Genomic DNA, 57,671 nt, shown 5'->3' with positions numbered 1-57,671 from the left:
TTCCTGGTCCCACGTCTCCAATCAGCCGGCTACCACCGGTTGCTGGCGATGTACACGAATCAGGAGTACGAGGACACCCTCGACGACGACTTCGACTTCGGCCTCGACCGCATCCTCGACGGCATCCAGGTACTCATCGACCGCCGGTGAGCAGGCCGGCGGCACGCGGACCTCGCTCGCGAGGGACCCCCGGCACCGACAGACTTACCGCGTGAGTGAGATCGATGGGCACAAGTACGAACTCCGCCACGCGCTGAACGGGGCGGACAAGTGGCTGACAGCAGGAAGGAGTCTGGGCCTGAGCCCGGAGCTCGACCAGCGGGAGCATCTGGACGAAGATCTCCGCACGATCCACCAGCTACGGACCAGGGCGTCCTCCTCGCTGATCACGGTGGCGATGCTCGGCTCGTTCTCCTCCGGCAAGAGCTTCCTGATCGGCGGACTGCAGGAGCGGCTGGACTACGCGCAGGTCAGCGACGACTACGGAGTCACCTCCGACCAGTACATCGGCCTGCTGCATTCCGCCGCCAAGGCGACCACCGCCTGCCCCGCCTCGGTCGTCCCGGTGCAGGACGACATCGAGGACGCCTCCGGGAAGGGCTTCTACCGGGTCCGGTTCACCGACGCCGACGCCAGGGACTGGGTCGATCTGGGTAATTCCCCGGCACCGTACGTCGTCAAGGCGTACACGACCCAGGACGCCCGGGCGATCGCGCGCGGACGACCGTCGGCGCACCACCGGCGGACGGTCGCCCAGCTGGAGATCTCGCTGGCCGAGCCGGTACTGCCGGCGAAGCTGTACGACCTGCCCGGGCACGGGTCGCTGCATCCGATCCACGACGAGATCGCGAACAACGCCTGGGCCGAGGCCGACTGCTTCATCTTCGCCACCCAGGCGACCCACGGCCTGACGATGGCCGACGACGCGATCATCAACCGGTTGTACCAGCACCATCTGTCCTCGTCCGGCAAGCGGGTGATCTGGGTGCTGACCGGGATCGACCGCGCGGCCACCGCGAACTACGACGGCAAGCCCGAATGGGAGGACCTGCTCGAGGAGACCAACCAGTACATGCGGGACAACTTCCCGCCCGGAACCGACGGCATCGATTCCTTCTTCCCCGTCGAGGGGTTCATCCCGGTCTCGGCGGCCTGGGAGGCGCTCGGCCGGTGGCATCAGAGCAAGGGCAACGAACTGCAGGCGAAGAAGCTGCTTGCCGCCAGCCGGATGGGACGGCTGCGCCGGACGCTGATCGACATGATCGAGTCCGGGACCGGGCACGAGCATCTGGCCCGGGTCGCGGTCGAGGCGCACAGCATCCTCGCGCCCCGCCAGCAGGTGCTGACCGAGCTGCTCGACTCCGCCCGGCTGCCGCTCGAGCAGCTCTCCTCCGAGCGTGAGGACCTCAGCCGCCGGCTGAACCAGCTGACCAAGGCGATCGCCGTCGTCCGCGACCAGCTCGAAGGCACCCTGCGGTACCACGTGAAGCGCACCGGCCAGACCTTCGACGGGCTGGCCGGGTACCTGCACGAGGAACTGGACGAGCCGATCCGGACGGCCAACCTGACCAAGGAGAAGGAAGCGATCCGGCTGGAGAACGAGAAGGCGCGGGTGCTCGAGGGCTGGGTGGCCAAGGGACCGGCCGAGTTCTGGAGCGCCGAGTTCGCCAGCTACACCGAGAACGTGCTGAACACGGTCCGCTCGCTGCTGCGCGACACCGAGCCGGCCCAGGACCTCGGCACGATCAGCGCCCGGGTCGATCTCAAGGAGCTGACCGTCCAGCCGTCGGCGCGGTATCGGACCGGAACCCAGGACATGATCCAGAAGATCTCCGGGTTCGTCAGCCTCTCCACACCGGTGGCCGCGGCGGTCGCGGCCAGCGCGGGGGTGATCGCCGGGCCGTTCCTCGCCGTACCGGCCGGCGTCAGCCTGCTCGCCGGGGTGGTCTACGCCGGGATCCGGAACCGCAGGAGCCGGACCACCGCGCTCGACCTGCTCCGGGAGGAGTGGGTCAGCGGTCTCGACGACACGGCGAAGAACTACCGCGAGGCGTTCGTGGTCGCCGCTGCGGCGCGTGGGCACGAGGTGATCGACCGCGCGATCGAACTGCTGTCGGACCGTCGCGACGAGCTGTCCCGCAAGATCATCCTGGTCGAGAGCCGGCTCGGTGAGCCGGAGAACACCGACAAGAGCGCCCTGGTCGCCCGCCTCGATCCGCACTGCCGTACCGGCGCCGAACTCCTCGCCGCTCTGCGCGCCGCCAGCCGCTGACGGTCAGGAAGGTCGTCACCCGCGCAGGAAGGAGCTGCAGGGCAGGGAACGGGATCTCGTCAGCACCGGGTCGTCAGGGCAGTTCGATGCGAACCGGGCTGGATGCGCGGGCTGCTACCCAGGCGCGATGGAAGTCGCTGCCGGGGGCCAGCTCTGCGCGACGGTTCGGCGCGGTGCGTGGGTTGACCGGGCTCTTCAGGGTGGTGGCCGGTTGGGGGTGGACGCCGTTGGCGCGGACCTCCGTGATGATGTCGGCCAGGGCCTGGGCGGCCGGCTTGCGGTGGTGGTCGACGGTGAAGAGGCCCAGGTCGTACTCGCGATCCGGGAAGTCGAGCAGGCGGCGGTCGATGTCGTGGGAGGACCACCAGGTGATGCCCCAGAGGGCGGGGTTGTGGACGACCAGGTCGACCGTGCGCCGGGTGAATTCGGCCTGCAGGTCGACCGGGATGTCCGGGCCCGGTACGCCGATCTCCTGCAACCACACGGGTCGAGAGCTGTCCAGCGAGGTGGCGGCCGCGAGCTCGACCAGGTAGTCGGCATGCGTCAGCGTCGCCGGACCGAGCGGGCCGTCCACCCGTGAGACCCCGTTGAAAACCCACGAGTGGACGGTGCTCAGATCACCCAGGTCGACGACGTCGGCCGGGAGGAAGGGGTGGTCGGGCTTGTACCAGGCGTCGTCGAAGACCGAGTGCAGCGCGAGGAGGTCAGGCGCGGCCTTCTTCAGCGTCAGCAGCAGGTCGTGGGCCCAGCGGGTGGAGGCTTCCGGTGTCGTCGAGCTGTCCGGCCAGAGGTTGTTGACCTCGTTGCCCAGCGTGATCGCGAAGACGTTGGGCTTGGTGGCGACCGCCCGGGCCACGGCGTCGACGTACGCGGTCAGTCCGTCCCGGACGATCTCGCTCTCGAACAGGCTGCTCTTGTGCCAGGTGAGCACCCAGGACGGCAGGAAGTCGAAGCTCGACAGGTGTCCCTGGATCAGGTCGACCGCGACCGTCAGGTCGTGCTCGGCGGCGGCGTCGATCAGGTCGAGCAGGTCGTCGATCGCGCGCTCGCGGATGATCGCCCGGTTCGGCTGGATCCACGGCCAGATCGGGAACACCCGGACGTGGTCCAGGCCGAGCCCGGCCAGATCGGCGAAGTCCCGGCGGACCGCGGCCGGATCGTAGTCGAGCCAGCTGTAGAACCACCCCGACGACGGGACGTAGTTCGCGCCGAACCGGGGCGTGGCGGGATCCGAGAGCATGAGAAGGATGCTAAATCGGTTTAGCAAAAACCGCCAGCCGCGCGCTCAGGAGCTGGGCGGCGCGGTCGACTCGCGGACCGTGAGGACCGGGTCGGCGGTCCGCAGGTTGATCACGTTGGTGGGATCGGCGATCACTTCGAGTAGTACTTCGGCGGCCTGCCGGCCGAACTCGAAGGTGTCGCGGGACAGCGCCGTCAGCGCGGGATGCATCAGCTGGGTGAGGATCGAGTCGTCGAAGGCGACGATCGACAGGTCGCCGGGGACGGAGACGCCCATCTCCATCGCGACCCCCAGGCCGGCCACGGCCATCACGTCGCTGTCGTAGACGATCGCCGTCGGGCGATCCGCCTGGGAGAGCAGTTTGCGCGTGGTGGCGGCACCCTCGGCGTCGCTGAAGTCGGTGGTCAGCGATGGCGCGTCGATCAGACCCAGGCGGGGGGCGGCGTCGCGGACGGCCCTGATCCGACGCTGGGTGTGCTGGAAGTTCGGCGTACCGGCCACGTGGGCGATCCGGCGGTGGCCGAGCGCGGCCAGGTAGTCGACGATCGAGAGCATCGCGTCCCGGTCGTCGGCCCACACCGAGGCGAGCGCGCCCTTGCCGCCGCGGCCGCCGATCACCACCGCAGGCAGTTCCAGCGCGCGCAGAGCGTCGATCCGCGGATCCCGCACGGTCAGGTCGACCAGGATCACGCCGTCGACTCGGTGCTCGGAGTTCCAGCGCTTGTAGACCTCGATCTCCGCCTCGGTGTTCTCGACGATCAGCAGCTGCAGCGAGATCGAGTGCGCCGACAGCCCGGACTGCAGGCCGGACAGCAGGTGGGCAAAGAACGGCTCGACGCCGAGCGTGCGGGCCGGCCGGGCGATCACCAGTCCGACGGAGTCCACCCGGGAGGCGCCCAGCGCGCGGGCGGCGCTGTGCGGGCGCCAGCTCATCTGCTCGGCGATCTGCAGGATCCGGGCCCGGGTCGCGTCGCTCACCCCGGGCCGCCCGTTGAGGGCGAACGACACCGCGCCCTTGGAGACCCCTGCCTTGCTGGCGATGTCCGCAATGGTCGGTCGTGCCATCGGAGCCTCCCTCACCTCATTGTCCCCTTGACAGCGGATTCTACGATGTGGATAGTGCAGGAGCTATACCGGTTTATCACCTCAGGAGAATTCCATGCGTAGTCGTCGTCTGACCGGAGTGGCAGCTCTTGCCGCCGCGGCACTCACTCTCACTGGTTGTGGCCTCGGATCCTCCGACGACACGTCGTCCGGGAGCAAGCCGACCGTTGACGCCAACGCCCAGGTGACGGGCGCCGTCAGCTTCCAGACCTGGGCCCTCAAGCCCAAGTTCACCTCTTACGTCGAAGGCGTGATCAAAGCCTTCGAGGCGAAGTACCCGGGCACCAAGGTCACCTGGCTCGACCAGCCGGGTGACGGCTACGACAAGAAGGTGCTGAGCCAGGCGTCCGCCGGCGATCTGCCTGACGTCGTCAACCTGCCGCCGGACTTCGCGCTGCCGCTGGCCAAGCAGTCGATGCTGCTCGACGTCGGCGCGGCCGACCCGAAGATCGCCGAGGAGTACGTCGAGGGCGGCGTACAGGCGTACCAATACCAGGGCCAGACCGGTACCTTCGGCTACCCGTGGTACCTGAACACCGACATCGACTATTGGAACGCGACCAAGTTCGCCGCGGCCGGTCTGGACGTGAAGAACCCGCCGAAGACCTTCGACGAGCTGCTCGCGGCCGCCAAGGTGATGCACGACAAGACCGGCGGCAAGGAGTACCTGATGAGCCGGCTGCCCGGCATCGGCGACTTCACCAACGCCGGCATCAAGGTGCTGTCCGACGACGGCAAGTCGTTCACCTTCAACACCCCCGAGGCCGCCGCACTGCTGGACAAGTACCGCGACGCCTACAAGGCCGGCTATCTGCCGCGCGACATCCTGACCCAGGAGTACCTGGGCAACTCCAAGCTCTTCACCCAGAACAAGGTCGCCTGGACCACCGGGGGCGGCAACTACATCGTCGACGCGGAGAAGGACAACCCGTCGCTGAAGGGCAAGATCGTCGCCTCTCCGGCGCTGGACACCCCGCCGCTGTACGTGCAGGGGCTGTCGGTCTCGGCCAAGACCAAGAACCAGGCGGCCGCGATCGCGCTGGCCCGCTTCGTCACCAACGCCGAGAACCAGGCCGCGTTCGCCAAGATCGTGAACATCTTCCCGTCCACCAAGGCGTCTGCTCAGGACCCGTACTTCTCCAAGAGCGACGGTACGCCGGAATCGGACGCGAAGGTGCTGGCGTTCGAGTCGCTGGCCAAGGCAAAGGTGCTGCAGCCGCCGGTGATCAGCGGCGCGACCAACGACTTCATCAACCAGCAGATCTCGCTCGCGATCTCCGGCAAGGTGACGTCCAAGCAGGCCCTCGACGCAGCGGTCGCCAAGGCCAACCAGCTGCTCGCCTCCTGATCGATGCGCTACCACCGCTGGTTCACGCCGTGGGTGCTGGTGATCCCGGCACTCGCCTGGTTGCTGGTGTTCAACCTCTGGCCGTCGATCAACACCGTCATCTTGTCGTTCACCAACGCCAAGCCGATCGGCGGCGGCACCTTCGTCGGGCTGAAGAACTTCGAGGCCCTGCTGCACGACGAGCAGTTGCGCTGGGCGCTGCTGAACAGCGTCATCTACATGGTGGTCTGCCTGCCGTTCCTGACCATCCTGCCGCTGCTGCTCGCCGTGCTGGTGGAGAAGAAGCTGCCCGGGATCACCTTCTTCCGGACCGCCTTCTACACCCCGGTGGTCGCCTCGGCGGTGGTGGTGGCGCTGATCTGGCAGTGGATCCTGGACGATCGCGGCCTGGTCAACGGCCTGGCCGAGAAGCTCGGCGTGATCTCCGGGCCGCTGCCGTTCCTGTCCGATCAGTGGCTGTTGCTGCTCAGCGCAATCAGTCTGACGATCTGGAAGGGGCTCGGGTACTACATGATCATCTACCTGGCCGCCCTCGGGAACGTCGGCCGTGAGCTGCACGAGGCCGCCGCGGTCGACGGCGCGTCGGCCTTCCGCCGGTTCCTCAACGTGACCATCCCGGGCGTCCGGGGAACGATGGTGCTGATCTCGATCCTGATCTCGGTGTCGGCCCTGCGGGTCTTTTCCGAGCTGTTCATCCTCAGCGGTGGCAAGGGCGGCCCGGGCGGCCGGGACAACTCGGTGGTGATGCTGATCCAGCAGTACAGCCAAGGCTTCGAGGGCAACCTCGGCTACGCGTCCGCGCTGTCGATCGTGCTGTTCTTCGTCACCGTCGTGCCAATGCTGGTGCTCGCCCGGATGAACCGAAAGGCGGCTGACGCATGAGTGTCGTGACCGATCCGGCCCGGCCGGTCGCGGTACCGGATGCTTCCGGTACTCCGCCGCGCAAGCGCAAGCGGGGGACCTTCAGCTTCAACTCGTTGTCGCCGACGGAGAAGGTCGTCCGGTACCTGCTGCTGGTGTTCGTCCTGATCATCACGATCGGCCCGTTCCTGTGGCAGCTGTCCACCTCGCTGAAGGGTTCGGGGGAGGACATCTACACCCGGATCCCGCGGTTGCTGCCGTCCCAGCCGACGTTGTCGCACTACGGCAAGGTCGCCGACACCATCCCGGTGTGGAACTACATGCGGAACTCGATCGAGGTCGCCTTCCTGGTGATCGGCGGCAACATCGTCGGCTCGTCGCTGGCCGGGTTCGCGCTGTCGCGGCTGGAGTTCCGGTTCCGCAAGGTCGTGCTCGGGCTGTTTCTGGCGACGCTGGTGCTGCCGGGCGAGGTGACGATCATTTCGCAGTACGTCACTGTGCGGGAGCTCGGACTGGCGAACACTCTGTTCGGGGTGGCGCTGCCCGGCATGATCGGCGCGCTGAACGTGCTGCTGATGTACAACGCGTTCCGGTCGCTGCCGCTCGAGGTGGACCAGGCGGCGGTGGTGGACGGCGCGAACGTGTGGCAGCGGTTCGTCTACATCGCGCTGCCGAGTGTCCGCGGAACCCTCAGCGTGGTGGCGATCTTCTCCTTCATCGGCGCCTGGGACGACTTCCTCTGGCCGCTGATCGTGCTGACCGACCCGGACAAGTACACGCTGACCGTCGGGCTGCAATACCTGTCCGGCACCTTCAGCAACGATCCCCGGCTGATCGCCGCGGGCACGATGATCGCGTTCATCCCGATCGTGATCGTGTTCGCGACCCTGCAGCGCTTCTTCTTCAAGGGCGTCGAGGAGGGCGCCGTGAAGGGTTAGTTCGAGTGTTTGCAATCCGCCCATTGCAAAGGAGCCCGTGATGTCCCCTACCCCTCGCTTCCCTTGGTTGCGTAAGGCAATTACCTTGGCGGCCGCCGTGCTGCTCGGCGGCGCTCTGCTGTCGACCGGCACGGCCCAGGCCGGTACGACGGCCGACAGCAAGCGGGTCGTCGTGTACTACCAGACCCAGTACGTCAACGGCGTCTACGTCTCGCCCAAGGCGCTGACCGACAACAACACCGGCGTCACGAACGTACTGGTCGGGGCGATCCACCTCGACCCGGACGTCGTGCACCTCAACGACGATCCGCCGGACGCCGCGAAGTTCACCCAGATGTGGGCCGACCTGCACGCGATGCAGGCGGCCGGCGTCAAGGTTTCGGCCTTCGTCGGCGGTGCCGCGCAGGGCAGCTTCCAGCGACTCGACACCGACTTCAACACGTACTACCCAAGGCTCAAGAACCTGGTCACGACGTACGGGCTGGACGGCCTCGACCTGGACGTCGAGGAGAGCATGTCGCAGGCCGGCATCAACCGGCTGATCGACCAGCTGACCACGGACTTCGGCACGGGCTTCATCATCACGCTGGCGCCGGTCGCGCCCGCGCTGACCGGTGGCGGCAACCTGTCGGGCTTCAACTACGAGACGCTGGAACGCGATCGCGGCGCCAAGATCGACTGGTACAACGCGCAGTTCTACTGCGGCTGGGGCTCGATGGCCAACACCACCGGCTACGACAACATCATCAACCGCGGGCTGATCCCGGCGTCGAAGGTGGTCGCCGGAGTGGTGACGAACTCGGCCAACTGCAGTGGGTACGTCGCGTTGCCGACGCTGAAGAGCACGCTGGCGGCGCTCGTCGCGAAGTACCCGACCTTCGGCGGCGTCGACGGGTGGGAGTACTTCAACTCCGACCCGGGTGGCACGTCGGCGCCGTGGCAATGGGCACGCGAGATGACCTCGGCGATGTCGGGCGGCTCCAGCGGTCCGGCGAACCTGGCTCTCAACAAACCGGCCACCGGCTCGGCCTCCTGCGCCTCCACCGAAGGCCCCGCCAAGGCCTTCAACGGCAGCGTCTCCGGTGGCAACTCCGACAAGTTCTGCTCGCTGGTCGCCACCAAGTTCCTCCAGGTAGACCTCGGTACTTCGCAAGCGCTCGGGTCAGTCGAAATCTCGCACGCCTCGGCCGGTGGCGAGTCCGCCTCCTACAACACCCGAGCCTTCACCCTGCAGACCTCCACCGACGGCTCCACCTGGACCACCCGCGCCACCGTCACGAGCAACACCGCGGGCGTCACCACGCACTCGGTAGCCGGTGTCTCGGCACGGTACGTCCGCCTCAACATCACCACTCCCACCCAAGGCACCGATCCTGCAGCCCGGATCTACGAGCTGAAGGTCTTCGCCTGACCTAGGGACCAGCAAGCCCGCGCCGAGCCTCCTTTCCTCGGCGCGGGCTTTGCTTTTTGTGAGCTGACGAGCATGTTCGTAACGAACATGTTCGTGTATGGTCGGAGCCATGAACAGCGAAGCGAGGAGCCGGCGAGAGCGGCCCGCCAAGCCGGCCCTGACCCGGGACGGGATTGTGGCCACTGCTGTCGAGTTGGTCCGGGCCGAGGGGCTTGGGCGCGTCACCATGCGCCGGCTGGCGCAGGAGCTCGACACGGGCGCTGCGTCGCTTTACGTGTACGTGCGCAATACGGCCGAGTTGCATGCCGCAGTACTGGATGAGCTGCTCGGGGCTGTCGACCTGGGGCCGGTGACGGTGTCGGGGGACTGGCGGGAGCGGTTGGAGCAGGTGCTGACGTCGTACTCAGGGTTGCTCTTCGAGTACCCGGGTCTGGCGCAGGCGGCTCTGGTGGCCCGGCCTGCCGGGGAGCACTACCTCGACCTGCTCGAGGGGGTGCTCGCACTGCTCGCAGAGGGCGGTGTACCGGCGGCGCAGGCGGCATGGGGTGTGGACATCCTGCTGCACTTCGCCACGTCGACTGCTGCCGAGCATGCGCCGACCGATCCACGGCAGGGCACACCCGAGGCCGACGCCGGGCCGCTGGTGCGGGCATTGCGGGCGTCGGAGAACAGACCCCAGTTGGCTGCCCATGGCGGTGACTTGCTGAGTGGGCCGGGTGAGGCGCGACTGCGCTGGGGGTTCCAAGTACTGATCAACGGGGTGCTGAGCACCCCGCGACCCGGAGGAGAGCTGTCATGACCACTCATCACCCCATTGCGATCATCGGTGCGGGACTCGGCGGCCTCACGCTCGCCCGTGTCCTGCACGTCAACGGCATCGAGTCCGCTGTCTTCGATCTGGACGCCTCGGCGACTGCCCGCGGCCAGGGCGGCATGCTCGACATACACGTCGAATCCGGTCAGGCAGCGTTGCGAGCGGCTGGGCTCTACGACGACTTCCGAAAGCTCGTCCACCAGGGCGGGCAGGCGATGCGCATCATCGACCGCCAAGGTGTCGTGCGGTTCGCCGAAGACGAAGACGATGCCGCCGACGAGGGTGGCCAGCGCGATCGTCCGGAGATCAACCGGCGCGACCTGCGGGACCTGCTGCTCTACTCACTGCCTTCTGGCGTGGTGCATTGGGACGCGAAGGTGACCGGTGCGCTGCCGCTCGGCGATGGGAGGCAGGAGGTGACGCTTGCCGATGGCAACAGTTTCACCACGGACCTGCTGATCGGCGCGGACGGCGCCTGGTCGCGGGTACGGCCGCTGGTGTCGGCTGCCGTGCCGGAGTACACCGGTCTGTCCTTCGTCGAGTTCAGTCTCGAAGAGGCCGATGAGCGTCATCCGGCGGCCGCCGCGCTGGTCGGCCCGGGCATGATGATGGCGCTCGGCGACAGCCGCGGCTTCCTCGCTCACCGCGAGACCGACGGGTCGCTGCACATCTACTCCGCGCTGATGGTCCCGGCCGACTGGTCGACCTCGATCGACTTCACGGACACGGAGAAGGCCAAGCGCACTCTGCTGGAGAACTTCGAAGGCTGGAGCGACGGCCTGCGCGCCCTGGTCACCGAGGCTGACACGGCACTGGTCGGCCGCCCGATCCATGCCCTGCTGATCGGTCATCGCTGGGACCGCCTCCCGGGAGTAACCCTGCTCGGCGACGCGGCGCACCTGATGTCGCCCTTCGCCGGTGAGGGCGCCAACCTCGCGATGCTCGATGGTGCGGAGCTGGCCGAGGCGATCGCCCGCAACGCCGATCGCGAGACGGCGCTGGCGGAGTACGAGGCGGACCTGTTCCCGCGCAGCGAGTCGGCGGCCAGGGAGTCGGCCGCCAACCTGAGGATCTCCTTCGCGCCGGACAGCCCGCAGGGCATCCTGGACTTCTTTGCTCAGGTCCGTCCGGAGTAGGTTGCTCAGCTCGGCGGCGTGTAACGGGTCTGGGAGTAAGGGTTCTTGGTGAAGGCGAGCACCTTGGCCGGCCGCAGCTCGAAGACCAGTACGTCGACGTCGTGGTAGTCGCCGTTGATGAAACCGCCGTCGCCGACCTTGTAGTTCCAGTCGAGCTTTTCCTTCCACCGGCGAGCCAGGGCGGTCAGCGTCTCCGGATCGGTGACCCGGCGGGCCTGACCTTCGATCACGACATCGGTTCCGCGGCGGTACTCGTTGACGCCGGTGGTGAGGATGCAGTTCGGGTTGTGCTCGAGATTCCTGGCCTTCTGCTCAGCCGGGCCGGTGCAGAAGTGCAACGCGCCGTCGAGCCAGATGGCGGGCAGCGGCGTCACGTGCGGGCGACCGTCGCGGCGTACGGTCGAGAGCCAGGACATCTCCGCCGCCTCGAGCAGCCCGACGATGTCGCTCCAGGCCGGGGCCTCGGCATCGGACTGACTGAATTGCGTGTGCACTACACCCTGCGGTTCCATCGGCGCTCCGCCTTCCGTGCCGCTGTTCGGTTGTCGCAAGAGCGTAGCGGCCCGGCCGGTCAGCGCGGGATGGGTCACCGTCGGCTGGTCAGCCCTGGGTGGTCAGCGCCGGGCCGCGGACGGGTGGACCGCGCCGGTGTACTTCTCGCCGGGTCCCGTGCCGGGCTCGTCGGGAATGCTGGAAGCCTCCTTGAAGGCCAGCTGCAGCGAGCGGAGGCCGTCGCGCAGGGGAGCGGCGTGGTGGTGACCCAGCGACGGCGCGGCAGCGTCGAGCAGGCCGGCCAGCGAGTCGATCAGGGAGCGGGCCTCGTCGAGGTCGCGGTGCTCGGGCAGGTCCTCGGCCAGGCCGAGGTGGACCGCGGCAGCGCTCATCAGGTGCAGGGCGGCGGTCGAGATGATCTCCACGCTCGGTACCTCGGCGATGTCGCGCGATACCGTCGACAACGGGTCCACCGTGGACTGCTCCTCAGTGGGCGGTGCGGGGGTGGTGTCCGGCGGAGTGGAGACTTGGTCGGTCATGCTGTTACTCTTACATGGCGACCGACCCGGTCCGACGGTGACCCCTGAGCGGAATACTCGAGGGACTCCAGAGGTTCAGGTCTAAGCGGAGGGCCACCTCCCACCCAGTCGACGAAGAGTCGGCGGGTCCCGGTCACGTCGAGGTTCCACGGCTCCGGCCGGACGATCTCGGCGGATTGTACGGCTCGTGTTCCCGGCAACGGGTTGCGGAGCCGTCGATCTGGGAATTGGGCCTTCGTGTGGACGCACGAGGGCCTTTTGCTGTTCCTGGGCCCCGGTGCGGACGCAAGGTGGTACCCCAGTACACGAACAACCCAGGAGGACCCATCACCATTGAACTGCGCGTCAACGAGCGCATCCGCGTTCCTGAGGTGCGCCTGGTCGGACCGAACGGTGAGCAGGTAGGCATCGTCCGGATCGAGGACGCACTTCGGTTGGCACAGGAAGCCGATCTCGACCTGGTCGAGGTTGCGGCCACGGCACGCCCGCCGGTCTGCAAACTGATGGATTTCGGCAAGTACAAGTACGAGACCGCCCAGAAGGCGCGGGAGTCTCGCCGGAACCAGACCAACACCGTCATCAAAGAGATGAAGCTGCGGCCGAAGATCGACCCGCACGACTACGAGACCAAGAAGGGTCACGTCGTCCGCTTCCTCCGTGCCGGTGACAAGGTCAAGATCACCATCATGTTCCGCGGTCGTGAGCAGTCCCGCCCCGAGCTGGGGTTCCGGCTGCTGCAGCGGCTGGCCGAGGACGTCAGCGAGCTCGGCTTCGTCGAGTCGTCGCCGCGTCAGGACGGCCGGAACATGATCATGGTGCTCGGACCGCACAAGAAGAAGTCCGAAGCGCGCGTGGACGTGGAAGCCGAGAAGGCCAAGAAGCAGGCCGAGCACGAGGCCGAGCTCGAGGCCGAGCGGCTGGAGCGGGCCGAGCAGCTGAAGGCCTACGAGGCCGAGAAGGCCGCCGGCGCCACCAAGAAGCCGAAGGGTCCGGCAGACAACCTCGACCCGGAGTGACGTGACGCTCCGGTCGCGAGGCCGGAGCCATCACCCCGATCGAGTCAACGAAAGAAAATCAGGAGTACATAAGCCATGCCGAAGATGAAGACCCACTCGGGGATGAAGAAGCGCGTCCGGGTGACCGGTTCGGGCAAGCTGCGTCGCGAGCAGACCGGCAAGCGTCACCTCGCCGAGGCGAAGTCGACCAAGCGCAAGCGCCGCCTGTCGGGCACCGTCGAGGTTGCTTCGTCGCACGTCAAGAAGGCCAAGAAGCTGCTCGGCATCTGAAGTCCTTCCCACCCCGAACACCCCCGCCGGGTGGACCACCTTCTCGGCGCAGATACAAGGAGTAACACCTCATGGCACGCGTGAAGCGGGCAGTCAACGCCCACAAGAAGCGCCGCGTCGTCCTCGAGCAGGCCAGCGGCTACCGCGGCCAGCGCTCGCGGCTGTACCGCAAGGCCAAGGAGCAGGTCACCCACTCGCTCGTCTACGCCTACCGCGACCGCAAGGCGCGCAAGGGCGACTTCCGCAAGCTGTGGATCCAGCGGATCAACGCCGCGGCCCGCGCCGAAGGCCTGACCTACAACCGTCTCATCCAGGGTCTTCGCCTGGCTGAGATCGAGGTAGACCGCAAGATCCTCGCCGACCTGGCGGTCAACGACGCTCCGGCGTTCTCGGCCCTGGTCGCGCTGGCGAAGGCGGCCCTGCCGGCCGACGTCAACGCCAAGAGCGACGCCGCGGCCTGAGCCGCAGCATCTCTGCGATAGCACCCCGAGTGGCGAGCCCAGGTCTGCTGACCGCGCAATCCGTGCGGATCAAACAGGCCCGCAGGCTCGCCACTCGCGCGTTCCGGCGCAAGACCGGACGCTTCCTGGCCGAAGGACCTCAGGCCGTCCGCGAAGCCCTCGAACACCGCGAACTGGTGGTCGAGGTGTACGCCGAGCCCGACGTCGCCACCCGGCATCGCGATCTGCGCGATCTCGCCCAGATCGCCGACGTCCCCTGGTACGACGTGAACCGCGCCGCGATCGAGGCGCTGAGCGAGACCGTCACGTCGCAAGGCGTCGTCGCGGTCTGCCAACTGGTCGACGTACCGCTGGATGACGCCGTACTGCGCACCGCGCGGCTCGTTGCCGTCGGCGTCCAGGTCCGCGACCCCGGCAACGTCGGCACGCTGATCCGCACGGCGGACGCGGCCGGCGCGGATGCCGTCGTACTGTCGGCCGAGTCGGTCGACCCGCACAACCCGAAGGCCGTCCGCGCCAGCGTCGGCAGCCTCTTCCACCTGCCGATCTCGGTCGAAGCCGATATCGTCACGGCCGCCAAGTCCTGGCGGGAGCAGGGGCTACAGGTCCTCGCCGCCGACGGCTACGGCTCCTCCGACCTCGACGAGTGCATCGACGACGGCACCCTCGCCAAGCCGTCCGTCTGGCTGTTCGGCAACGAGGCGCACGGCTTGCCCGATGGGTTCGACGCCATCGTCGACCGCTCGGTGAAGGTCCCCATCTACGGCCGCGCCGAGTCCCTCAACCTGGCAACGGCGGCAGCGGTGTGCCTCTACGCGTCCGCCCGAGCACAACGCAAATGACCGGGCTGCCGTTCGAGGCTCCGGGACGGTTCTGGCGAGGAAATCTGCATACGCACTCGGACGTCTCCGACGGAGCGCTCTCGCCGGACGAGACCGCGCGGGTGTACCGGGAGGCCGGCTACGACTTCGTGGCGATCACCGATCACTTCCGGCCGGAGTACGGGTTTCCGGTCACGGACACCCGGAGGTTGCGTTCGGACGGATTCACCACGCTGATCGGCGCCGAGTTGCACGCGCCCCGCACCGAGGCGGGGCAGCACTGGCACATCGTGGCCGTTGGCCTGCCACTGGATTTCCAGCCTCCGGGGGAGGCCGAGACCGGGCCTGAGCTCGCGCGCCGGGCCCGCGCCGCGGGGGCCTTCGTCGGGATGGCCCATCCGTCCGCCTCACTGCTGACGGCAGTTGATGCCGAGAGCCTGGACGCGGCCCACTCGGTCGAGGTCTACAACGCACTCGCCGACCGGGAGAACCGCGGCGACAGCTGGCACCTTACCGACGTCCTGCTGAACCGCGGTCACCGGTTTTCGACGTACGCCGCGGACGACGCCCACCTGCAACCCCAGGACCCGCCGCCGTGCCAAGCCTGGGTCCACGTCCGCGCGGAGACCCTCGATCCGGACACGCTGCTGACAGCGTTGAAGGCCGGTCACTTCTATTCCAGTACCGGCCCGGAGTTGTACGACGTACGTCTCGAAGCAGAGGTGGTGGTGGTTCGCTGCTCCCCGGCGACGAAGATCCTGCTGACCGGCGGCCATCCCGGCGCAGAAGTTGCCCAGGGCACCGATCTGACCGAGTGCTCGCTGCCACTGACTCTCTTCCGCGGCACTCACTGCCGCATCACGATCGAGAACGCGACCGGCGGCCGCGCCTGGACCAACCCGATCCACCTGCCCCCTGTGGACAACTCAACGCACTGACCTGGCCTGTAGCCCGTCGAGGAGGCTGTCGAGGCCGAAGGCGAAGGCCTCGTTGTGCATCATGTCGCCGGCGCGGCGGGATGCGCCGATCACGTACGACATCACTGAGCCCATCGCGTAGTCGACCTGACGATCGGCGAAACCGGCGGCGCCGAACAGGATGCGTCCGCGTGAGCCGAGTGACAGTGCCTTGGGGCCGAGGCTGGGGCGGGTGTAGATGACCTCGGGTAGCCAGGAGTGCCGCATGATGGCCGCCCGGAGGCTGTGGGCGAACAGGACCGCGCCGGGCCGCCAGCCGGCCAGTTCGGGTTCCGGCAGGTCGACCTCGCCGTAGATCTCGTCGATGGCCAGTTCGATCAGGTCGTCCTTGGTCTGGACGTGCCAGTAGAGGCTGGTCGCGCCCGAGTCGAGGCGGGCGGCGAGCTTGCGCATGCTCAGGCCGGCCAGGCCCTGACTGTCCAGCAGTTCGATCGCCGCCCGGACGATCTGGGTCCGGCTGAGCGTCTCGCGCGCCGGTGCGCGGCGTTCGCGGCTCCAGATCGAGTCCATGGCTTGATCCTAGCTCGCGCTGGTACGGCGTACGAGTCTGTCGTACAGTGTGCGAGTGACTAGTACAGCGTTCGAGTCAACCGCTACGGGACACCCGCGCCGCTGGTGGATCCTGCTGATTCTCTGCCTGAGCCTGATGGTTCTGGTGGTCGACAACACCGTGCTCAACCTGGCGATCCCGTCGCTGATGCGCGATCTGGGCGCGACCCCGGCGGACATCCAATGGGTGATCGACGCCTACATCCTGGCGTTCGCCGGCCTGCTGCTGACGGCTGGAAGCCTGTCCGACCGGTTCGGCCGGCGGAGGCTGCTGCTGCTCGGGCTGGTGATCTTCGGCGCGGCGTCGCTGCTCGCGACCTTGGCTGCGAGCCCCTGGCAACTGATCGCGTGCCGTGGGCTGATGGGCGTCGGCGGATCGTTGCTGATGCCGAGCACGTTGTCGCTGCTGTTCACCGTGTTCCCGCCGGAGGAGCAGCGCAAGGCGATGGCCGGCTGGTCGGCGGTCGCGATGCTCGGCGTCGTGGCCGGGCCGACGGTCGGCGGCGTGCTGCTGAACCATTTCTGGTGGGGTTCGATCTTCTGGCTGAACGTGCCGATCGCGGTGGTCGCGATCGTGGGGACGCTGGCCTTCGTCCCCGAGTCGCGCGGTCCCGCGCGGGCTGTGGATCCGGTCGGGGCGGTGCTCTCGATCATCGGGATGGGCGCTGTCGTGTGGGCGATCATCTCGATTCCCGCGGCCGGGTTCAGTTCTGCTCGGGTGCTCGGCGGACTGCTGGTCGGGGTCGCAGGGCTTGTTGGTTTTGCGCTGTGGGAGAAGAGAAGTGCGCATCCGATGGTCCCGCTGGCGCTGTTCCGCGATCGCAACTTCAGTGGGACGAGCTTCTCGATCGTGCTGCTGTCGTTCACCGCGGGCGGGTTGCTGCTGGCGTTGACGCAGTACCTGCAGTTCGTACTCGGGTACAGCCCGCTGAAGGCGGGGCTGGCGCTGATCCCGTACGCCGTGGCCGCGACGGTCTTCAACGGGTTGGGGGCCACGCTGGGCAAGAAGCTGACTGATCGGACGCTGATCGTGATCGGGCTGGCGGTGATCGCGGTGAGCTTCGCGGTCTTGGCGCAGGTGTCGTCGGCTTCGGGGTACGGGTTGCTGATCGTCGGCCTGCTGGTGATGGGGGTCGGTGGCGGGCTGGCCGGGCCGGCGGCGTACACGTTGCTCATGCAGGCGGTACCGGCCGAGCATCGTGGGGTCGGGTCGGCGATGAACGACACCGTGCAGCAGACGGGTGCGGCGCTGTCGGTCGCCGTACTGGGGAGTGTGCTGGCGGCGGCGTACACGTCTGCTTTGCCGGACTCGGTACCCGTCGCCGGGCGGGACTCGATCGCCGAGACGCTGGCCCTCGGCCCGGCCTTCGCCCCAGCCGCACGAGTCGCGTTCACCGACGCGATGTCGATCGCGATGACTGTCGGACTCGTCGGTGCTGCGGCGGGTGCCGTGGTCGCTCTGGTGGTGCTGCCTGGCCGGCGTACTGACGACTCGGTGCGGATTGACGAGAGGGAGCAAGGCGTGTCAGCGTAGGCCGCAGCGCGCGCCAGGGCGCCTCTTCTCCGCGGCAAGCACCGAGTGCACCTGGGATCTTGTGGTTGTGAGCGATGGCCGACGAACCCTTCGGGATGGCCTGGTTCAGCGGAGCGGGCTGCCCGGAAGGATCAGTCGATGACCACCGAACTGCCCGCCAAGGCGAGCCTCAGCCAGCTCCGCACCCGCGCGAAGGACCTCCGCAAGGCCGTCGCCAAGGGCCGCCCGGACGCGATCGCCCGAGTCCGGGCGCACCACCCGGAGTACCGGGGAACCACGGTCGACCCGCTTGCCTTCACCCTGCGCGACGCCCAACTCACGATCGCCCGCGAACACGGCCTGCCCAGCTGGCCCGAACTGATGGAGAAGGTCGCCACCGAGCTGGTCGAAGGCCGCGAACTGCACCGGTACTTCGGCGTCGAACTCAACAACGAGACCTGGGACCTGATGGACCAGATCGACGAAACCAGCCCCCTGGCCGACCAGGAACGCCTCCTCTACGGCGCCTACGCGGCCTGCCTCCACTGGCTCGAAGCCGGCAACGAAGCCAACCACGCCCGAGGCGAGTACATGATCGCGAGAGCCGCCCTCCGCATAGGCCGGGCTTCCCTCGGTCTAGAACACGCCCAACGCTGCCTATCCCTAGTCCTAGCCCACCCCACCATTATGTCCGACTGGGACGAACCCTTCGCCCGAGAAGCCCTATCCCGAGCCCTAGCCGCCACCGGCTCCTTCCCCGCTGCCCTGGCGGAGCGAACCCGCGCCCTCGAACTAACAGCCCTAGTAGCCAACCCCGGCGACAGACAAGTCCTCGAAACCGAAATGTCCAAAGACCCCTGGTTCGGCCTCACCGACTAAACCCCACGCACTCTCCGACGCCCGCTCGTCCCTCGCGTGCTCGTTCGAGTGCTCCCACCCACCCAGGTGCGCGCTCCTCCGTCGCGCTGTTCAACCACAACGCGCCCCACCACCTCTAACGCGCCAAACCAACAAGCCCGCCCCTCGGCCACCCAACCCTGGCCGAGGGGCAACTCATGCCTCCTCCGCCGCCCCGTTGCCCCACCCCGATGACAGGCTGGGACGAGCCCTCCGCATACCTCCCGCGGGCTCATCCGTCGCCTTCCATCGGGGCGACTCCTTCGGCGACTCAGAACCCACTGCCCGCAAGCTCAGAAGACATCTCAGATCTAGGCGCCTGATCTGAGATCGAACGATTCTCGACCACAGAGGTCCCGCTGCCACTGCGCGCAGATCGACCATCCTCGCTGCAATTGTCAGCCGCTGCGCAGCTCGTAACGACTTGCGCCGGGCCATAAGTCGTAGATATTCCATCACTACGACGCTAATTATCGGTGACCGTTGGAGGAGCGTTGTTCTCGTCAGAGTGCCACTAAGGCGATGGGAATTATGGACGCTGCCTGGCAACCTCTGTGTATGAGCAGATCAGGGAGATCCTCATTCAGTCGGCAGATCGCGAGTCTGGTCGTGGTTGCGATCGTGTTCGGGCTCGTCGTGCTGATGATCTTGAAGCAATATGATCCAGCCGTGATCATCACAGTCGTTACTGGGATGAGCTTGGCAGCCGCTGAGCTCGTCCGCCGGCTCCAGAGTGTCAGTGCGCGACAGGGCAGGTCGGACGACCAGAGGGAGGTGGGGTCTTGAGTCGGCCCACGGTAGCGCTCATTGGAAGCTTCCGAAAACACTATGACGAGGTTGTTGAGGCCGCACGCTCACTCTCGACCGCAGGTGCCACAATCACATCACCTCCAATTCTGCCGATCAGGGATCTCGGCGAAAACTTCGTGCGATTCGAGTCGGATCCGCATTCAGCCTTGGATCATCAGATTCAAGAAGCGACTCTCGAGAAGATCTTCAGATCGGACGTGGTTTATGTAGTCAACCCTGGTGGATACATCGGGCGCACGACAGCGTATGAACTTGGGCGCATCCGGGAGCGTGGCATGGCGGTATTTTTCGCTGAGGAACCGAAGGATCTGCCGATCGAGATCCCGGACGGCGCGGTATTGAGCGCGGATAGTCTGGCTAGGGTTGTACTCGACTGCTCGGTCGACGCGATTAGACGACCACGTGTGGCTGCATTGCCGACTGCCGACCTGGTCGTGCTCACAATCCGTGATAGGCGGCTCAACGTCTTGCTGGTCACTCGCGGCACCGAGCCACATCGAGGAAAGCTCGCACTCCCTGGGGGATTCGTTCGGCCGGGGGAGTCATTGGAGGACACGGCAAAAAGAGAGCTCGTCGAGGAGACCGGTCTGGATGCGGATACTCTCACACTGCAACAGGTTCGCACCTTCTCGGGGCCAGATAGAGACCCTCGTGGACGGATCGTGACGACGGCTTTCCTCGCGATAGCCCCGAATCTTCCGAACGCTCGTGGCGGAACGGATGCGCGCCGAGCCGACTGGGTCGAGGTCGAGGAAACTTTGGGAAATCGTCTCGCCTTCGATCATGACCAGATTCTCCGCGAGACGGTCGAACGAGCGCGCGCCCTGCTGGAGTATCAGACCATCGCGGCCTCCTTCTGCGGGGAAGTGTTCACCGTCACCGAACTCCGGGAGGTCTACGAGGCGGTGTGGGGGACCGAACTCAACGCCCAGAACTTTCACCGCAAGGCGAAGAAGGCTGAAAAGTTCCTGGTGAATACCGGCCAGAAGCGGACGGATCAACGCGGTCGTCCGGCTGCGTTGTACAAGCGAGGTCCTGCACCCCTGCTCTATCCACCGATGCTGCAACCACACAGGCCGACCGCAGGTTCCTAGGTAGGGGCGAGTCTCGCGCGGTCATATCGGGATAGTGGGTAGTCGGCGGTCGTCGACGCCCGAAAATATGGCCGTAGCGGTGGGGCGGTTCCAGCGCGATGGGCCCGGAGGATAGCTCGGAACCTAGTGCGCGGATGATCGCGTCCTTCGAGTGTTCACCGATCTGATACGGGCCACGGGTGCCCGGCAAGTCAATCGCGTCGTCGTGTTTACTCGGGATCGCGAGAAGCTCCACTGATTCGAGTCCACTCGCGTATAGGTCGGAATGCGCCAAGGCCAGTTTGTGCCCGGATCCTGACGGCATCGCTGCTCGTGGCCAGCATTTTTTTGCGCCGCCCGACACTCAGCCGGATCGACAGGTTGTTCGGCGTCGAGGCGAGATTGGGGAGGAAGGCGTCGGGGTGTGCGGTGGCCAGTACCCGGTCCAAGGTCAAGACCGACTTCGGCAAGGGGCTCGCCTGGCGCGACCGATAGGGCCCAACTACCGTCGACGGGGCCTGCGGACGGTCCACGGGAGTACCTTCGCGAGCCGGGTCGGCGCAGTGTGGTCGGATTCGCGCGACGGAGGAGCGTTCAGTAACGGGCGGGTGGGAGCAGTCGAACGAGCACGCGAGGTACGAGCGGGCGTCGGAGGCTGCGTGGGGGGAGTGGTTGTGGACGACCGATTCACGCTCGGGGGCCCGGGGTTCCTAGACTGCTTTGAGCAGTTTCAGGTTTCAGCTACCCCGGGAAGAGAGCCATGTCCGGTCCGAACCAGAATTATGACCCCGTCGAGGTCACACCCTTGCATGCCGACGAGGTCGAACGGACGCGCGATGAGGCTCTGGACGCCTTCGCGAAGGCGGGCGATCTGAGCGCGTTGCAGGAGGCGAAGGTCGCGCATCTGGGGGAGCGGTCGCCGATCGCGCTGGCCAACCGGGAGATCGGTGCGCTGCCGCCGCAGGGGCGCAAGGAGGCCGGGCAGCGGATCGGGTCGGCGCGCAAGGCGATCAACGAGGCGTTCGCGGGGCGGCTCGCGGTACTGGAGGCCGAGCACGAGGAGCGGATGCTGGCCACCGAGCGCCTCGACGTGACGCTGCCGTGGCACAGCCCGGAGCTCGGCGCGCGGCATCCGCTGAGCCTGATCTCCGAGCAGGTCGCCGACGTGTTCACCGCGCTCGGCTGGGATGTCGCCGAGGGACCCGAGGTCGAGGCCGAGTGGCTGAACTTCGACGCGCTGAACTTCCAGCCCGACCACCCGGCCCGGCAGATGCAGGACACGTTCTTCATCGACCCGCCCGGTTCCGGCACGGTACTGCGTACGCACACGTCCCCCGTCCAAGCGCGATCCATGCTCACCCGCAAGCCGCCGATCTACGTGATCTGCCCCGGCCGGGTGTTCCGCACCGACGAGCTGGACGCGACTCACACGCCCGTCTTCTACCAGGTCGAGGGCCTGGTCGTGGACGAAGGCATCACGCTCGCGCACCTCAAGGGCACCCTCGACCACTTCGTCGTCTCGATGTTCGGCGAGGGGCTGGAAGCGCGGCTGCGGCCGAACTTCTTCCCGTTCACCGAGCCGTCGGCCGAGGTCGACCTCAAGTGCTTCGTCTGCCGCGGCGCCTCGGTCGGCAACCCCGACCGCCCGTGCCGGACATGTAGCAGCGAGGGCTGGATCGAGTGGGGCGGCTGCGGTGTGGTCAACCCGCGCGTGCTGCAGGCCTGCGGGATCGACACCGACCGGTACTCCGGATTCGCGTTCGGAATGGGCCTGGAGCGGACGCTGATGTTCCGCAACGGGGTCGAGGACATGCGGGACATGGTCGAGGGTGACGTGCGGTTCAGCCGCCAGTTCGGGATGGAGATCTGATGCGGGTCCCACTGTCATGGCTTCGTGAGTACGTCGAGCTGCCGGCCGGCGTGACCGGTCGCGACGTCGGCGAGAAGCTGGTCCGCGCCGGCCTCGAGGTGGAGACCGTCGACGAGGCGGGCGGCGGCCTGACCGGTCCGCTCGTCGTCGGCAAGGTGCTCAGCTACGAGCCCGAGCCGCAGAAGAACGGCAAGACCATCCGCTGGTGCTCGCTCGACATCGGCAACGACGAGCCGCAGTGGGTCGTCTGCGGCGCGAGCAACTTCGAGGTCGGCGACCTGGTCGTCGTCGTGCTGCCGGGCGCGGTCCTGCCCGGCGGGTTCGCGATCTCCGCGCGCAAGACCTACGGGCACGTCTCCAGCGGGATGATCTGCTCGTCGGCGGAGCTCGGCCTGGGCGACGACGGTACGCACGGCATCGTCGTACTGGAGCCAGGCGAGGCCGAGGTCGGTACCGACGCGATCGAGTTGCTCGGGCTGCGCGACGACGTGCTCGACATCGCGGTGACCCCGGATCGCGGGTACTGCCTGTCGATCCGTGGCGTCGCCCGCGAGGCAGCCACGGCGTACGGGGTGTCGCTGAAGGACCCGGCCGCGTTGACTGTCACCGGCACGCAAACGGGTGGCTATCCGGTGCGGGTCGACGATGCCGAGGCGTGCAGTGTCTTCGTGACGCGGACGGTCACCGGGATCGATCCGGCGGCGCCGTCGCCGCGTTGGCTGCAGCAGCGGCTCGTCATGTCCGGCATGCGGCCGATCTCGATCGGCGTCGACGTCACCAACTACGTGATGCTCGAGCTGGGCCAGCCGATCCACGGCTACGACAAGGCCCGGCTGACCGGCGAGATCGTCGTACGCCGCGCCGCGCCTGGCGAGAAGCTGATGACGCTCGACGATCAGACCCGCGAACTCGACGCCGAGGATCTGCTGATCACCGACGACTCCGGCCCGATCGGTATCGCCGGCGTGATGGGTGGCGCCTCCACCGAGATCTCCGCGTCGACCACCGACGTGGTGATCGAGGCGGCGCACTTCGACCCGATCGTGATCGCCCGCTCGTCGCGCCGCCACAAGCTGTCCTCCGAAGCATCCCGCCGGTTCGAGCGCGAGGTAGACCCACAACTTCCGCGGTACGCCGCCCAGCGCGTCGCCGACCTCCTGGCCGAGCTCGCCGGCGGCACCATCCAACCCGACGAAACCGTCATCGACACCCACCTCCTGCCGAAGCGCCTGACAATCCGCGCCGACCACGCCGCCCGAGTGGCAGGTGCACCGATCTCGGTGGAGGAGACGATCCGTCACCTCCGCGCGGTCGGCTGCGAGGTTGCCCAAGGCAACGAAGGTGGACCGGCGCCGCAGGGCGTGGGAGCGAGCCTGCTCGCCGAGGCGGTTGCGCTCAGCGGCGCTCCGCTGGCTGTGGGCGACGCGAGCACCGCCGGGGCCGAGGCAAGCGCCACGGCGGCCGGCGCGACCGCCGCCGCAACCCCCGGGGATGCCACCACAACCCCCGCTAGCGGCGGGTCGGATGACCTCGCAGGCGAGGCGTCCGGCGGCGGGTTGCTCATGCTCACTCCGCCGTCGTGGCGGCCGGATCTGCGGGATCCCAATGACTATGCCGAAGAGGTCATTCGGCTGTTCGGGTTCGACAACGTGCCGTCGATCCTGCCGAAGGCGCCGGGTGGGCAGGGGCTGACGAGTTCGCAGCGTCGGCGTCGGCGGATTGCCACCGCGCTGGTTGGAGCGGGGCTGACTGAGGTTGTGTCGTACCCGTTCACCGGTGAGGCCGACTTCGACGCGATGGGGCTGCCGGCCGACGACTCCCGGCGTACGACGGTGAAGCTGGCCAACCCGATCTCGGACGAAGAGCCGTCGATGCAGACGATGCTGCTGCCGACCCTGCTCCGGGCCGCCGAACGCAACGTCGGTCGCGGTGCCACCGATCTCGCGATCTTCCAGACCGGGCTGGTGTTCCTGCCTCGCCCGGAGTCGAAGCCCGCGCCGCTGCCGTCCGTCGCACAGCGGCCGAGCGACGAGGAGATCCAGGCGCTGTACGACGCGCTCCCGAGCCAGCCGCTCCACCTCGGGGTCGTGCTGACCGGTTCGCGCACGGCGACCGGCTGGTGGGGCAAGGGCCAGCCGACGAGCTGGGCGGACGCAGTACAGGTTGCTCGGTCTGTTGCCGCTGTTGTCGGCGTCGAGCCGGTACTACGGAACGTCGAGCTGGCGCCGTGGCATCCGGGTCGGTGTGCCGAGGTGTCGGTCGATGGCACGGTCATCGGTCACGCCGGTGAGCTGCATCCGAAGGTGTGTCAGGCGTTCGGGTTGCCGGCCCGGTCGGGTGCGGTCGAGCTGGACCTCGACGCACTGATGGCGGCGGCTCCGGCGTCGGTGACGGCGCACCCGTTCTCGTCGTACCCGGTCGCGAAGGAAGACGTCGCGCTGATCGTCGGGGCCGAGGTGGCCGCGGCGGACGTCGAGGCGGCGCTGGTCGAAGGTGCGGGGGAGCTGCTGGAGTCGATCCGGCTGTTCGACCTGTACACCGGCGAGCAGATCGGCGAAGGCAAGAAGTCGCTCGCCTTCGCCCTCCGCTTCCGCGCCCCCGACCGAACCCTCACCGAAACCGAGGTCAGCGCCGCCCGCCAAGCAGCCGTCCAGGTAACAGTCGACCGCTTCGGCGCAGTCCAACGAGTGGGCTGATCTCCGATGCCCCCGGCTGCGAAGCCCTCCGGAAACTTCACCGCGCTGTCTTCCGCCGTTCCGGCGGAAGACAGCGCGGACGGAAGAGCGACCGGCGCACGCGGTGTGCGTGCGGGTGGAAGAGCGATCGGCGCACACGGGGTGCGTACGGCCGGAAGAGCGAGCGGCGCACGCGGTGTGTGCGCGGGTGGTGTGGGGTGACAGGCCACCCGCGGGTTGCGGTGGCGGCGCCTAACGAGGCTGCTGCCGATGCGGGGGTGCGGTTGGCTGCCGAGGGGGGCAATGCGGTTGATGCTGCTATTGCCGCGACGCTGGTGACGATGGTGAACGAGATCGGCGTGGTGTCGCCGGCCTCGGGTGGGTTTGTGACCTTGCAGGTGCAGGGTGGCGAGGCGGTCACCATCGACGGCTGGGTGGAGATGCCTGGGCGTGGGCTGCCGGAGCACAAGTTCGGGCAAGGTGTTTGGGACATCACGACCGAGTACGGCGGTGGTACGACGACCACCGTCGGGCATGGGTCCGTCGCGACGCCGGGTGGGATGAAGGCGCTGGCGCTGGCGCACGAGCGGTCCGGGAAGGCGCCGTGGAGTGAGGTGGTCCGGCCGGCGATCGAGGTCGCGCGGAACGGGTTCCCGCTCAGCCGGACGTCCGGGTACTACCTCGGGTACACCCACGAGATCATCTTCGGCTGGCATCAGCCGAGCCACGGGGTCGTGCATGACGACGACGGCGTGGTGATCAAGGCGGGCAGTACGGTCGTGATCCCCGAGCTGGCCGAGGCGCTCGAGCTGATTGCCAGCGAAGGCGCGGAGACCCTCTATACCGGCGCGCTCGCGGAGTTGCTCGTCCGCGACATGGCCGACAACGAGGGCATCCTGACCGCGCAGGACCTCGCGGCGTACGAGGCGATCGTCCGGCCGGCCTTGATGATCCGCCAGAACGGATGGCGGCTGGCGACCAACCCGCCGCCGGCCGTCGGCGGAGTCGCGGCGGCCGCGATCCTCGCGCTGCTCGACGGAGTACCGGGCCAAGGTGCCTGGAATCCGGCCGAGCTGGAGCGGCTGATCGAAGTACAGCACGCTGTGCTCGGTCGTCGACTGGCAGAGCTCGACCAGGAAGATGTTCGCCAACTCGAAGGCCAGAAGCTGCTCGATCTGGCGAACGCCGGTGATCTGCGCGCGCTCAGCTCACCCAGTACCGCGACAGTCTCGGTCGTCGACGACGAGGGCGACGCCTGCGCGATCACCGTCTCGTCCGGCTACGGCTCCGGCGTGATGACGCCCGGTACCGGCATCTGGCTCAACAACGCCCTCGGCGAACAGGAACTCGTCCACGGCGGCCCGCACAGCCTCGCGCCCGGCACCCGACTCACCTCCAACATGGCGCCGAGCGTCGCGCGAAGAGACAGCGACGGAGCCGTACTCGCGATCAGCTCACCCGGCTCCGACCGGATCCCGACCGCGATCGCCCAGGTCTACGCGCTCTACACCCACGGCGGCCTGTCGCTCGAAGAAGCAGTCGAGTACCCCCGCCTCCACGTCCGCGTTCGCGAAGACGTCGTCGTCGACTACGAAGACGACCTCGCCGTCTCCGGCTTCGCAACCAACCTCCCCACCCGCCCGATGCCACCCCATTCCATGTACTTCGGCGGCGTAGCCGCAGCCTTCTGGGACCCCACCAAAGGCCTCCAAGCAGTAGGCGACCCTCGCCGCACCGGCGCCACCGCAGTCTCCCCATCCACCTGACCGGGCCCGGGGCCTGCTAGTTTCGGCGTCTGTACTTTCCGCCGGCCGCCCGATCCGCCTGAACGGGGCTCAGCCAGATCAGTCGTGGAGGACCACCGGACATGCCGGATCCCGAACTCTCCGTCGTCGTGCCGATGTACGACGAGGAAGAGGTGCTGCCGATCTTCTTCGAGCGGATGCGTCCGCTGCTGGACGGCCTCGGCATCAGCTACGAGGTGCTCGTCGTCGACGACGGCAGCCGGGACGCGACCGCCTCGATGCTGCTCGAAGCGGCCGTCGACTGGCATCAGCTCCGGGTCGTCCGGCTGCTCCGCAACTCCGGTCACCAGGCCGCCCAGTCGGCGGGATTCCGTCGCGCCAGGGGGAAGTACCTGGTCACCATCGATGCCGATCTGCAGGATCCGCCCGAGGTGATCGCCGAGTTGCTCGCGACGGCGCGGGAGAGGGACGTCGATGTCGTGTATGGCGTGCGCTCCGACCGTTCGAGCGACTCGTGGCCGAAGCGGACGACTGCCCGGATGTACTACCGGCTGATGTGTCACCTGGTGGGCAAGGACATTCCGTTCGACGCGGCGGACTTCCGGCTCGTCTCGCGCCGGGTCATCGACGCGGTCAACTCGCTGCCCGAGGACGGCCGGGTCTTCCGGTTGGTGATCCCGTGGCTCGGCTTTCCGAGTGCCGAGGTCCCGTATGTCCGCGCGGAGCGAGCGGCCGGCGTCACGAAGTACAACTGGTCGAAGATGTTCCGGCTGGCGTTCGACAGTGTGACCGCGTTCTCGGCGGCGCCGCTGCGGCTGGCCACGTGGTTCGGGCTGCTCGGCGGCATGTTGTCGGGGCTGTTCGCGGTTGGCGCGCTGGTGATCAAGCTGTCCGGCAACAGCGTTCCCGGCTGGACGTCGACGGTGCTCGCGGTCAGCGTCATCGGCGCGATCCAGTTGCTGTGCCTCGGGTTGCTGGGGGAATACGTCGCCCGGCTGTTCCAGTCAAGCCAACGGCGCCCACAGTTCCTGGTCGGCTACGACAGCCTCGAAGACGCCGGACATCAACCCCTTGACGAGGTCTCCGCTAGATGACGCGTTCGCTGCCGCGGCTGGTGCCGTGGTTGATTCCGTATGTCGTCACGATCCTCGCGCTGATCTCCCTCGACGTCCCGGTCGTCCCGATCGCCAAGTACAGCCTGTACTTCGCTCTGGCGCTCGCATTGCCGGGCATCCTGATCCTGCGCGCGCTCTGGCGTAGTACCGGCAACTGGGCCGAGGACCTCGGACTCGGATCAGCGGTCGGCGCGACGTACCAGCTGGCCGGCTGGGCGATCTTCACCGCACTCGGCTGGCAACGCGTGCTGGTGATCTGGCCTGCGCTGGTGCTCGTCGCCTTCGCCGCTGTGCCGAAGCTGAGGCAGCACTGGCGGATCCACGACCCCAAACCGCTGCCGTTGCTCTGGACGTGGGGGATGGTGATCGCCTCGACCGTACTGCTCGGCGGGGCGGTGCTCGGGGCGATGAAGTACCACCCGGCGCCACCGGACGGCACGTCGTACTACCAAGACCTGCTGTACCACCTGTCGATGCTGAACGAGCTGACTCGCTCTGTACCGCCGCAGCTGCCGCAGGTATCGGGGGAGTCGCTGGAGTACCACTGGTTCGCGAATGCTGACATGGCCGCGGCAGTGGACATCACCAAGCTCTCGCCGATCATCGTGCTCTACCGGTTGTGGTTGCTGCCGCAGTTGCTCGTCGCCCTGCTGGTGTGCGCGACCCTGGCCAGGACGGTCAGCCGCGCGTGGTGGACCGGCGTACTGGCCGCTCTCGCGTTGGCGGGGCCGCAGCTGTTCCTGTTCATCGACACCGCGGTGAACCTGTCGCCGCCGCTGAGCCTGCTCAGCCCATCCCAGACGTTCGGCATGGTCGCCGGTACTGCGGCCGCCGTCTTCCTGATCCACCTGCTCTTCAAAGACGAGTCCAGCAAGGGGCTGTGGTTACTGGCATTTACCGTCGCAGTCGTCGGCGGTGGCTCCAAACCAACCACCCTGCCGATCCTGGTCGGCGCAGTCGGCCTCCCCGCGCTCTTCCTCCTGATCCGCGACCGCCGCCTACCAGCCCGCTTCCTGGCTGCCGGCTCACTGCTGGTCGCAGCCGCAATCGGCACGATGGTCACCGTCGCCGGTAGCACCAGCGGTTCAGGCCTCCAATTCCTGGCAGTCCTGAAAACCCAAGGCGGCTACACGGCAGCCACCCGCGACAAAACTCCCGCAGGCGAAGGCGGCCTGATCCTCCCGGCCCTGACCTCCGGCCACCTACTCTCCATCGCCGGCGTCCTAGTTCTCTGCGTCCTCCTCCTAACAGGCCAACTGCTAGCCGCAACGGGCTACGCCTTCCTGGCCAACCGCACCCTCCGCCGCGACCCCATCGCCTGGTTCTTGCTCGGAGCCCTGATAGCAGGCTGGGCCGGCTTCCTCTTGGTCGACCACCCCTCCATCAGCGAGGCCTACTTCGTCCACAGCACAGTCCCCTTCAGCCTGGCCGCCGCCGGCTGCCTAGCCGCAACACTCACCAGAACCTACGCGCCGCCCGCAGGGCGGCGCGGGGTGCTTGTGGGGGTTGCTGTTGTGGCGGTGGTTCTTGGGGCGTTGTTCGCCTTCATCTTGTTGACGACTGATGCTCTGCCCAGCGGCTCGCACCTTCGGCGGATCGCGTTGGTGGCTCGGCCGTTGGTTGTTGTTGTGGCGGTTGGTGCGGGGCTGATGTTTGTGTGGTTGTTGCTGGTGAAGCGAGTTCCGAAGCTGGCTGGGCTGGGTGGGTTGCTGGTGTTGTTGACCTTGCTGGTGGTGCCGTCGGCAAGGACCTTTGAGCAGAATCTGCATCTCAATGGCGGCAAGCAGGCGCAGGAGTTCACCTCGGCGACCTGGTGGGTCTACCCCGACGAGGAAGCCGCCGCGCTCTGGCTGGCGAAGAACTCCAAAACCACCGACGTCGTCGTCAGCAACACCTGGTGCCGGCCAGCGGGCAAGCAGGGGCCGGGGTGTGATGCTCGCGGCTACATCGTCAGCGGGATCGCCGGTCGCCGGACGTTCCTGGAAGGCTGGGGCTACACCTCCCAGGCGATGGCCCACCACGGCGACGGCGGCCTGCGCTACAACCAGCAGCCCTCCCCTTGGCCCGACCGCGTCGAGCTGACGAATCAGGCGATCTACGAGCCGACTGCCGACGTACTGCGCAAGCTGCGCGACCAGTACCACGTCCGCTGGGTGTACGCCGACCTCTTCGGCGGTCCCGTGTCGCCCGACCTCGGCAAGCTCGCGGTACTCCGACACTCCTGGCAGCACGTGCGGATCTACGAACTCACCGGCTGATCCCGCGTAACATCGGACTGGCGTAGCGCGTTAGCTCTACGCTGGCCCGCTCGCCCCGAGGCCGACGCATGCGGAAACGTGAGTGCTCGGGAGGGCGTGGGTATGACGAGGTCCGGTCATCGGTTGCCCGCCGTCGTCACCGCTCTCAGTCTCACCGTGCTGGCTTCCGGCACGGCTTCGGCGTACCAGGTGCCGGCGGCCCCCTTTGCCCAGGGCAACACGGCGACCGCGACGATGCCGGGATCCGGGCTCATCCAGTCGATCACCGTCACCGGCCAGACCGAGTTGCTCGACGCAACCACCGTCGGCGTCCGCGGCAGCACCGCCAAGACCTACGAACCGGCCATAGCGCGCACCACACCCGCCCAGGACCTGCTCGTCAACACCGGCACCTGCGCCGCGATCGGCACCTGCGGCAGCCGAGGCTCCCTGACGATCACCTTCTCGCAACCTGTCCGCGACCCGATCCTGCACCTGGCCGGCATCGGCGGCGCGGCCACCGAAACGACCAACGGCACGACCAGCGGTCAGTCCGAGCTCCACTCGGTCCTCAAACTGACGACCGCCGGCCTCAGCCTCACGAAGCTCGGCCAGGGCAACAACCTGGCCATCAGCAGCGACACGATCACCGCGCTCAACCCCGACGCCGGCCCGAACTGCATCAATACCGACACCGGCGAAGGCCCCGACGCGGCCGCCACCGCGGCCTGCGGCTCGGTCAAGGTCAACGGCGTCGCCAAGTCGATCACCTTCGACCTCACCGCCGTCTTCACCAAAAACGCCAAGCTCCCCGCCTTCAACACCCCGTCCTCCGCCGACGTGTTCTCCCTCGTCGCCTCCACCGGCGAAGACTTCGGCGACGCGCCCACGTCGTACGGCGCAGCCTGGTCGGTCCTCACCGACCTGCGCCTCGGCGACGACGCAACCGAAGACAACGCAACCATCGCCAACGGCACCACCGGTCCCAAAGCCCAAGACCAGGCCGACGATGGCGCGACCCTCAAACCGCTGGCAACCACAGCCAAGGACTACGCCGCCACCGTCGCCCTCACCGGCGCGAGCAAACCCGGCAAAGTCTGCGGCTGGCTGGACCTCGACAAGAGCGGCAAGTTCGACCCGACCGAGCGATCCTGTGCCACCTTCACCGCAGGCCAAAGCGCCGTCACCCTCACCTGGTCAGCACTCCCCAAACTGACCGCCGGTACTACGTACGCCCGCATCCGAACCGCCTACACGACAGCCCAGGCAGACAAGCCAACCGGCCCCGCCGACAGCGGCGAAGTAGAGGACTACGTACTAGCGATCGCGCCCCCACCCCCACCGATCGCAATCGACGACACCGCGACCACCCCGTACAACGAAGACCTGACCACCGACGTCCTCAGCAACGACCGCCCCGGCGACCCGGCCAGCCCCCTGAAGCCCGGCTCCCTCTGCCTCCTCGAAGCAGACAAGTGTGGCGTGATGGTCAACGTCGTGGCCCAGGGCAAGTACGTCGCCAAGCCCGACGGCAAGATCGCCTTCGAACCCGTCCCAGGTTTCGTCGGCCAAGGCAAACCGGTCACCTACCGAATCGCCGACACCAACGGCACCACCGCCACCGCGAAGCTGACCATCACCGTCGCCCTCCCCGCGAAGCCGGTAGCCGTCCCCGACAAGGCGACCACCCAGCAAAACGTCAGCATCGCCCTCACCCCGCTCGCCAACGACCGCCCGGCGCCAGGCGTCACGCTCGACCCGAGCTCCGTAGTACTGCGCGACCCCGCAGACGCAGCCTTCACCACAGCAGCCGCCGACACCTTCAAGAAGAAGGTGATCGTCCCCGGCGAAGGCACGTACGTCGTGAAGCCCGACGGCACGGTCGACTTCCTGCCGCTGCCCCAGTTCACCGGCGTCGCGACCACCCTCAGCTACCGCGTCACCGACAGCACCCATCAGGTCGCGGAGTCGACGATGGCGGTCACCGTCACCCCGATCACCCCGAAGGCGCTCGGCGACTCGGTCACCACGCCCTTCGACACCAACGTCGTGATCCCGGTCCTCGACAACGACCTGCCCGGCTCACCCGAGGCGCCGCTCAACCCACAGACCCTCAAGCTGGTCGATCCGGCCGACGGCAAACTCGTCGACCAGGTGACGGTGCCGAACCAGGGCAGCTATGCGGTTGCCGACGGCAAGGTCGCCTTCGAGTCCGTCCAGGGTTTCCAGGGCGTCACGACCCCACTGACCTACCAGGTATCAGACAAGAACGGCACACCCGCCCGCGCCCAGCTCACGGTCTCCGTCGATGCCCCCGGCCCGCCCGTCGCCAACCCCGACCAGGCGGTACTGCTGCAGGGCGGCTCGATCTTCGTGCCGGTGCTCGGCAACGACAAGCCCGGCCCGACCGGCTCAGCGCTGGTACCAGGCACCGTCCGCCTGATCCCGCCGACCCCGGCCACGATCACGGCAACCAGCTCGGCACCTTCCAAGCCGCCCGTACCCGCGACCCCGTTGCCGATGCCCGCTGCGACGGTGGGCGGCGACCCGGCCACCAGCATCGTCGTCGCCGGCCAAGGCAAGTACACGGTGAAACCAGACGGCCGGGTGCTGTTCGAGTCGGTCCCCACCTTCAGCGGCCACGCCACCCCGATCACCTACCAGGTGGCCGACGGCAACGGCGCGATCGGCAAGGCGACGCTGACGCTCGAGGTCACCAAGGTGCAGCCGGACGCGACGGACGACAGCGCCAGTACGGCGTACGACCAGAACGTGACCGTGGATGTCCTCGCGAACGACAGTGCCGGCGACCCCGCCGTTCCGCTGGTGCCGAGCAGCGTGAAGCTGATCGACCCGATGACGCACCAGCCGAAGACGACGGTCGTCGTCGACGGCGAGGCGACCTTCACGGTGGTGGCCGATGGCGAGGTCCAGTTCGACCCGCTGCCGACGTACACCGGTGTTGCGACAGCGCTCACGTACACGGTCTCGGACGTCAACGGCACCCTCGCGACCGCCACGATCACGGTCACGGTCGCCAAGCCGCCGCCACCGACCGCGAAGCCGGACACCGCGACCACCAAGCAGGACGACCCGGTGACCATCGACCCGCTCGCCAACGACGAGTCCGGGCAAGGCACCGGCCTCGACCCGCTGAGCGTCGTGCTGATCGATCCGGCCGACGGCTCGCTGAAGAAGGTCGTCACGGTCGCGGATCAGGGCACGTACCACGTGAACCCCGACGGCACCGTCGGCTTCGACCCGCTGTCGGCCTTCACCGGGACGGCGACCACGCTGACGTACCGGGTCTCGGACTGGTTCGACCAGGCGACGCGATCGACCATCACCATCGCGGTGACGCCGATCGTTCCCAAGGCCGAGGACGACACCGCGACCACGCCGTACGGCGTCACCGCAACGGTCAAGGTGCTCGCCAACGACAAGCCCGGCGACCTCAGCGCCCCGCTCGTCATCGGCAGCCTGCAACTCAAAGACCCAGCCGACGGGCTGTTCAAGCCGACAGTGACCATCAAGGAAGAGGGCGTCTACACCGCGCGAGCCGGCGTCGTCGTGTTCGAACCGGTCGCCGGGTTCAGCGGACCCGGTACTGCGCTGACGTACCAAGTCGCCGACGACAACGGAACCACCACCCAAGCCACCGTGTGGATCACCGTCGGCCTCCCGCCGGTCGCCCAGCCCGACAACGCCTTCACCCTGCAGAACATCACCGTCACGATCGACGTGCTCGCCAATGACGAACCCGGCACGGGCGCCAAGCTCGACCCAGGCTCGGTGGTCATCGCCGCGCCCGAACTGCCCACGAAACAGGCCCCGCCGGCCGTCTTCCGCAAGACGCTGACCGTTCCCGGCCAGGGCACGTACACAGTCGAGAAGAGCGGCGCGATCCGGTTCGATCCCGTCCCGGCCTTCGACGGACACACCCGCTTCATCCAGTACAAGGTCACCGACTCGCAGCGCAACACGGCGTCCTCGACGCTCGGGGTCGAGGTCACCGGGATCCAGCCGTTCACTGTCGACGACTCCGCGATCACCCCGTTCAACCAGCCGATCACGCTGAACGTGCTGACCAACGACAAGCCCGGCGACCCGAGCGCGCCGCTGGTGCCGAAGAGTCTGCTGCTGCAGGACCCGGCCGACGCGACGAAGTACCAGCAGACAGTGACCCAACCCGGCGAAGGCACCTACACGGCCAAGCCCGACGGCTCGATCACGTTCGCGCCGGTGAAGGACTTCCAGGGCCTGACCACTCCGGCGACCTACCGGGTCAGCGACACCAACGGCACCCCGGCCGACGGCCTGCTCTTCATCACCGTCGGCAAGGGCCCCCAGGCAAAACCGGACACCGGTACTACGAAGCAGAACGTCGACACCCAACTCGACCCACTGGCCAACGACCAGCCCGGCACCCAGGCCGAACTCGAGAAGACCTCGGTTCAGCTCTACGACGGCAAGGTCTGGGCCAAAACCGCGACCATCACCGGCCAGGGCACGTACAAAGTCGACGGGGTGACGGGCAAGATCTCCTTCGACCCGGTGCCTGCCTTCCGCGGCCCGAGCTCGATCGCCTACCAGGTGGCGGACACGGCCAAGAACAAGGCGATGTCGACCGTCACCGTCACGGTCGACCCGATCACCCCCGCTCCGGCGAACGACGCGGCGACGACCGCCTTCGACACCCCGATCACGGTGCCGGTACTGACCAACGACAAGCCCGGCGACGCCAGCGCACCACTCGTCCCGGCCAGCGTCCGGCTGATCGACTTCGCGACCGGCGACCCGGTGACGAGTCTGCGAGTCGAAGGCCAAGGCACCTACACGGTCCAGCCCGACGGTGGGATCCGGCTACTGCCCCGGGGCGGTTGGGTCGGCCAAACGACGCCGGTGACGTACCAAGTCAGCGACGGGAACGGCACCGCCGGTACTGCGACCCTCGTGGTGTCCGTCGGCGCGAAGCCGGTGGCACTGCCCGACGTGGCGAAGACCAAGCAGCACGTCGCGGTTACCTTCGACCCGCTGGCCAACGACAAGCCAGGCGCCGGCGCGACGCTCGACCCTGCCACGCTCCTGCTGGTCAATGCCTCGGGCAACCTGGTCGACAAGGTGACGGTCCTTGATCAAGGCACCTATGCGGTTGCCGACGGCAAGGTGACCTTCAGTCCCGGCAAGGCCTTCGTGGGCAGTGCACGGCCGGCGGCGTACGAGGTGAAGGACAGCAATCGCAACGCGGCCCGCTCGACGGTCTCGGTGACCGTGCTGCCGGTCCGGCCGGTCGCGGTCGACGACAGCGCGACTACGCAGTACGGACAAGGGGTCAGCGTGCCGGTGCTCGGCAACGACAAGGCCGGCGATCCGTCGGCGCCCCTGGTCGTCTCCTCGGTCGTGCTGCGCGACCCGGCGGACGGCAAGGACAAGACTTCGGTGACGATCCCGGACTCGGGCAGCTTCACCGCCCGGCCGGACGGCACCGTCGGATACACCCCGGTGAAGGGCTTCGCCGGTACCACCAGATCGCTCACCTATCGGGTGACCGATGCGAACGGGACGTCGGACACGGCACGCCTGGAGATCACCGTCGGTGCTCCCAGCGCGTCGAAGGCCATCCCGGACACCGGTACCGGCAGCCCTGGCAACCCGGTGGTCGTCAACCCCCTCCTGAACGACGCCGCGACTCAGGGCGCGGCCTGGGACCCGGGCAGTGTCTGCCTGGCCACCGGGCCGGCCACCTGTGGGAAGCGGGTGGTCGTACCGGACGTCGGAGAGTGGACGGTCGGTACCGACGGGACGATCAGGCTCGTTCCGGAGCGGGGCTTCATCGGTACGGCGAAGCAGTCGTACCGGGTCACTGACACGGATGGCGTGACAGTGGACTCGCAGGTGAAGGTGACCATCGGGGCTCGGCCGGCCGCGCAGCTCAGCCAGGACAGAACCGCACTACCGGACACCGGTGGCCCGTCGGTCCTGCTCCTCACGCTGGCGCTGTTGCTGGTCGGGTTGGGCGTCACGTTGCTGGGCATAGCCCGCCGGGGCCGCCAAAAATAGTGGGGAAGGAGCCGGGCCCCGCTAGTGCTCTAGCGTGGCCCGGCTCTACTACAGGTCGGTGACCAGCATCAGTTCGTCGCGGTAGTCGTCGTCGGCGACCCGTACTGCGCGCGGGTGGCTGCCGACGACCCGGTAGCCGAGCTTGCCGTAGAACTCCTCCAGGCTGTTCCCGTCGCGGATGGTCAGCTGCAACTGCTCCAGCCCGAGCTCGACTGCGGATTGCCGTAGCCCGTTCATCAGCAGGCGGCCCGCGCCATCACCCTGGTACTTCGGATGCACCATGACGCGGAGCACCGTGCGCCAGTGGAGGTTGAGCGCGCTGTCCTTGCTCACGAGCAGTCCCATGCCGACGTGCCGGTCGCCGTTGTGCAGGACACCGAGCAGGTCCTTGCCCGCGGCAACTCGCTCGAGCGCGAGGTCGAGCGTCTCGGCGACCAGGTGCACCGGAGCCGGCGCGGTGAACCCGACGCTCCCGCCCGCGTCGGTGGCAGCGATCCACGTGTCCAGCAGATCGGCCCGCAACTCCGGGTCCGAGACCGCTTCCGGATCGATCACCCTGTACTCCACCACTGCCTCCCTAAATGCGACTGACTTGCAGGAAGCCTAGCTGGCACAATCGGCCGGGTGTCCACTCAAGTCATCGTGTTGAACGGCGGGTCCAGCTCCGGGAAGACCGGGATCGCGCGTTGTCTGAAGGCGGTCCTGCCGCAGCCGTGGATCAGCCTCGGCGTCGACGACCTGGTCGACGCGCTGCCGCCCGGGCTGCTGGATTCGGGCTCGGGGATCGCGTTCGGCTCGGGCGGCGAGGTCGAGGTCGGCGCCGGCTTCCGCGAGATCGAGGCGGCGTGGATGGCCGGCGTCGCCGCGATGGCACGAGCCGGAGCACGCATCATCTTCGACGACGTCTTCCTCAGCGGAGCCGCCTCGCAGCAGCGGGTGCGCACCCAGCTGGCCGGCCTGGAAGTGCTGTGGGTCGGCGTGCGCTGCGCCCCCGAGATCGCCGCGGGCCGCGAGATCGCGCGGGGTGATCGGGTCGGTGGGATGGCAGCCTCGCAGGCAGAGCTGGTGCACCGAGGAGTCAGCTATGACGTCGAGGTCGACACCGGAAGTACCGAGTCACTTGCCTGCGCGAAGGCGATCGCCGGCTACCTGCGGTGACCAGGCGGCCCAGTACTGCCGGCGGGAGATCTTCAGAGCTTCTCTGCCGATGGCCGAAGCGCAGCGGTCGAGGGCCGGCTTGAAGCGGTCGATCGCCCGGTCACTCGGCAACGCGAGAGAAAGTACGGCGGTCTCGCCGGAGGGCAGCCCGAGGACCGTTCCGATACAGGAGACGGCCGGGTGAACCGCCCCGCGCTCGGTGGTCGCCAGGCCTTCCCGCAGCGCCTTCCAGATCACCGATCCGGGGTGTTGCAGCGGCTGGCTGGATGTCTGCGCGGGAACGCGATCGATCAGCTGCGAGCCGTTGAACTGATCGACGACCTGGACGGTTCCAGCACTGGCGACCGACAGGAACAGTGAAGCACCGGTGCCCTCGGCAAGCATCTGCAGGCGCGGGTGGAGGAAGTCCACGAACGCCGGCGGTGGGCCGGTTCGCCTGGCCAGCCCGTGCAGCGCAGCACCCGTGCCCCATTGGCGGCCGTGCCGTTCGACCGCGCCCTCGGCCTCGAGCTGCAGCAGCAGCCGGTGGGCGGTCGTCTTCGGCAGGCCCGCCCGTTGGGCCAGCTCCGAGACGCCGACGGGCTGTGGGCCGTCGTTCAGCGCCCGGAGGAGGGCGAAGGCATGGTGGATCACCCCGGCAGGTTTCACCTGACCGAGCGTACCCAGTGCTAGCCGAGCAGCTCCGCGACCTTCTGGGCCACCGCAGGGGGAGGCGGCAGACCCGGATCGTTCAGCGTGCGGGCCGCGCCGACGTCGTACCGGTCGGTCCTGACCGGGTCGATCACGTGCTGGCCGTCCGCGCGGAGTTGCGCGATGTTGCGGGCCACGGCGGGTTTGGCCCACATGGCGCTGTTCATCGACGGGAAGTGAACGATCGGGAACTCGGCGGCCAGGATGGTGGCGGCCAGCCGGTTCGGGGCGGCGCCGGCGGCGGCGAGGGACAGGATGTTCGCCGTGGCCGGCAGCACCGCCAAGATGTCGTGCTCGGCCGCCAGACGGGCGTGATTGTCGGCCGGCCAGTCGGCGGGGGCCTCCCCGCTCACCACCCGCTCGGCGAGCAGCCGCACGCTGTCCGGCGGGAGGAAGGTGGCCGCGGTGTGCGTCATGAGCACGGTATAGGTGCCGCCGAGGTGAGCCCGCAGCGCGCCGAGGTACAGCGGCAGCATCATCACGGCGGCCGAACCGCTGGCGCCGATCAGGATGCGTGGCCCGGAACTGTCTGTGCTGGTCATGCCGGGAAACCTAGGAGCGGGTTCCTGTCATGACCAGCGCGCGTTCCGCTCACCGGAACAACCCGTCACCCGGGCAGTTGGCTGAGGCGGGGGACCTGGGAGCCAGTGTCGAGAGTTGCCGTCAGTGCGGCGGGTCGAGCAGAACCCGGACGTCCCAGGGCCCGAGAGTGAGTTTGTCCTCTGTCGTGGCGGCCGCGAGTACGTCGTGAACGGCATGCGGTAGGTCGATGGTGACGGCGTCCCACGACCAGTTGTGGACGAACACGAGACGTTGCCCGTCCGCGGTGGTGGCGGAGGTGACGCTCACACTGGCCGGCAGTCCGGTCCAAGCCGCGGGCTGGATCCACCGGAACAGGGCAGCGGCCAGCGCGGGGTTGGGAACCGTACCCACGTAGGTGATCCGGCCGGAGCCGTGCGCGCGGGTGGTTATCGCAGGCCATCGTCCGAAGTGGGGATGGTCGTAGCCCGCCAGTACCTCGGCACCGTCGACCCGTAATCCATCCGCCCATCGAGTGGCCGCAGCGTCGTCGCCAAGCTCCAGACCTACGCCCGTCACGGGCAGATCTGCGCTGAGGTTGCTGTACTCGTCGTACGCGACTCCTGCCGCTTGTGCGAGACCGGCGGGCATGGTGGCGGTGCGGGCCCGCGCCTCCTCGTCGGCGTACCCAGTGCGCGGCCCGACGACCAGGTGGCCACCGGCTGCGGCGTACGCGACCAACTGCTCCAGCAAGGCGTCGTCAGCCAGATATAGCCCCGGTACGACGAGCACTGGGTGCTGTGCGACCGCATCGGCGCCGGTGAACTGGCTGGCATGGAGCACACGCACCTGCAGACCCGCCTCGAACGCTCCACGATAGAAGGGATCGAAGAGACCGTGGTACGAGCTGTGATCCGGGCCGCCGTCCTCCCGCGACAGCGGCGGGTACTTCTGCATCAGCCACTTGCTCGGCAGCGAGTACAGCATCGTCACGTCGCTGTCAGGCGTCAGGTCGACCACCAGCGAGCCGGCCGCCTCCAACTCGGCGCCCAACTGGGCGACCTCCTGGTACGTACGGCCGGGGAGACCACTGTGGGGGAGGACGCCACCCCAGTACGTCTCCGTCCCGAAGTGCAGGGTGTGCCAGTGCCAGTACTCGATCATCTTCGCCCCGCGTGAGATGAGTGCCCACGCCGCCTGCCGCCATTGACCGTCGTACGCCGGCTGGTTGTCCCAGGGGGCGCCGATGGAGTTCGCGTTCGTCTCGGTGACGAGGAACGGGCGTTGCTGGGACGAGTACAGCCGGTCCGCGCTGAGGTAGAGCGCCCAGGTCCCTGTGGTGGGCCAGCTCTGGTAGGCCGAACTCGCCGGGGGTTGGAGGAGCCCGTCCTGCATCGCGTAGTACGGGTTGCCCGCTGTCACGTCGAGCCGGCGGACCAGGTCGTCGTCGGCCACGGCAGGACGGTCATAGGAGATGCAGGTGGTGACGAACTGGTCCGGGCGGGCGTACTCGCGGACGATGTCGGCCTGCCAGCCGATGAACTCGGTCGTCAGATCGGCCTGGAACTGCCGCCAGGCGACGTCGTACTGCGGCTGGACATTGCCGTCCGGTGTCCACAGGTCCGCCCAGTCCGACAGCCGGTGTGACCAGTAGACGAGGCCCCATTCGTCGTTGAGCGTCTGGACGTCGCCGTACTTGTGCCGCAGCCGGTCCACGAACCGCTGGAACACCCCGTGGTTGTGGAGCAACTCGTTGCCCGGCTCGTTGTCGACCTGGAAGCCGAGCACCGCCGGGTGGTCGGCGTAGCGGCCGATGATCTGGCGGATCACCCGCTCCGCGTGGAAGAGGAAGCCCGGGTGGGTGAAGTCGACCTCCTGCCGGGCACCCCAACCGATCCGCTGCCCGGTCTTCCGCTCACCCGCGATCTCCGGGTAGAGCCGGACCAGCCACGGCGGTACGGCGTACGTCGGGGTGCCCAGCAGTACGCCGATGCCACGGGCGTGCGCGCCGTCGAGGACCGGCTGCAGCCAGTCGAGGTCGAACCGCCCGTTCTCCGGCTCCCAGGTGGACCAGACCGACTCGCCGACCCGGATCACCGAGAACCGGGCCGCGGCCATCAGGTCGAGATCCTGCTCGAGCCGCTCGTGCGGCTGGTACTCGTGGTAGTACGCAGCTCCGAAGAGCACACGCTTCTGCACGGTGGTTTCTCCAATGGTAGAAGGAGGGTGCCTGGGCGCGGAGCATCGGCCCAGCGCCCGGAAGGCTCAGTGGGTTAGGTACTGCGGTGTGGTGAGTGCGGGACGGTCAGGACGCCGTGCGGGCGGGGCCGGTGGAGTGACGGGTGACCAGCCGGAGCGGTGGTGGCTCCGGAGCGGGGGAGCGGTCACCGGTGGGCGACTCGATCTCCGTGATGAGGTTCGTGATCCCGCGGGCGACGTGCACGTCGAAGTCCTGCGGGATGGTGGTGAGCGGTGGCGTCAGGAACGCCGCGGTCGGGATGTCGTCGAAGCCGACGATGCTGACGTCGTCAGGCACTGCGCGGCCGGCCTCGGTGAGCGCGCGCAGCACACCGATGGCCATCTCGTCGTTGGCGACGAAGATCGCAGTCACCTCGTCGTTGCCGGCCAGTTCCCGCCCGGCCGCATAGCCGGAGGCCGGTAGCCAGTCGCCTTGCAGGACAGGTGGTTCGGGGGCGCCGGCAGCGGCCAGAGCCTGCCGCCAACCCTTGAGTCGGTCCTGCGCGGCCCACCAGCGTTGCGGGCCGGCGACATGCCAGACGGTCCGGTGCCCGAGGCCGAGCAGGTGCTCGGTCGCCTCCCGGGCGGCGCGAACTCCGTCACCGCCGGTGGACATCAACGGCCGGGCGCTGAGTCCGGGGAAGCGCCCGAAGGTGAGGACCGGGATCTCGAGCTCGATCAGCTGGTCGTCACCCTCGTCGATCGGCTCGGCGAGGATGAGGCCGTCCACGCCCTGCGCGAGCAGGACGTCGATGGCGCCGACGACACCCCCGGCGTCGCCTTCGAAGGTGTTGACCATGCTCAGCGAGTAGCCGGTACCACGCAGTGCACGTTCGATGGTCACCAGCTGGGTCGACGGGCCGAACAGCGCCGTACCGAGGCTGACCACGCCGATCCGCCGGGTCTTGCCGGAGTTGAGGGCGCGGGCCGCGTCGTTGCGGCGGTAGCCGAGCTCGCGCATGGCGGCCTGCACCCGGAGCCGGACCTCTTCCTTGACGTACGGCTCGTCGTTCAGCACCCGGGAGACGGTCTTCTGCGAGACCCCGGCCAGCCGGGCGACGTCCGTGCTGCCGGGACGGCGCGTACGACTGCCCTCCGGTGCCGGTTTCGCCTCGCTCATAGAGCCCTCACGGTATGCCAGGCAGCCGGTCTGACTGCGTAGTCAGAATGTGTCTACGTAGTCAGAAAGTCAACCCCCGCGATCAGCCGAGCTCGCTGAGGCGGGGGATGTCGGTGAGTTTGTCGGGGTTGCGGACGATGTAGATCTGGCTGATCCGGCCGGTCTCGTCGAAGTCGAAGAAGCCGGCGCTGTCGACCTCGTCGCCGTCGTAGAAGACGAACGCGTTCTCGCCGTTGAGCACCATCATCCGGAGCACGAAATCCCGCGCGGGCTGACCGGGCGCGAGCAGCGCGATCGTCCACCGGGAGATCTTGTCCGGGGTGCGCAGCGGCCGGATCGCGGCCTGCTTCTTGCCGCCGCCGTCGCTGACCAGCACGACGTCCGGTGCGAGCAACGAGACCATCCCGTCGAGATCACCCGACCAGGCCGCCGAGAGGAACTGATTGGTCACCTCCAGATGCCGGGCCTTGTCGACCTGATGCCGGGGCTGCCGGGCGCTCACATGTTCCCGCGCCCGATGAGCGAGCTGCCGTACCGCCGCCTCGGACCGGCCCAGCGTGTTGGCGATCTCCCCGAACGGCAGGTCGAACACCTCGCGCAGTACGAACGCCGCCCGCTCCAACGGTGAAAGCGTCTCCAGTACGACGAGCATCGCCATCGACACCGAGTCGGCGACCTCCGCCACGACTGCCGGGTCGTCCGCGTCGCGGGTCGACATGATCGGCTCGGGCAGCCACGGCCCGACGTACTGCTCCCGCCGGGTCTTCTGCTGCCGCAACCGATTGAGCGCGAGCCGGGACGTGATCCGGATCAGGTAGGCGCGGACATCCCGTACGTCCTCCCGGTCCGCGGCAGACCACCGCAACCACGTCTCCTGGACGACGTCCTCCGCGTCGACGACACTCCCCACCACCCGGTACGCCGCCCCGACCAGCACCGCCCGATGCTCGTCGAACTCCGCCGCCAACTCCTCATCAGTCCTCACGCGGGCCATCCTTCCTCGTTTCCGTGTCATCCCTCCGGACACGGGACGGCGGATGGTTCGTGACATGACCCAGTCACATGTGGGACAGGTTCGCCACGGCCAGCGCACCGCAGATGAGCAGGACGACCGCGAAGGTGGTGAAGAACGAGGCGCTGCCCGTGGCGAGCGAGCTCAGCTGCTTGCGGTTGTACGCGACCGTGAGCAGCATCCCGACGATCACCTGGCCGAGTACCAGCGGGAAGACGTACACCACGCCGATCAGCACCAGGCTGCCGCGCGAGCTGAAGCACAGGCCGCTGCAGTTCACCGGGGAGGCGTCGGAGGCCGACAGCACCAGCAGTGCATAGCCGGCCAGTTGGATGCCGACCCAGCCGAGGAAGACCAGGAAGCTGTTCGCCGTCCGGCGATCCTCCATCTCGCGTACCGCTGACCCTCGGTCACTGTTCATACCGATGATCCTGGCCAGCCGCGGCCCGGTGCGCTTGAGTGGAACTACCGATCTTCAGGGTTGGATAATAATGCGGTATCTGACATACTCATTCACATGAGTTTGACGGTCGCGGTGGCTGGAGCCAGTGGGTACGCCGGGGGAGAGCTGCTGAGGCTGCTCTCGGTGCATCCAGAAGTCGAGATCGGCGCACTCACGGCGGGCGGCAGCGCCGGTACCGCGCTGGGCGTCCACCACCCACACCTCCTGCCTTTGGCCGGGCGCATCCTGCTCGAGACCTCCGCGGAGACGCTGGCGGGTCACGACGTGGTGTTTCTGGCCCTTCCACATGGGCAGTCCGCCGAGATCTCAGCGCAGCTCGGCGCTCTTGACAACACAGTCACCGTGATCGACTGCGGCGCGGACTTCCGGTTGGTCGAGGCGGAGGCGTGGGTGGAGTTCTACGGTGGCAAGCACGCCGGTCACTGGCCCTACGGTCTGCCCGAGCTGCCCGGTCAACGGGAGAAGCTCCGCGGGACGAACCGGGTCGCGGTACCGGGGTGTTATCCCACCGTTTCGACCCTTGCCCTGCTTCCCGCAGTACAGGGCGGTCTTGTCGACCCGGGCCAACTGGTGGTGGTCGCGGTGAGCGGGACGTCGGGAGCGGGCAAGGCGCCGAAGCCGAATCTGCATGGCGCGGAAGTGATGGGTTCGGCGGCGGCGTACGGCGTCGGCGGCGTCCACCGGCACACGCCCGAGATCGAGCAGAACCTCAGCGCGGTCACCGACGCAGCGGTCTCTGTTTCCTTCACGCCGGTACTAGCGCCGATGGCTCGCGGCATCCTCGCTACCTGCAGCGCGCCGGTCACCTCGGGCACCACGGCTGAGCAGTTGCGCGCAGCCTACGAAGCGGCATACAAGGACGAGCCATTCATCTACCTGATGCCGGAGGGGCAGTGGCCGCAGACGCAGGCGACCCTCGGCGCCAACACCGTTCAGCTGCAGGTCACGCTGGACCAGCGGACCGGCCGCGCTGTGATCGTGGCCGCGATGGACAACCTCACCAAGGGCACTGCCGGCGCCGCCGTGCAGTGCATGAACCTGGCCGCCGGTCTCGACGAGACGCTGGCCCTTCCCCTCGTAGGAGTAGCCCCGTGACCGCAACCGTGCAGCACCAAGTCGATCGGAGCGCCGGAGTCACCGCGCCGGCCGGCTTCCGCGCGGCCGGGGTGATCGCGGGCATCAAGCCCGCCGGCAAGCCGGACCTCACCGTGGTCGTCAACGACGGCCCGTACGACGCTGCCGCCGGCGTCTTCACCACGAACAAAGTGAAGGCCGCGCCGGTCCTGTGGTCACAGCAGGTGCTGACCGCTGGGAAGCTCAAGGCCGTCGTGCTCAACTCGGGCGGCGCCAACGCGTGCACCGGCCCGGAGGGATTCCAGGACACCCACAAGACCGCCGAGGAACTGGCCGCGATCCTCGGAGTCGGCGCCGGTGAGATCGGCGTCTGCTCGACCGGTCTGATCGGCGAGCGGCTGCCGATGGACAAGCTGCTGCCCGGGCTGAAGTCCGTGGTCGATGCCTTGGGCGACACGCCTGAGCACAGCCTGTCGGCCGCGACTGCGGTGATGACGACGGACAACGTGCCGAAGCAGGCTGTCCTCAAGCACGCGGACGGCTGGAGCATCGGCGGCTTCGCCAAGGGCGCCGGCATGTGCGCGCCGAACATGGCGACCATGCTCTCGGTCATCACCACCGACGCGATCGTCGACCAGCCGCACCTCGACCACGTACTCCGCAACGCGGTCGGCAAGACCTTCAACCGGCTGGACGTGGACGGCGGCACGTCGACCAACGACACCGTCCTGCTGCTCAGCTCGGGCGCGTCCGGCGTCAAGGTGCCGGCCGACGAGTTCGAGGTGGCGCTCACCGCACTTGCCGCGGATCTCGTCAAGCAACTGCAGGCCGATGCCGAGGGCGTCACCAAGCACGTCAGCATCACCGTGCAGAACGCGGCCACCGAGGCCGAGGCGGTCGCCGCCGCCAAGGTCGTTGCCGAGGACAACCTCTGCAAGACCGCCTTCTTCGCCTCCGACCCGAACTGGGGCCGGATCGCGATGGCCGTCGGCAACGCGCCGACCGCCTTCGACCCGGCGCTGCTCGACATCACCCTGAACGGCGCGGCGATCTGCGTCGCCGGCGGCAAGGGCGTCGACCGGTCCGAGGCCGACCTCAGCGGCCTGGAGATCGACGTGGTGATCGACCTGCACGCGGGGTCGGCGTCGGCGACGGTACTGACGACGGATTTGTCGCACGCGTACGTAGAAGAGAACTCGGCGTACTCCTCATGACCATGACGACACGTTTGATCGAGACCAGCCAGGCGCATGCGGTCGAGAAGGCCGCCGTACTGACCGAGGCGCTGCCCTGGCTGAAGGAGTTCCACGGCAAGACGATCGTGGTCAAGTACGGCGGCAACGCCATGGTCGACGACGAGCTGAAGCAGGCGTTCGCCTCCGACATCGTTTTTCTTCGGCACTGCGGCGTACGGGTGGTCGTCGTGCACGGCGGCGGGCCGCAGATCAGCGACATGCTGCAGCGGCTCGGCATCGACAGCGAGTTCCGCGGCGGGCTGCGGGTGACAACACCCGAGGCGATGGACGTGGTCGGCATGGTCCTGGTGGGCAAGGTCGGCCGTGAGCTTGTCGGGCTGCTGAACGCGCACGGGCCGTTCGCGGTCGGGATGTCCGGCGAGGACGCGGGGCTGTTCACCGCGGAGCGGCGGGGCGCGATCGTCGACGGTGAGTCGGTCGACATCGGCCTGGTCGGGGACGTCGTCGACGTCCGGCCCGAAGCGGTCATCGACCTGATCGACGCCGGCCGGATCCCGGTCGTCTCCACGATCGCTCCGGACGAGGACGGCCTGGCGCACAACGTGAACGCCGACACCGCGGCCTCGGCCCTGGCGGTCGCGCTGGGGGCGTCCAAGCTCGTCGTACTGACCGATGTCGCCGGCCTCTACCGGAACTGGCCGGAGAGCGAGGAGATCATCACCCAGATCGACGCCGCCGAACTGGCCGAGCTGCTGCCGTCGCTGGCGTCCGGAATGGTGCCGAAGATGGAGGCCTGCCTGCGCGCGGTCCAGTCCGGCGTCTCCCGGGCGACCGTCATCGACGGCCGGGTGCCGCACTCGCTGTTGCTCGAGATCTTCACCGACGCCGGAAGTGGAACCCAGGTGATCCCCTCATGACCGAACTGCTCACCGTCGACGGCACGCAGAGCGCCCTCGCCGAGCGCTACTCGCAGTCCCTGATGAACACCTTCGGCGCTCCCAAGCGCGTGCTCGTCCGCGGCGAAGGCGCTTACCTGTGGGATGCGGACGGCAAGAAGTATCTCGACCTGCTCGGCGGGCTCGCGGTGAACTGCCTCGGCCACGCGCACCCGTTCGTCGTCTCGGCCGTCACCAGTCAGCTCGCGACCCTCGGTCACGTCTCCAACTTCTTCGCCTCCGCGCCGCAGGTCGCGCTGGCCGAGAGGCTGCTGTCGCTCTTCGATGCTCCGGGCAAGGTCTTCTTCACCAACTCGGGCACCGAGGCGAACGAGGCGGCCTTCAAGATCACCCGCAAGACCGGCCGGACCAAGATCGTCTCGACGGTCGGGGCCTTCCACGGGCGGACGATGGGCGCGCTCGCGATCACCTGGAAGCCGGCGTACCGGGAGCAGTTCGCGCCGCTGCCGGGTGACGTCACTTTCGTCCCGTACGGCGACGCGGCCGCGCTCGCCGCTGCGGTCGACGACCAGACCGCGGCCGTGGTGCTCGAACCGATCCAGGGCGAGAACGGCGTCGTCGTACCGCCTGCCGGCTACCTGGCCGAGGCGCGACGGATCACCTCCGAGCATGGCGCGCTGCTCTGGATCGACGAGATCCAGACCGGCGTCGGGCGGACGGGCGACTGGTTCGCCTTCCAGGCCGAGGGGATCTCGCCCGACATCGTCACGGTGGCGAAGGGGCTTGGCGCGGGCATACCGATCGGCGCCTGTCTCGGCTTCGGTGCTGCTGCCGATCTGCTGCAGCCGGGCAACCACGGTACGACTTTCGGTGGCAACCCGGTCGCCGCGATCGCCGGGCTCGCGGTGCTGACGGTGATCGAGCGCGACGGGCTGCTCGCCAATGTCAGTGCCATCGGCAACCATCTCGCGTCGTCGGTCGAGGCGCTCGGGCATCCGCTGATCGCCGGGGTACGCGGCCGCGGGCTGCTGCTCGCGATCGAGCTGACGGCGCCGGTGTCCGACCAGATCGCCGCGCTGGCACTGGAGGCCGGGTTCATCATCAACAACCCGATCCCCGACGCGTTGCGCTTGGCACCGCCGTACATCCTGAGCAAAGCTGACGCCGACAGCTTCGTCGCGGCCCTGCCCGCGCTGCTTGACCAGGTGGAGGTCCCGTGACCAGGCATTTCCTGCGCGACGACGACCTGAGCCCAGTCGAGCAGGACGAGGTTCTGACCCTGGCTCAGCAGTTGACCACCGATCGTTTTGGGCATCAGCCGCTGAGCGGTCCGCAGACCGTCGCGGTGATCTTCGACAAGGCTTCGACCCGGACCCGGATCTCGTTCGCGGTCGGGATCGCCGAGCTCGGTGGCGTGCCGCTGATCATCGACGCGCAGTCCTCGCAGCTGGGTCGCGGCGAGCCGATCGCCGACACGGCCCGGGTGCTCGATCGGCAGGTCGGCGCGATCGTCTGGCGGACGTCCGGGCAGACCCGGATCGAGGAGATGGCGGCTGCCTCGCGGGTGCCGGTGATCAATGCGCTGACCGACGAGTTCCACCCGTGCCAGATCCTCGCCGACCTGTTGACCGTCCGGCAGCACAAGGGGTCGACCGCCGGACTGAAGCTTGCCTACTTCGGTGATGGCTCCAACAACATGGCTCACTCCTACCTGCTCGGCGGGGTGACGGCCGGCATGCAGGTGGTGATCGGCTCGCCGGCGGAGTACCAGCCTGATGCCGCTGTGCTCGCCAAGGCGGTGGAGATCGGGTCGGTCACGGGTGGTTCTGCTTTGTGGACCTCCGATCCGTCGGAGGCTGTGGCGGGTGCCGATGTCGTTGCCACCGACACCTGGGTCTCGATGGGGCAGGAGGCCGAGGCAGCCCTGCGGGAGGCGCCTTTCGTACCGTATGCGGTGACCGAGCAACTTCTTGCCAAGGCGGCCAGCGACGCGATCGTGTTGCATTGTCTGCCGGCGTACCGGGGCAAGGAGATCGAGGCGGCGGTGCTCGATGGGCCACAATCTGTCGTCTGGGACGAGGCAGAGAATCGGCTGCACGCGCAGAAGGCGCTGCTGTCGTGGCTGCTGGCAAGGAACTTCAGCGCATGAATCTCGCCGTACCGACCACCAAGACCGCGCGTCAGCAGCGGATCGTCGACCTGCTCGGCCGGCAACCGGTCCGCTCGCAGACCGAGCTGGCCGACCTGCTCGCCGACGCCGGGCTCGTCGTCGGCCAGGCCACCTTGTCGCGTGACCTGGTGGAGATCGGCGCGGTCAAGGTCCGCGACTCGGCCGGCCAGCTCGTCTACGCCGTACCAGGCGAAGGCGGCGACCGTACGCCGCGAGCCGGGGAGGCCGCAGCCTTCGAGCAGCGGCTCGGCCGGGTAGCCTCCGAGCTGCTCGTCTCGGCCGAGGGCAGCGCCAACCTGGTCATCCTGCGAACCCCGCCGGGTGCGGCCCAGTACTTCGCGTCGGCGATCGACCACGTGGGACTGGACGACGTACTCGGCACCATCGCCGGCGACGACACCGTCATGGTCGTCTCGCGCCACCCGACCGGGGGAGAGGCCCTGGCAGCCCGGTTCCTAAGCCTGGCCGCCCGCAGCGAGGCCAAGTAGCCGCGAACGCTCCAGCCCCTCGTGCGAAGTACTGGCGAGCGGTCCGCGGCGGGCGGCTCAGGAGGGGGCGGGATGGATTTCGAGAGGTTGGTGGATCAGCACAGTGCCGACCTACACGCCTACCTGAGTCGGCGCTCGACGACACAGGTCGCAGACGACCTGCTGGCCGACGTGTGGCTGGCGGCTTTCAGTGGGCGGAGCGGTTTTGACCCGGAGCTGGGCAGTGTGCGCGGCTGGCTCTTCGGGATCGCACGGCACGTACTGCACAGCTACTACCGGCGGCGCCGGCTGCGGACCGTACTGACGCGGGCTGACCGTGCTGTTGATGAGACAGCCGCAGTGGACGCTCGCCTGGATGCTGCTGCTCTGGTCCCTGCTTTACGAGAGGCTCTCCGCTCACTGCCCGCGGTGGAGCGCGAACTGCTGCTCCTGGTCGCCTGGGAGCAGCTGACCCCGTCCGAAGCTGGGCAGGTGCTCGGTATCCCTGCAGGGACCGCCCGCTCCCGCCTCCACCGCGCACGGCAACGAATGGACGAACGGCTGGGTGACTCGACGCAAGTAGTGGACGAGACCACCGACCACAAGCTTGGAGCCGACTCATGACCGACTACCTGGACACACTTGTTGCTGCTGGCGAAGTACCGCCACCTAGCGCGGAGACACTGGCCCGCGCCCAGGCGGCAGTACGGCAGGCCGCCCCGACGCGGCGCCGGACTCCTGTGATGGCGATGGGCATAGCCGCCGGGGTGGCAGTGCTTGCAGTAGTTGGTGCAGTGGTCTCAGGTTCGCAGCAGGAGACGCCGCCGGTGGCAGGCAACCAGCCAACTGCGCCGACGCCTAGCTATCGCAGCGGTGGAGCGGCGTCTTGCGTAGCCGCGCCCGAGGGGGAGTGGCTACGGAAGCAAGCCTTCGCCTTCGACGGAACAGTGCTGACCATCGAGGAGCCAGGGGACGGGCCTAGTCTGTTCATCCGCCAGCACTACACGCTGGTGACCTTCAAGGTGGGCCACTGGTACAAGGCCGGCCCTGCCGAACAGGTGCAGATCTTGGTGCCTGGGCCGGTTGATCCGCAGACAGCAGCGGGCAGTACCGAGGAAGGCCTGTACTTCGAGGTAGGCAGCCGGTTGCTGGTCAGTGGTCAGGTGATTGGCGGCGTACAGACCGCGTGGAGCTGTGGGTTCAGTCGCCCCTACAACGAGGGGACGGCTCGCGAGTGGGCCGGGACCTTCGGCAAATGAGATCTGTTGAGAGGATGTTGATGTGAGCACGGATAAAGGTGAGAGCGCGGCCCTGTGGGGCGGGCGGTTCGCGGGTGGGCCGGCTGACGCGCTGGCGGCGTTGAGCAAGTCGACGCAGTTCGACTGGGTGCTGGCGCCCTACGACATCGCCGGGTCGAAGGCGCACGCGAAGGTGCTGCACCGCGCGGGGCTGCTAACCGACGAGGATCTCACCAAGATGCTCGCCGGGCTCGACGAGCTGCTGGCTGACGTACTGTCCGGTGCTTTTGTCGCGGCCGAGGCGGACGAGGACGTGCACACGGCGCTCGAGCGCGGGCTGGTGGAGCGGCTCGGCGCCGAGCTGGGTGGGCGGCTGCGGGCCGGGCGGTCGCGGAACGACCAGGTGGCCACGCTGTTCAAGAGCTTCCTGCGCGACCACGGGCGGATCATCAGTGGACTCGTGCTCGACCAGGTGAACACTCTGGCCGAGCAGGCCGAGAAGCACCTCGGTGTGGCCATGCCGGGCCGGACCCACTTCCAGCACGCGCAGCCGGTGCTGTTGTCGCATCACCTACTGGCGCATGCCTGGCCGCTGATCCGCGACCTCGACCGGCTGGCCGACTGGGATCGCCGGGTTGCGGCCGACTCGCCGTACGGGTCAGGCGCGCTGGCCGGCAGCACGCTCGGGTTGGATCCTGTTTTCGTGGCTCACGAGCTGGGTTTCACGAACTCGTCGGCGAACTCGATCGACGGGACGGCGGCTCGGGACTTCGTCGCGGAATTCGCTTTCGTATGTGCGCAGATCGGCATCGACCTGTCGCGGCAGGCCGAAGAGGTGATCATCTGGGCGACGAAGGAGTTCGGTTTCGTCCAGCTCGACGACGCGTACTCGACCGGGTCCTCGATCATGCCGCAGAAGAAGAACCCGGATATCGCCGAGCTTGCGCGGGGCAAGTCCGGCCGGCTGATCGGCAACCTGACCGGGTTGCTCGCGACGCTGAAGGCGCAGCCGCTCGCGTACAACCGGGACCTGCAGGAGGACAAGGAGCCGGTTTTCGACTCCGTGGACACGCTCGAGGTGCTGCTGCCGGCGTTCACCGGGATGATCCGGACGCTGCGCTTCAACACCGAGCGGCTGGAGGAGCTGGCGCCACAGGGCTTCTCGCTGGCGACCGACATCGCCGAGTGGCTGGTGAAGCAGAAGGTGCCGTTCCGTGTCGCGCACGAGCTGGCCGGCGCGTGCGTACAGGAGTGCGAGAAGCGCGGCATCGAACTGTGGGACCTGTCCGACGAGGACCTCGCCGCGATCTCCCCTGCGCTGACCCCTGAGGTTCGGACCGTACTGAGCGTCGAGGGATCGGTTGCCTCCCGCAACGGCCGCGGCGGCACCGCAACCGCCCGCGTCACCGAACAACTGGCCGAGCTCCGCTCCCGCGCCCTCGAGCACGCGGACCGCCTCGCCTAGCCCTCTACCTGCACCGGCGCCCGCCCCTCCGCGGGCGCCACCGCAGATGACTAGAACGCGGCCTCGGCCGTCACCTTGTCGAACTTCTTCGTGTAGGTACCGTCCGGCAGACAGTTCATCGCCTCGATCTGTCCCGCGGCGAGCTCGCCGGTGTTACACATGACGTTCGCCATCACCTCGTCACCGCGCAGGAACTTGATCGTGACGAACATGGTGGAGGCGTCGTCGCTGATGTTCTTCGCCTTGCCGTTGATCGTCATCCCGAAGCCGGAGTCGTGGATCGTCCACCCGGCCAGGACCTGGTGCTTGCCGAGCGCGAACGCGGCGCCGACCGTCACGGTGCACGGCGCCGACCGGTCGTCCTGGTCGGCGCAGGCGATCTTCGCGGCCGGGGCCGATGCGAGGGGTTTCGGCGCGGTGGCTTTGGCTGCGCCGGGCTTCGGGGCGGCACTGGCCGGGTTGGTGGCCCCGCTGTCGGTCTTGTCACCGCCGCCCGAGGCCATCGCGATCCCGACCAGCAGGACGAACACGGATCCGATCACGATCGCAACGGTGCGGGCGGTGTGCTTCTTCTTCGGCGGCCCGGGTGGCGGACCGAGCGGTGGCTGAGCCAGCTGCGGTGATTGCGGTACGTATGCCATAGGACAAGCCCCCGTGGGTTGTACTTGCTTCCGCCAGGCCCGAACGGTCCCAGCTCCCTGCATACTCATCGGTCACCGACAGACCGGACAGGGGCTTTCGGCCCTAGGAGGGCAGGACCTTGACGGGCGGCCCTGACCTAGAGTTCACGCCATGCCTGTACGCCGTACTCTGCTGGCCGGCCCGGTCCTGGACGTAGCGCCGAAGCTGCTTGGCATGATCCTCCGCCGGACAACTCCTGAGGGCACGGTCGCGGTCCGGATCACCGAGGTCGAGGCCTACGACGGCCCCAACGACCCCGGCTCCCACTCCTACCGAGGCCAAACCCCCCGCAACGCAGTCATGTTCGGCCCACCCGGCCACCTCTACGTCTACTTCACGTACGGCATGCACTACTGCATGAACATCGCCGTAGGACCAGAAGGCCAACCGTCCGCGGTCTTGTTCCGGGCCGGCGAAGTCATCGAAGGCATCGACCTCGCCCGCCAACGCCGAGGCTTCACCACCCCCACTCTCACCGCCACCACTCCAGCCCCCGCCACCACCTCAGCCCCCGCCACCACCCCGGCGCCCGCCACCACCTCAGCGCCCGCCACCATCCCAGCGCCCGCCACCATCCCAGCGCCCGCCACCATCCCAGCCCCCGCCACCACCCCAGCCCCCGCCTCCGGCAGCGCGACCACCACGCCCGGCACCTCCGCTTTCCCTCTCGGGGGCGAGGCGGCGGAGCCGCGAGCCCGTCCGGCGGCTTCTCGTGCAAAGCAGGACCGCGATCTAGCTCGCGGTCCTGCCCGGCTCTGTGTTGCATTGGGCATCGACCGGGCCGACAACGACACGGACCTGCTGGCCCGTGGCTCAGCGATCCAGCTACTACCCGGGGACGGCTACGACGGTGAGGTCGCCAGCGGCCCCCGGGTCGGCCTCCGCGAAGCAGCCGACCGGCCCTGGCGGTTCTGGATCCCAGGCGACCCCACCGTCTCGCCGTACAAACCCCACGTGCCGAAGAAGCGTGGCAAGCCCGGCGCAGCGTAGTACCGGCTAGCGGTTGGCGAGCTCCAGCACGTAGTCCAGCTGAGGCAGCCCGTGCTCAACCTCAGGGTCCGGGAACAGCCCGATGTGGTGGACTCCGGCCGCCTCCAGCGCCTCGATGTGAGCCGCGGCATCGTCCAGCGTGCCGATCGGCCCGATCTCCGCCCACCAGTCCTGCGGCATCCCGACCAGACCCTCGACGCCCTTCTCCGCGTGCAGCTTGATCAGGTCGTCGTAGAACGGCATCGTCGCGAGCGCCGGGTTCTTGTCCCCGATCTGCCACTCCAGCCACGGCGCCGACCACTCGTACGCCGACTTCCGGTCCGCCCGCACACACAGCGCACTGAAGACAGCCACCACGAACCCATCCGGTGACCCGGCCTGCTCGACAGCGGCCCGCACGTACGACGGCGTAGCAGGCTCAGCGAGCACCACCCCGCCCGCGACACGTCCAGCCAGCGCCATCGACTTGGGCCCCCGCACCCCGAGTAGGATCGGCGGCGGCGTGGTCGGCGGCGCATCCAGCTGCACGTCCTTCAGTACGACGTACTGCCCCTCCATCGTCACCTTCTCGCCCGCCAGCAGCCGGGTGACCGCAGTAGTCACCTCCTCGAGCGCAGTCATCGGCGACTTGGGCCGGACGCCCATCTGTCCCATCCACTCCTGCACACCATGCCCGATGCCAGGCAGGAACCGCCCAGGCGCCAGTGCGTCGAGAGTGGCGAACTCCATCGCCGTGACAGCGGCAGTACGGGCTACTGCCGGCACGATGCCGAGCCCACAGGTCAGCCGCTCGGTACTGGCCAGTGCGGTCGCGACCAGGGACGGGCCGGCTGTGTAGAAGCAGTCCTCGATCAGCCACAGCTCGTCCGCGCCACCGGCGTCGAGACGGCGGGCGACATCGGCCACCAGGGCGGCGGGGAAGGTCCGGGGGAAGCACATTCCGAGAGCAGCGGAGGTCTGGGTCATATCGAGACTGTAAAGGTCGCCGGGGACAGTCCTCCTGGTGCGCGTACAGGCCCCGTCTGCGGGTAGGTTTCGGACATGGCCCGTCCGCACTACTCCTCCCGTCTGGAGGACTGGTTCAACGTCGGCGTCGGGGTCCTCCTGCGCCGCCGCGGCTGGCGGGAGCGGATCATCCCGCACGTCGGCTACGGCACCCAGGAGTTCACCCGGGTGCTGGCCCGCGTCGTGCTGAGCCGGGACCCGCGCAACCAGCCCCGGTACGACGAGGACCAGGTGGTGCGCGGCTGGCGCGTATTCGTCACCGCGCCGGCTACCGGCGTACAGGTGTCGATCACTGTGGCCGGCGAGACCTTCGAGGCGACTACCGACCGCGGCGGCTTCATCGACCTGACAGTGCCGGTGGCGCTGCCGCCTGGCTGGCATGAGATCAGCCTGGGCGTGCACGGCGAGCGGCAGGCGCGCGGGAAGGTGGTGGTGCCCGACCCGGACGCCACCTTCGGCCTGGTCAGCGACATCGACGACACCGTGATGCTGACGATGCTGCCGCGACCACTGATCGCCGCCTGGAACACCTTCGTCCGCGAGGAGCAGGCCCGCCGGGTCGTGCCGGGCATGGCGGAGATGTACGCCGAGTTGCTGGCAGACCACTCGGGTGCGCCGATGTTCTACCTGTCTACCGGCGCCTGGAACACAGCCCCGACCCTGACTCGCTTCCTCCAACGGCACGGCTACCCAGCCGGCCCGCTGCTGATGACCGACTGGGGGCCGACCAACACCGGCTGGTTCCGCAGCGGTCAGGAGCACAAGCGCACTGCGCTGCGCCGGCTGGCCACCGAGTTCCCGAACGTGAAGTGGGTGCTGGTGGGGGACGACGGCCAGCACGACCCGCAGCTGTACGGCGACTTCGCCCAGACGCATCCAGATCACGTACGGGCCATCGGCATCCGCCAGCTGACCCCTGCCGAGCAGGTGCTGTCCCACGGTCTGCCGGTACCTAACCAGGACCCCGGTGCTCACGATCCCCACCGTCCGACGGCCGCTACCGTGCACGGGCCGGATGGACACGCGCTGGTCGCGCAGTTGCGCGCAGTACTGTCCCGGCCCGAGGCGAGCTGACCCGACGCCCGCTCGCCGGAGCAGGTACAGGACACTTGTGGTGATCTGACGTGACTCGAGGAGAGACCAAGTGACCGACAGCGAGACCGCACGCCGCACCCAGGTGCTCGACGACCTGGAGAGCCGTGGCCTGATCGCGCACTCCACCGACCCGGACGCGCTCCGTGCGTCGATGGCCGCCGGACCGATCACCTCGTACGTCGGGTTCGACCCGACCGCGCCCAGCCTGCACATGGGGAACCTGCTGCAACTCCTGACGCTCCGGCGGCTGCAGCTGGCCGGCCACAACCCGATCGGGCTGGTCGGCGGCGCCACCGGACTGATCGGTGACCCCAAGGAGTCCTCCGAGCGGGTGCTGAACCCCAAGGACCTAGTGCAGCAGTGGGTGGAGAAGGTCCGCAGCCAGGTGGAGCGGTTCGTCGACTTCGACGAGTCGCTGCCGAACCCGGCGCGGATGGTCAACAACTACGACTGGACCAAGGACCTCAACACGCTCGACTTCCTCCGGGACATCGGCAAGCACTTCCCGGTGAACCGGATGCTCGGCCGGGAGGTAGTGAAGGCCCGCCTGGAGCAGGGGATCAGCTACACCGAGTTCAGCTACGTACTGCTGCAGTCGCTGGACTACCTGGAGCTGTACCGGCGCCACGGGTGCACCTTGCAGACCGGTGGAAGCGACCAGTGGGGGAACCTGACCGCAGGGGTCGAGCTGATCCGGCGGTCGGACGCGGGGAAGGCGCATGCGCTGGCCACTCCGCTGGTGACCAAGGCGGACGGCACCAAGTTCGGCAAGACCGAGTCGGGGACCATCTGGCTCGACCGGGAGCTGACGTCGCCGTACGCGTTCTACCAGTTCTGGTTCAACACCGATGACCGCGACGTGATGCAACTGGTGCGGTTCTACACGTTCCGTACCGCGGAGGAGATCGTTGCGCTCGAGGAGGCCACTACTGAGCGCCCACATGCTCGTGAGGCGCAGCGGTTGCTGGCGGAGGACGTCACGACCCTGGTGCACGGTGCGGGGGAGACAGAGCAGGTGAAGCTCGCGGCCAAGGCGCTGTTCGGCCAGTCGGAGCTGCAAGCTCTGCAGGGGTCGACGCTGGTGGCAGCGTTGCGGGAGGCGCCGCACTACGAGCTCAAGCCGGACGAGCAGATGCCGACCATCACGGACCTGCTGGTGCTCTCCGAGCTGGTCGCCAGCAAGTCCGCGGCGCGGCGGACGATCGCCGAAGGTGGCGCGTACCTGAACAACGTGAAGGTCAGCGATCCCGAGTACGTCCCGAGTGGCGAGGACATGCTGCCCGGGGGAGCGCTCGTGCTCCGGCGCGGGAAGCGTTCATTCGCAGGGGTTCTGGCCTCGCCGGCCGAGGGCTGACGTATCGCACGTGGCCGGTGCCGGAGGCAAATTACAGCCCTGTGATTCGGCCCACCGGGAACCGATTTGACGGCCACCTGGCAGCCACGTAATGTTCTTCTTGTTGGAGCGAGTGCGGGACGCGAGAGCGGCCGGTCGCTCCGAACCCCCCAAGACTAGCTGAGCCGCACCGTGTCTTTGATCCGGGTCGGTAGCTTCAGATGCGGGGTGCGGATCAGAAAAAACTGGGTCTTGACTCGGTCGTCCTGGTCCGGTAAAGTAACGCAGGTTGCCCCGGAGTCCTGGCCGCAAGGTCTGTGACGCGGTGAGCGTCCGATTCTTGAGAACTCAACAGCGTGCCGAAAGTCAATGCCGAAATTTAGCATTAACCCCCTTCACGGGTCTCGGTGTGAGTAGGCTTGCTTGCCTCTTCGAGGTTTGCGGGTCTGGTTCATCGTTGATTCGTGTTGGATTCCTTTGTAATTTTTCTGGATTCAAGTCAGTTTGATTTGTTTCTGATTGCAATGGATCGTTTTTCGTTTTGTCTGTTCACTGTCTTCGGATGGTTGACATATAGATTTCAACGGAGAGTTTGATCCTGGCTCAGGACGAACGCT

General features: G+C 67.9%; 49 protein-coding genes (1 of these 49 running past the window's edge). 35 read left to right on the top strand and 14 right to left on the bottom strand.

Annotated elements, in window-relative coordinates; all coding sequences use genetic code 11:
* Together ACIA12_RS29785 and ACIA12_RS29780 are read left to right on the top strand one after the other, a co-directional pair.
* Window positions 1-150, top strand: partial view of a TetR/AcrR family transcriptional regulator gene (locus tag ACIA12_RS29785; RefSeq protein WP_396370488.1) — the 3' end only. Its footprint begins 573 nt before the window's first position; the window shows 150 of its 723 coding nt (coding positions 574-723); its start codon lies off the left edge, out of view; its stop codon occupies window positions 148-150.
* 61 nt (window positions 151-211) lie between these two features.
* On the top strand, window positions 212-2,272 hold the full coding sequence (locus ACIA12_RS29780) for a GTPase domain-containing protein (RefSeq protein ID WP_396370487.1): 2,061 nt from the start codon (window positions 212-214) through the stop codon (window positions 2,270-2,272).
* A gap of 73 nt (window positions 2,273-2,345) precedes the next feature.
* Here the strand turns inward: ACIA12_RS29780 and ACIA12_RS29775 are convergent, their stop codons facing one another.
* Window positions 2,346-3,512 (bottom strand): glycosyl hydrolase, encoded by a 1,167-nt coding sequence (locus ACIA12_RS29775; RefSeq protein WP_396370486.1) that lies wholly within the window; start codon window positions 3,510-3,512, stop codon window positions 2,346-2,348.
* A 45-nt stretch (window positions 3,513-3,557) separates the two neighbouring features.
* Window positions 3,558-4,577, bottom strand: coding sequence for a LacI family DNA-binding transcriptional regulator (locus ACIA12_RS29770; RefSeq protein ID WP_396370485.1), 1,020 nt, complete (start codon window positions 4,575-4,577; stop codon window positions 3,558-3,560).
* 94 nt (window positions 4,578-4,671) lie between these two features.
* Between ACIA12_RS29770 and ACIA12_RS29765 the strand changes: the two genes are divergently transcribed.
* The 6 genes from ACIA12_RS29765 (at window position 4,672) to ACIA12_RS29740 (ending at window position 11,124) form a co-directional block, all read left to right on the top strand.
* Window positions 4,672-5,964, top strand: coding sequence for an ABC transporter substrate-binding protein (locus ACIA12_RS29765; protein ID WP_396370484.1), 1,293 nt, complete (start codon window positions 4,672-4,674; stop codon window positions 5,962-5,964).
* A gap of 3 nt (window positions 5,965-5,967) precedes the next feature.
* Window positions 5,968-6,846, top strand: a complete 879-nt coding sequence (locus ACIA12_RS29760; RefSeq protein ID WP_328327152.1) for a sugar ABC transporter permease — start codon at window positions 5,968-5,970, stop codon at window positions 6,844-6,846.
* Window positions 6,843-7,763 carry a carbohydrate ABC transporter permease gene (locus ACIA12_RS29755; RefSeq protein ID WP_396370483.1) on the top strand — a complete coding sequence of 307 codons (921 nt, stop codon included), beginning with the start codon at window positions 6,843-6,845 and terminating at the stop codon, window positions 7,761-7,763. Before ACIA12_RS29760 ends, ACIA12_RS29755 begins: the two co-directional genes overlap by 4 nt.
* Window positions 7,764-7,803: 40 nt before the next feature.
* Window positions 7,804-9,174, top strand: a complete 1,371-nt coding sequence (locus tag ACIA12_RS29750) for a discoidin domain-containing protein (protein ID WP_396370482.1) — start codon at window positions 7,804-7,806, stop codon at window positions 9,172-9,174.
* A 109-nt stretch (window positions 9,175-9,283) separates the two neighbouring features.
* Complete coding sequence (locus ACIA12_RS29745; protein ID WP_396370481.1) at window positions 9,284-9,973, top strand: TetR/AcrR family transcriptional regulator; 690 nt, start codon at window positions 9,284-9,286, stop codon at window positions 9,971-9,973.
* Complete coding sequence (locus ACIA12_RS29740) at window positions 9,970-11,124, top strand: FAD-dependent oxidoreductase (protein WP_396370480.1); 1,155 nt, start codon at window positions 9,970-9,972, stop codon at window positions 11,122-11,124. Before ACIA12_RS29745 ends, ACIA12_RS29740 begins: the two co-directional genes overlap by 4 nt.
* Window positions 11,125-11,129: 5 nt before the next feature.
* Here the strand turns inward: ACIA12_RS29740 and ACIA12_RS29735 are convergent, their stop codons facing one another.
* Window positions 11,130-11,636, bottom strand: coding sequence for a pyridoxamine 5'-phosphate oxidase family protein (locus tag ACIA12_RS29735; protein WP_396370479.1), 507 nt, complete (start codon window positions 11,634-11,636; stop codon window positions 11,130-11,132).
* 102 nt (window positions 11,637-11,738) lie between these two features.
* A complete protein-coding gene (locus ACIA12_RS29730) occupies window positions 11,739-12,155 on the bottom strand; it encodes a DUF1844 domain-containing protein (RefSeq protein ID WP_396370478.1) in 417 nt (138 codons plus the stop codon).
* A 290-nt stretch (window positions 12,156-12,445) separates the two neighbouring features.
* On the opposite strand from ACIA12_RS29730, the gene infC reads away from it, so the two are divergent.
* From infC to ACIA12_RS29705, 5 genes are all read left to right on the top strand, one after another.
* Window positions 12,446-13,171, top strand: coding sequence for a translation initiation factor IF-3 (gene infC, locus ACIA12_RS29725; protein ID WP_396370477.1), 726 nt, complete (start codon window positions 12,446-12,448; stop codon window positions 13,169-13,171).
* Window positions 13,172-13,246: 75 nt separating this feature from the next.
* Window positions 13,247-13,441 carry a 50S ribosomal protein L35 gene (rpmI, locus tag ACIA12_RS29720; RefSeq protein WP_328327140.1) on the top strand — a complete coding sequence of 65 codons (195 nt, stop codon included), beginning with the start codon at window positions 13,247-13,249 and terminating at the stop codon, window positions 13,439-13,441.
* Window positions 13,442-13,512: 71 nt separating this feature from the next.
* Complete coding sequence (gene rplT / locus ACIA12_RS29715) at window positions 13,513-13,902, top strand: 50S ribosomal protein L20 (RefSeq protein WP_328327138.1); 390 nt, start codon at window positions 13,513-13,515, stop codon at window positions 13,900-13,902.
* Window positions 13,903-13,931: 29 nt separating this feature from the next.
* On the top strand, window positions 13,932-14,744 hold the full coding sequence (locus ACIA12_RS29710; protein ID WP_396370476.1) for a TrmH family RNA methyltransferase: 813 nt from the start codon (window positions 13,932-13,934) through the stop codon (window positions 14,742-14,744).
* Window positions 14,741-15,661: a CehA/McbA family metallohydrolase gene (locus ACIA12_RS29705; protein WP_396370475.1), complete on the top strand. Its 921-nt coding sequence runs from the start codon at window positions 14,741-14,743 to the stop codon at window positions 15,659-15,661. Before ACIA12_RS29710 ends, ACIA12_RS29705 begins: the two co-directional genes overlap by 4 nt.
* On the opposite strand, the gene ACIA12_RS29700 is transcribed toward ACIA12_RS29705, so the two are convergent.
* Complete coding sequence (locus tag ACIA12_RS29700; RefSeq protein WP_396370474.1) at window positions 15,650-16,210, bottom strand: TetR/AcrR family transcriptional regulator C-terminal domain-containing protein; 561 nt, start codon at window positions 16,208-16,210, stop codon at window positions 15,650-15,652. The genes ACIA12_RS29705 and ACIA12_RS29700 overlap by 12 nt on opposite strands.
* Before the next feature lie 55 nt (window positions 16,211-16,265).
* Between ACIA12_RS29700 and ACIA12_RS29695 the strand changes: the two genes are divergently transcribed.
* The 9 genes from ACIA12_RS29695 to ACIA12_RS29655 all read left to right on the top strand — a co-directional run bounded on the left by ACIA12_RS29695 (window position 16,266) and on the right by ACIA12_RS29655 (window position 36,244).
* Window positions 16,266-17,783 (top strand): MFS transporter, encoded by a 1,518-nt coding sequence (locus ACIA12_RS29695; RefSeq protein WP_396370473.1) that lies wholly within the window; start codon window positions 16,266-16,268, stop codon window positions 17,781-17,783.
* A 138-nt stretch (window positions 17,784-17,921) separates the two neighbouring features.
* Complete coding sequence (locus ACIA12_RS29690) at window positions 17,922-18,641, top strand: hypothetical protein (RefSeq protein WP_396370472.1); 720 nt, start codon at window positions 17,922-17,924, stop codon at window positions 18,639-18,641.
* Between the two features lie 800 nt (window positions 18,642-19,441).
* Complete coding sequence (locus ACIA12_RS29685) at window positions 19,442-20,563, top strand: NUDIX domain-containing protein (RefSeq protein WP_396370471.1); 1,122 nt, start codon at window positions 19,442-19,444, stop codon at window positions 20,561-20,563.
* A gap of 739 nt (window positions 20,564-21,302) precedes the next feature.
* On the top strand, window positions 21,303-22,412 hold the full coding sequence (pheS, locus tag ACIA12_RS29680) for a phenylalanine--tRNA ligase subunit alpha (RefSeq protein WP_396370470.1): 1,110 nt from the start codon (window positions 21,303-21,305) through the stop codon (window positions 22,410-22,412).
* A complete protein-coding gene (gene pheT / locus ACIA12_RS29675) occupies window positions 22,412-25,108 on the top strand; it encodes a phenylalanine--tRNA ligase subunit beta (RefSeq protein ID WP_396370469.1) in 2,697 nt (898 codons plus the stop codon). The genes pheS and pheT overlap by 1 nt, the downstream gene beginning before the upstream one ends.
* A gap of 197 nt (window positions 25,109-25,305) precedes the next feature.
* Window positions 25,306-26,853: a gamma-glutamyltransferase gene (locus ACIA12_RS29670; protein ID WP_396370468.1), complete on the top strand. Its 1,548-nt coding sequence runs from the start codon at window positions 25,306-25,308 to the stop codon at window positions 26,851-26,853.
* Window positions 26,854-26,954: 101 nt separating this feature from the next.
* Entirely contained in the window at window positions 26,955-27,926 is a 972-nt protein-coding gene (locus ACIA12_RS29665) for a glycosyltransferase family 2 protein (protein WP_396370467.1), read from the top strand.
* Window positions 27,923-30,205, top strand: coding sequence for a hypothetical protein (locus ACIA12_RS29660; RefSeq protein WP_396370466.1), 2,283 nt, complete (start codon window positions 27,923-27,925; stop codon window positions 30,203-30,205). The genes ACIA12_RS29665 and ACIA12_RS29660 overlap by 4 nt, the downstream gene beginning before the upstream one ends.
* Before the next feature lie 102 nt (window positions 30,206-30,307).
* Window positions 30,308-36,244: an Ig-like domain-containing protein gene (locus ACIA12_RS29655; protein ID WP_396370465.1), complete on the top strand. Its 5,937-nt coding sequence runs from the start codon at window positions 30,308-30,310 to the stop codon at window positions 36,242-36,244.
* A 48-nt stretch (window positions 36,245-36,292) separates the two neighbouring features.
* Here the strand turns inward: ACIA12_RS29655 and ACIA12_RS29650 are convergent, their stop codons facing one another.
* On the bottom strand, window positions 36,293-36,811 hold the full coding sequence (locus tag ACIA12_RS29650; protein WP_396370464.1) for a GNAT family N-acetyltransferase: 519 nt from the start codon (window positions 36,809-36,811) through the stop codon (window positions 36,293-36,295).
* A 57-nt stretch (window positions 36,812-36,868) separates the two neighbouring features.
* Here ACIA12_RS29650 and cpt point away from each other — a divergent pair, with 57 nt between their 5' ends.
* Window positions 36,869-37,402 (top strand): chloramphenicol phosphotransferase CPT, encoded by a 534-nt coding sequence (cpt, locus tag ACIA12_RS29645; RefSeq protein WP_396370463.1) that lies wholly within the window; start codon window positions 36,869-36,871, stop codon window positions 37,400-37,402.
* On the opposite strand, the gene ACIA12_RS29640 is transcribed toward cpt, so the two are convergent.
* The 6 genes from ACIA12_RS29640 to ACIA12_RS29615 form a co-directional block, all read right to left on the bottom strand.
* A complete protein-coding gene (locus ACIA12_RS29640) occupies window positions 37,361-38,050 on the bottom strand; it encodes a helix-turn-helix domain-containing protein (protein WP_396370462.1) in 690 nt (229 codons plus the stop codon). The genes cpt and ACIA12_RS29640 overlap by 42 nt on opposite strands.
* Window positions 38,051-38,070: 20 nt before the next feature.
* Window positions 38,071-38,634, bottom strand: a complete 564-nt coding sequence (locus tag ACIA12_RS29635; RefSeq protein WP_396370461.1) for a flavoprotein — start codon at window positions 38,632-38,634, stop codon at window positions 38,071-38,073.
* 121 nt (window positions 38,635-38,755) lie between these two features.
* The gene (locus ACIA12_RS29630) at window positions 38,756-40,810 is read right to left on the bottom strand and encodes a beta-galactosidase (protein WP_396370460.1); all 2,055 of its coding nucleotides are present in this window, start codon (window positions 40,808-40,810) and stop codon (window positions 38,756-38,758) included.
* 106 nt (window positions 40,811-40,916) lie between these two features.
* On the bottom strand, window positions 40,917-41,969 hold the full coding sequence (locus ACIA12_RS29625; RefSeq protein ID WP_396370459.1) for a LacI family DNA-binding transcriptional regulator: 1,053 nt from the start codon (window positions 41,967-41,969) through the stop codon (window positions 40,917-40,919).
* A gap of 82 nt (window positions 41,970-42,051) precedes the next feature.
* Complete coding sequence (gene sigJ / locus ACIA12_RS29620) at window positions 42,052-42,954, bottom strand: RNA polymerase sigma factor SigJ (RefSeq protein ID WP_396370458.1); 903 nt, start codon at window positions 42,952-42,954, stop codon at window positions 42,052-42,054.
* A gap of 73 nt (window positions 42,955-43,027) precedes the next feature.
* The gene (locus ACIA12_RS29615; RefSeq protein ID WP_396370457.1) at window positions 43,028-43,402 is read right to left on the bottom strand and encodes a hypothetical protein; all 375 of its coding nucleotides are present in this window, start codon (window positions 43,400-43,402) and stop codon (window positions 43,028-43,030) included.
* Window positions 43,403-43,498: 96 nt separating this feature from the next.
* On the opposite strand from ACIA12_RS29615, the gene argC reads away from it, so the two are divergent.
* The 9 genes from argC to argH all read left to right on the top strand — a co-directional run bounded on the left by argC (window position 43,499) and on the right by argH (window position 51,950).
* Entirely contained in the window at window positions 43,499-44,539 is a 1,041-nt protein-coding gene (gene argC / locus ACIA12_RS29610; RefSeq protein ID WP_396370456.1) for an N-acetyl-gamma-glutamyl-phosphate reductase, read from the top strand.
* Window positions 44,536-45,732 (top strand): bifunctional glutamate N-acetyltransferase/amino-acid acetyltransferase ArgJ, encoded by a 1,197-nt coding sequence (gene argJ, locus ACIA12_RS29605; protein ID WP_396370455.1) that lies wholly within the window; start codon window positions 44,536-44,538, stop codon window positions 45,730-45,732. Before argC ends, argJ begins: the two co-directional genes overlap by 4 nt.
* Entirely contained in the window at window positions 45,729-46,631 is a 903-nt protein-coding gene (argB, locus tag ACIA12_RS29600) for an acetylglutamate kinase (protein ID WP_396370454.1), read from the top strand. The genes argJ and argB overlap by 4 nt, the downstream gene beginning before the upstream one ends.
* Window positions 46,628-47,830, top strand: a complete 1,203-nt coding sequence (locus ACIA12_RS29595; protein WP_396370453.1) for an acetylornithine transaminase — start codon at window positions 46,628-46,630, stop codon at window positions 47,828-47,830. Before argB ends, ACIA12_RS29595 begins: the two co-directional genes overlap by 4 nt.
* Window positions 47,827-48,759: an ornithine carbamoyltransferase gene (gene argF, locus ACIA12_RS29590; protein ID WP_396370452.1), complete on the top strand. Its 933-nt coding sequence runs from the start codon at window positions 47,827-47,829 to the stop codon at window positions 48,757-48,759. The genes ACIA12_RS29595 and argF overlap by 4 nt, the downstream gene beginning before the upstream one ends.
* Window positions 48,756-49,268: an arginine repressor gene (locus ACIA12_RS29585; RefSeq protein ID WP_396370451.1), complete on the top strand. Its 513-nt coding sequence runs from the start codon at window positions 48,756-48,758 to the stop codon at window positions 49,266-49,268. Before argF ends, ACIA12_RS29585 begins: the two co-directional genes overlap by 4 nt.
* Window positions 49,269-49,340: 72 nt before the next feature.
* Window positions 49,341-49,871 carry an RNA polymerase sigma factor gene (locus ACIA12_RS29580; RefSeq protein ID WP_396370450.1) on the top strand — a complete coding sequence of 177 codons (531 nt, stop codon included), beginning with the start codon at window positions 49,341-49,343 and terminating at the stop codon, window positions 49,869-49,871.
* Window positions 49,868-50,506 (top strand): hypothetical protein, encoded by a 639-nt coding sequence (locus ACIA12_RS29575; protein WP_396370449.1) that lies wholly within the window; start codon window positions 49,868-49,870, stop codon window positions 50,504-50,506. The genes ACIA12_RS29580 and ACIA12_RS29575 overlap by 4 nt, the downstream gene beginning before the upstream one ends.
* A 22-nt stretch (window positions 50,507-50,528) precedes the next feature.
* A complete protein-coding gene (gene argH / locus ACIA12_RS29570; protein WP_396370448.1) occupies window positions 50,529-51,950 on the top strand; it encodes an argininosuccinate lyase in 1,422 nt (473 codons plus the stop codon).
* A gap of 50 nt (window positions 51,951-52,000) precedes the next feature.
* On the opposite strand, the gene ACIA12_RS29565 is transcribed toward argH, so the two are convergent.
* On the bottom strand, window positions 52,001-52,492 hold the full coding sequence (locus ACIA12_RS29565) for a hypothetical protein (RefSeq protein WP_396370447.1): 492 nt from the start codon (window positions 52,490-52,492) through the stop codon (window positions 52,001-52,003).
* A 250-nt stretch (window positions 52,493-52,742) separates the two neighbouring features.
* Between ACIA12_RS29565 and ACIA12_RS29560 the strand changes: the two genes are divergently transcribed.
* Window positions 52,743-53,621: a DNA-3-methyladenine glycosylase gene (locus ACIA12_RS29560; RefSeq protein WP_396370446.1), complete on the top strand. Its 879-nt coding sequence runs from the start codon at window positions 52,743-52,745 to the stop codon at window positions 53,619-53,621.
* A 6-nt stretch (window positions 53,622-53,627) separates the two neighbouring features.
* Here ACIA12_RS29560 and ACIA12_RS29555 read toward each other — a convergent pair whose 3' ends face one another.
* Window positions 53,628-54,587, bottom strand: a complete 960-nt coding sequence (locus ACIA12_RS29555; RefSeq protein WP_396370444.1) for an LLM class flavin-dependent oxidoreductase — start codon at window positions 54,585-54,587, stop codon at window positions 53,628-53,630.
* A gap of 75 nt (window positions 54,588-54,662) precedes the next feature.
* Here ACIA12_RS29555 and ACIA12_RS29550 point away from each other — a divergent pair, with 75 nt between their 5' ends.
* Together ACIA12_RS29550 and tyrS are read left to right on the top strand one after the other, a co-directional pair.
* Window positions 54,663-55,700, top strand: coding sequence for an App1 family protein (locus ACIA12_RS29550; protein ID WP_396370443.1), 1,038 nt, complete (start codon window positions 54,663-54,665; stop codon window positions 55,698-55,700).
* Between the two features lie 70 nt (window positions 55,701-55,770).
* A complete protein-coding gene (gene tyrS / locus ACIA12_RS29545) occupies window positions 55,771-57,075 on the top strand; it encodes a tyrosine--tRNA ligase (protein ID WP_396370442.1) in 1,305 nt (434 codons plus the stop codon).
* The last annotated feature ends 596 nt before the right edge of the window (window positions 57,076-57,671 follow it).

The organism is Kribbella sp. NPDC051620, from assembly GCF_044453825.1.
Taxonomy (GTDB): Bacteria; Actinomycetota; Actinomycetes; order Propionibacteriales; family Kribbellaceae; genus Kribbella.
Note: the sequence above shows the minus strand (reverse complement) of the source record. Positions and strands in the feature narration are given on the sequence as shown.

What these genes read in the sequence shown, in the direction of transcription:
- ACIA12_RS29665 (WP_396370467.1), top strand. Translation starts at nt 26,955, where the DNA reads ATGCCGGATCCCGAACTCTCCGTCGTCGTGCCGATGTACGACGAGGAA.
- ACIA12_RS29750 (WP_396370482.1), top strand. Translation starts at nt 7,804, where the DNA reads ATGTCCCCTACCCCTCGCTTCCCTTGGTTGCGTAAGGCAATTACCTTG.
- ACIA12_RS29735 (WP_396370479.1), bottom strand. Translation starts at nt 11,636, where the DNA reads ATGGAACCGCAGGGTGTAGTGCACACGCAATTCAGTCAGTCCGATGCC.
- ACIA12_RS29760 (WP_328327152.1), top strand. Translation starts at nt 5,968, where the DNA reads ATGCGCTACCACCGCTGGTTCACGCCGTGGGTGCTGGTGATCCCGGCA.
- ACIA12_RS29765 (WP_396370484.1), top strand. Translation starts at nt 4,672, where the DNA reads ATGCGTAGTCGTCGTCTGACCGGAGTGGCAGCTCTTGCCGCCGCGGCA.
- ACIA12_RS29730 (WP_396370478.1), bottom strand. Translation starts at nt 12,155, where the DNA reads ATGACCGACCAAGTCTCCACTCCGCCGGACACCACCCCCGCACCGCCC.
- ACIA12_RS29595 (WP_396370453.1), top strand. Translation starts at nt 46,628, where the DNA reads ATGACCGAACTGCTCACCGTCGACGGCACGCAGAGCGCCCTCGCCGAG.
- ACIA12_RS29745 (WP_396370481.1), top strand. Translation starts at nt 9,284, where the DNA reads ATGAACAGCGAAGCGAGGAGCCGGCGAGAGCGGCCCGCCAAGCCGGCC.
- ACIA12_RS29575 (WP_396370449.1), top strand. Translation starts at nt 49,868, where the DNA reads ATGACCGACTACCTGGACACACTTGTTGCTGCTGGCGAAGTACCGCCA.
- ACIA12_RS29655 (WP_396370465.1), top strand. Translation starts at nt 30,308, where the DNA reads ATGACGAGGTCCGGTCATCGGTTGCCCGCCGTCGTCACCGCTCTCAGT.
- ACIA12_RS29755 (WP_396370483.1), top strand. Translation starts at nt 6,843, where the DNA reads ATGAGTGTCGTGACCGATCCGGCCCGGCCGGTCGCGGTACCGGATGCT.
- ACIA12_RS29560 (WP_396370446.1), top strand. Translation starts at nt 52,743, where the DNA reads ATGCCTGTACGCCGTACTCTGCTGGCCGGCCCGGTCCTGGACGTAGCG.
- ACIA12_RS29770 (WP_396370485.1), bottom strand. Translation starts at nt 4,577, where the DNA reads ATGGCACGACCGACCATTGCGGACATCGCCAGCAAGGCAGGGGTCTCC.
- ACIA12_RS29555 (WP_396370444.1), bottom strand. Translation starts at nt 54,587, where the DNA reads ATGACCCAGACCTCCGCTGCTCTCGGAATGTGCTTCCCCCGGACCTTC.
- argC (WP_396370456.1), top strand. Translation starts at nt 43,499, where the DNA reads ATGAGTTTGACGGTCGCGGTGGCTGGAGCCAGTGGGTACGCCGGGGGA.
- ACIA12_RS29550 (WP_396370443.1), top strand. Translation starts at nt 54,663, where the DNA reads ATGGCCCGTCCGCACTACTCCTCCCGTCTGGAGGACTGGTTCAACGTC.
- ACIA12_RS29775 (WP_396370486.1), bottom strand. Translation starts at nt 3,512, where the DNA reads ATGCTCTCGGATCCCGCCACGCCCCGGTTCGGCGCGAACTACGTCCCG.
- ACIA12_RS29690 (WP_396370472.1), top strand. Translation starts at nt 17,922, where the DNA reads ATGACCACCGAACTGCCCGCCAAGGCGAGCCTCAGCCAGCTCCGCACC.
- ACIA12_RS29625 (WP_396370459.1), bottom strand. Translation starts at nt 41,969, where the DNA reads ATGAGCGAGGCGAAACCGGCACCGGAGGGCAGTCGTACGCGCCGTCCC.
- ACIA12_RS29705 (WP_396370475.1), top strand. Translation starts at nt 14,741, where the DNA reads ATGACCGGGCTGCCGTTCGAGGCTCCGGGACGGTTCTGGCGAGGAAAT.
- ACIA12_RS29635 (WP_396370461.1), bottom strand. Translation starts at nt 38,634, where the DNA reads ATGACCAGCACAGACAGTTCCGGGCCACGCATCCTGATCGGCGCCAGC.
- argB (WP_396370454.1), top strand. Translation starts at nt 45,729, where the DNA reads ATGACCATGACGACACGTTTGATCGAGACCAGCCAGGCGCATGCGGTC.
- ACIA12_RS29615 (WP_396370457.1), bottom strand. Translation starts at nt 43,402, where the DNA reads ATGAACAGTGACCGAGGGTCAGCGGTACGCGAGATGGAGGATCGCCGG.
- ACIA12_RS29585 (WP_396370451.1), top strand. Translation starts at nt 48,756, where the DNA reads ATGAATCTCGCCGTACCGACCACCAAGACCGCGCGTCAGCAGCGGATC.
- ACIA12_RS29580 (WP_396370450.1), top strand. Translation starts at nt 49,341, where the DNA reads ATGGATTTCGAGAGGTTGGTGGATCAGCACAGTGCCGACCTACACGCC.
- ACIA12_RS29740 (WP_396370480.1), top strand. Translation starts at nt 9,970, where the DNA reads ATGACCACTCATCACCCCATTGCGATCATCGGTGCGGGACTCGGCGGC.
- pheT (WP_396370469.1), top strand. Translation starts at nt 22,412, where the DNA reads ATGCGGGTCCCACTGTCATGGCTTCGTGAGTACGTCGAGCTGCCGGCC.
- ACIA12_RS29700 (WP_396370474.1), bottom strand. Translation starts at nt 16,210, where the DNA reads ATGGACTCGATCTGGAGCCGCGAACGCCGCGCACCGGCGCGCGAGACG.
- pheS (WP_396370470.1), top strand. Translation starts at nt 21,303, where the DNA reads ATGTCCGGTCCGAACCAGAATTATGACCCCGTCGAGGTCACACCCTTG.
- rpmI (WP_328327140.1), top strand. Translation starts at nt 13,247, where the DNA reads ATGCCGAAGATGAAGACCCACTCGGGGATGAAGAAGCGCGTCCGGGTG.
- ACIA12_RS29660 (WP_396370466.1), top strand. Translation starts at nt 27,923, where the DNA reads ATGACGCGTTCGCTGCCGCGGCTGGTGCCGTGGTTGATTCCGTATGTC.
- rplT (WP_328327138.1), top strand. Translation starts at nt 13,513, where the DNA reads ATGGCACGCGTGAAGCGGGCAGTCAACGCCCACAAGAAGCGCCGCGTC.